51 protein-coding genes (1 of these 51 running past the window's edge) are annotated in these 56915 nt (G+C 62.7%); 39 read left to right on the plus strand and 12 right to left on the minus strand.

The window, feature by feature from the left end; translation table 11 throughout:
• Positions 1-247: 247 nt before the first annotated feature.
• Positions 248-691, minus strand: a complete 444-nt coding sequence (locus ACYQ00_RS04590; RefSeq protein ID WP_460030987.1) for a hypothetical protein — start codon at positions 689-691, stop codon at positions 248-250.
• Between the two features lie 128 nt (positions 692-819).
• Here ACYQ00_RS04590 and ACYQ00_RS04595 point away from each other — a divergent pair, with 128 nt between their 5' ends.
• Complete coding sequence (locus tag ACYQ00_RS04595) at positions 820-1746, plus strand: LysR family transcriptional regulator (RefSeq protein ID WP_460030988.1); 927 nt, start codon at positions 820-822, stop codon at positions 1744-1746.
• Between the two features lie 92 nt (positions 1747-1838).
• Complete coding sequence (locus ACYQ00_RS04600) at positions 1839-3149, plus strand: hypothetical protein (RefSeq protein WP_460030989.1); 1311 nt, start codon at positions 1839-1841, stop codon at positions 3147-3149.
• Between the two features lie 9 nt (positions 3150-3158).
• On the opposite strand, the gene ACYQ00_RS04605 is transcribed toward ACYQ00_RS04600, so the two are convergent.
• On the minus strand, positions 3159-3497 hold the full coding sequence (locus ACYQ00_RS04605) for a tRNA-binding protein (protein WP_460030990.1): 339 nt from the start codon (positions 3495-3497) through the stop codon (positions 3159-3161).
• 159 nt (positions 3498-3656) lie between these two features.
• Here ACYQ00_RS04605 and ACYQ00_RS04610 point away from each other — a divergent pair, with 159 nt between their 5' ends.
• The gene (locus tag ACYQ00_RS04610; RefSeq protein ID WP_460030991.1) at positions 3657-4916 is read left to right on the plus strand and encodes a GNAT family N-acetyltransferase; all 1260 of its coding nucleotides are present in this window, start codon (positions 3657-3659) and stop codon (positions 4914-4916) included.
• A gap of 105 nt (positions 4917-5021) precedes the next feature.
• On the opposite strand, the gene ACYQ00_RS04615 is transcribed toward ACYQ00_RS04610, so the two are convergent.
• Positions 5022-6461 carry an outer membrane homotrimeric porin gene (locus ACYQ00_RS04615; RefSeq protein WP_460030992.1) on the minus strand — a complete coding sequence of 480 codons (1440 nt, stop codon included), beginning with the start codon at positions 6459-6461 and terminating at the stop codon, positions 5022-5024.
• A 179-nt stretch (positions 6462-6640) separates the two neighbouring features.
• Positions 6641-7261, minus strand: a complete 621-nt coding sequence (locus ACYQ00_RS04620) for a flavodoxin family protein (RefSeq protein ID WP_460030993.1) — start codon at positions 7259-7261, stop codon at positions 6641-6643.
• 145 nt (positions 7262-7406) lie between these two features.
• Here ACYQ00_RS04620 and ACYQ00_RS04625 point away from each other — a divergent pair, with 145 nt between their 5' ends.
• The gene (locus tag ACYQ00_RS04625; RefSeq protein ID WP_460030994.1) at positions 7407-7880 is read left to right on the plus strand and encodes a winged helix-turn-helix transcriptional regulator; all 474 of its coding nucleotides are present in this window, start codon (positions 7407-7409) and stop codon (positions 7878-7880) included.
• A 51-nt stretch (positions 7881-7931) separates the two neighbouring features.
• Here the strand turns inward: ACYQ00_RS04625 and ACYQ00_RS04630 are convergent, their stop codons facing one another.
• Positions 7932-8333 carry a surface-adhesin E family protein gene (locus ACYQ00_RS04630; protein WP_460030995.1) on the minus strand — a complete coding sequence of 134 codons (402 nt, stop codon included), beginning with the start codon at positions 8331-8333 and terminating at the stop codon, positions 7932-7934.
• 157 nt (positions 8334-8490) lie between these two features.
• Here ACYQ00_RS04630 and ACYQ00_RS04635 point away from each other — a divergent pair, with 157 nt between their 5' ends.
• Positions 8491-8949, plus strand: a complete 459-nt coding sequence (locus ACYQ00_RS04635; protein ID WP_460030996.1) for an AraC family transcriptional regulator — start codon at positions 8491-8493, stop codon at positions 8947-8949.
• An 82-nt stretch (positions 8950-9031) separates the two neighbouring features.
• On the opposite strand, the gene ACYQ00_RS04640 is transcribed toward ACYQ00_RS04635, so the two are convergent.
• The gene (locus tag ACYQ00_RS04640) at positions 9032-9289 is read right to left on the minus strand and encodes a hypothetical protein (RefSeq protein WP_460030997.1); all 258 of its coding nucleotides are present in this window, start codon (positions 9287-9289) and stop codon (positions 9032-9034) included.
• A gap of 350 nt (positions 9290-9639) precedes the next feature.
• On the opposite strand from ACYQ00_RS04640, the gene ACYQ00_RS04645 reads away from it, so the two are divergent.
• From ACYQ00_RS04645 to ACYQ00_RS04730, 18 genes are all read left to right on the plus strand, one after another.
• Positions 9640-10785 carry an iron-containing alcohol dehydrogenase gene (locus tag ACYQ00_RS04645; RefSeq protein WP_460030998.1) on the plus strand — a complete coding sequence of 382 codons (1146 nt, stop codon included), beginning with the start codon at positions 9640-9642 and terminating at the stop codon, positions 10783-10785.
• 26 nt (positions 10786-10811) lie between these two features.
• Positions 10812-12044, plus strand: coding sequence for a two-component system sensor histidine kinase NtrB (locus tag ACYQ00_RS04650; protein ID WP_460031326.1), 1233 nt, complete (start codon positions 10812-10814; stop codon positions 12042-12044).
• Entirely contained in the window at positions 12037-13398 is a 1362-nt protein-coding gene (locus ACYQ00_RS04655; RefSeq protein WP_460030999.1) for a sigma-54-dependent transcriptional regulator, read from the plus strand. Before ACYQ00_RS04650 ends, ACYQ00_RS04655 begins: the two co-directional genes overlap by 8 nt.
• A gap of 141 nt (positions 13399-13539) precedes the next feature.
• Positions 13540-14952, plus strand: a complete 1413-nt coding sequence (locus tag ACYQ00_RS04660; protein WP_460031000.1) for an SLC13 family permease — start codon at positions 13540-13542, stop codon at positions 14950-14952.
• A 38-nt stretch (positions 14953-14990) separates the two neighbouring features.
• On the plus strand, positions 14991-15656 hold the full coding sequence (locus ACYQ00_RS04665; protein WP_460031001.1) for an ArsR/SmtB family transcription factor: 666 nt from the start codon (positions 14991-14993) through the stop codon (positions 15654-15656).
• Positions 15657-16019: 363 nt separating this feature from the next.
• Positions 16020-17201, plus strand: a complete 1182-nt coding sequence (locus tag ACYQ00_RS04670) for an iron-containing alcohol dehydrogenase (RefSeq protein ID WP_460031002.1) — start codon at positions 16020-16022, stop codon at positions 17199-17201.
• Positions 17202-17530: 329 nt separating this feature from the next.
• Positions 17531-18124, plus strand: a complete 594-nt coding sequence (locus tag ACYQ00_RS04675) for a 4Fe-4S dicluster domain-containing protein (protein WP_460031003.1) — start codon at positions 17531-17533, stop codon at positions 18122-18124.
• On the plus strand, positions 18114-19010 hold the full coding sequence (locus tag ACYQ00_RS04680; RefSeq protein WP_460031004.1) for a CoB--CoM heterodisulfide reductase iron-sulfur subunit B family protein: 897 nt from the start codon (positions 18114-18116) through the stop codon (positions 19008-19010). The genes ACYQ00_RS04675 and ACYQ00_RS04680 overlap by 11 nt, the downstream gene beginning before the upstream one ends.
• A gap of 25 nt (positions 19011-19035) precedes the next feature.
• Positions 19036-21045, plus strand: coding sequence for a 4Fe-4S binding protein (locus ACYQ00_RS04685; protein ID WP_460031005.1), 2010 nt, complete (start codon positions 19036-19038; stop codon positions 21043-21045).
• Positions 21045-21494: a hydrogenase iron-sulfur subunit gene (locus ACYQ00_RS04690; RefSeq protein ID WP_460031006.1), complete on the plus strand. Its 450-nt coding sequence runs from the start codon at positions 21045-21047 to the stop codon at positions 21492-21494. Before ACYQ00_RS04685 ends, ACYQ00_RS04690 begins: the two co-directional genes overlap by 1 nt.
• Positions 21495-21515: 21 nt before the next feature.
• Positions 21516-22481, plus strand: coding sequence for a 4Fe-4S dicluster domain-containing protein (locus ACYQ00_RS04695; RefSeq protein ID WP_460031007.1), 966 nt, complete (start codon positions 21516-21518; stop codon positions 22479-22481).
• 11 nt (positions 22482-22492) lie between these two features.
• On the plus strand, positions 22493-23686 hold the full coding sequence (locus tag ACYQ00_RS04700) for a 4Fe-4S dicluster domain-containing protein (protein WP_460031008.1): 1194 nt from the start codon (positions 22493-22495) through the stop codon (positions 23684-23686).
• Positions 23687-23689: 3 nt separating this feature from the next.
• On the plus strand, positions 23690-24526 hold the full coding sequence (locus ACYQ00_RS04705; RefSeq protein ID WP_460031009.1) for an FAD/NAD(P)-binding protein: 837 nt from the start codon (positions 23690-23692) through the stop codon (positions 24524-24526).
• A gap of 9 nt (positions 24527-24535) precedes the next feature.
• On the plus strand, positions 24536-25006 hold the full coding sequence (locus ACYQ00_RS04710; RefSeq protein ID WP_460031010.1) for a ferritin-like domain-containing protein: 471 nt from the start codon (positions 24536-24538) through the stop codon (positions 25004-25006).
• A 233-nt stretch (positions 25007-25239) separates the two neighbouring features.
• A complete protein-coding gene (locus tag ACYQ00_RS04715) occupies positions 25240-26631 on the plus strand; it encodes an aldehyde ferredoxin oxidoreductase N-terminal domain-containing protein (RefSeq protein WP_460031011.1) in 1392 nt (463 codons plus the stop codon).
• 104 nt (positions 26632-26735) lie between these two features.
• Complete coding sequence (locus ACYQ00_RS04720; RefSeq protein WP_460031012.1) at positions 26736-27665, plus strand: hypothetical protein; 930 nt, start codon at positions 26736-26738, stop codon at positions 27663-27665.
• Positions 27666-27674: 9 nt separating this feature from the next.
• Positions 27675-29285, plus strand: coding sequence for an L-aspartate oxidase (nadB, locus tag ACYQ00_RS04725; RefSeq protein ID WP_460031013.1), 1611 nt, complete (start codon positions 27675-27677; stop codon positions 29283-29285).
• Positions 29286-29419: 134 nt separating this feature from the next.
• Positions 29420-29674 (plus strand): glutaredoxin family protein, encoded by a 255-nt coding sequence (locus tag ACYQ00_RS04730; protein WP_460031014.1) that lies wholly within the window; start codon positions 29420-29422, stop codon positions 29672-29674.
• Between the two features lie 43 nt (positions 29675-29717).
• Here the strand turns inward: ACYQ00_RS04730 and ACYQ00_RS04735 are convergent, their stop codons facing one another.
• Positions 29718-30530 (minus strand): substrate-binding periplasmic protein, encoded by an 813-nt coding sequence (locus tag ACYQ00_RS04735; protein WP_460031015.1) that lies wholly within the window; start codon positions 30528-30530, stop codon positions 29718-29720.
• 164 nt (positions 30531-30694) lie between these two features.
• Positions 30695-31117 (minus strand): periplasmic heavy metal sensor, encoded by a 423-nt coding sequence (locus tag ACYQ00_RS04740; RefSeq protein ID WP_460031016.1) that lies wholly within the window; start codon positions 31115-31117, stop codon positions 30695-30697.
• Positions 31118-31511: 394 nt separating this feature from the next.
• Between ACYQ00_RS04740 and ACYQ00_RS04745 the strand changes: the two genes are divergently transcribed.
• The 3 genes from ACYQ00_RS04745 to ACYQ00_RS04755 all read left to right on the plus strand — a co-directional run bounded on the left by ACYQ00_RS04745 (position 31512) and on the right by ACYQ00_RS04755 (position 35415).
• Positions 31512-33419 (plus strand): ATP-binding protein, encoded by a 1908-nt coding sequence (locus ACYQ00_RS04745; RefSeq protein WP_460031017.1) that lies wholly within the window; start codon positions 31512-31514, stop codon positions 33417-33419.
• Positions 33420-33422: 3 nt separating this feature from the next.
• Positions 33423-34823: a sigma-54-dependent transcriptional regulator gene (locus tag ACYQ00_RS04750; RefSeq protein WP_460031018.1), complete on the plus strand. Its 1401-nt coding sequence runs from the start codon at positions 33423-33425 to the stop codon at positions 34821-34823.
• Positions 34824-34950: 127 nt separating this feature from the next.
• Positions 34951-35415, plus strand: a complete 465-nt coding sequence (locus ACYQ00_RS04755; RefSeq protein ID WP_460031019.1) for a rhodanese-related (seleno)protein — start codon at positions 34951-34953, stop codon at positions 35413-35415.
• Positions 35416-35452: 37 nt separating this feature from the next.
• Here ACYQ00_RS04755 and ACYQ00_RS04760 read toward each other — a convergent pair whose 3' ends face one another.
• Positions 35453-37510, minus strand: a complete 2058-nt coding sequence (locus tag ACYQ00_RS04760; protein ID WP_460031020.1) for a protein kinase domain-containing protein — start codon at positions 37508-37510, stop codon at positions 35453-35455.
• A gap of 392 nt (positions 37511-37902) precedes the next feature.
• On the opposite strand from ACYQ00_RS04760, the gene ACYQ00_RS04765 reads away from it, so the two are divergent.
• On the plus strand, positions 37903-38955 hold the full coding sequence (locus ACYQ00_RS04765; protein ID WP_460030289.1) for an IS5 family transposase: 1053 nt from the start codon (positions 37903-37905) through the stop codon (positions 38953-38955).
• 175 nt (positions 38956-39130) lie between these two features.
• On the plus strand, positions 39131-39637 hold the full coding sequence (locus ACYQ00_RS04770; protein ID WP_460031021.1) for a hypothetical protein: 507 nt from the start codon (positions 39131-39133) through the stop codon (positions 39635-39637).
• Between the two features lie 30 nt (positions 39638-39667).
• Here the strand turns inward: ACYQ00_RS04770 and ACYQ00_RS04775 are convergent, their stop codons facing one another.
• A complete protein-coding gene (locus ACYQ00_RS04775) occupies positions 39668-41872 on the minus strand; it encodes a GAF domain-containing sensor histidine kinase (protein WP_460031022.1) in 2205 nt (734 codons plus the stop codon).
• Positions 41853-43055 carry an alcohol dehydrogenase-like regulatory protein ErcA gene (ercA, locus tag ACYQ00_RS04780; protein WP_460031023.1) on the minus strand — a complete coding sequence of 401 codons (1203 nt, stop codon included), beginning with the start codon at positions 43053-43055 and terminating at the stop codon, positions 41853-41855. The genes ACYQ00_RS04775 and ercA overlap by 20 nt, the downstream gene beginning before the upstream one ends.
• 304 nt (positions 43056-43359) lie before the next feature.
• Between ercA and ACYQ00_RS04785 the strand changes: the two genes are divergently transcribed.
• Positions 43360-45774: a PAS domain S-box protein gene (locus ACYQ00_RS04785; protein WP_460031024.1), complete on the plus strand. Its 2415-nt coding sequence runs from the start codon at positions 43360-43362 to the stop codon at positions 45772-45774.
• A 139-nt stretch (positions 45775-45913) separates the two neighbouring features.
• Here the strand turns inward: ACYQ00_RS04785 and ACYQ00_RS04790 are convergent, their stop codons facing one another.
• A complete protein-coding gene (locus tag ACYQ00_RS04790; RefSeq protein WP_460031025.1) occupies positions 45914-46963 on the minus strand; it encodes a class I fructose-bisphosphate aldolase in 1050 nt (349 codons plus the stop codon).
• A gap of 432 nt (positions 46964-47395) precedes the next feature.
• On the opposite strand from ACYQ00_RS04790, the gene hmcA reads away from it, so the two are divergent.
• From hmcA to ACYQ00_RS04840, 10 genes are all read left to right on the plus strand, one after another.
• Positions 47396-49066: a sulfate respiration complex hexadecaheme cytochrome HmcA gene (hmcA, locus tag ACYQ00_RS04795; RefSeq protein WP_460031026.1), complete on the plus strand. Its 1671-nt coding sequence runs from the start codon at positions 47396-47398 to the stop codon at positions 49064-49066.
• 27 nt (positions 49067-49093) lie between these two features.
• Positions 49094-50191, plus strand: coding sequence for a sulfate respiration complex iron-sulfur protein HmcB (gene hmcB, locus ACYQ00_RS04800; RefSeq protein ID WP_460031027.1), 1098 nt, complete (start codon positions 49094-49096; stop codon positions 50189-50191).
• A 134-nt stretch (positions 50192-50325) separates the two neighbouring features.
• Positions 50326-51474, plus strand: a complete 1149-nt coding sequence (hmcC, locus tag ACYQ00_RS04805; RefSeq protein ID WP_460031327.1) for a sulfate respiration complex protein HmcC — start codon at positions 50326-50328, stop codon at positions 51472-51474.
• Between the two features lie 12 nt (positions 51475-51486).
• On the plus strand, positions 51487-51633 hold the full coding sequence (hmcD, locus tag ACYQ00_RS04810) for a sulfate respiration complex protein HmcD (RefSeq protein ID WP_460031028.1): 147 nt from the start codon (positions 51487-51489) through the stop codon (positions 51631-51633).
• Between the two features lie 12 nt (positions 51634-51645).
• On the plus strand, positions 51646-52323 hold the full coding sequence (hmcE, locus tag ACYQ00_RS04815; RefSeq protein WP_460031029.1) for a sulfate respiration complex protein HmcE: 678 nt from the start codon (positions 51646-51648) through the stop codon (positions 52321-52323).
• A gap of 27 nt (positions 52324-52350) precedes the next feature.
• Positions 52351-53763, plus strand: a complete 1413-nt coding sequence (gene hmcF, locus ACYQ00_RS04820; protein ID WP_460031030.1) for a sulfate respiration complex iron-sulfur protein HmcF — start codon at positions 52351-52353, stop codon at positions 53761-53763.
• 208 nt (positions 53764-53971) lie between these two features.
• A complete protein-coding gene (locus ACYQ00_RS04825) occupies positions 53972-54838 on the plus strand; it encodes a universal stress protein (protein WP_460031031.1) in 867 nt (288 codons plus the stop codon).
• Between the two features lie 568 nt (positions 54839-55406).
• Positions 55407-55916, plus strand: a complete 510-nt coding sequence (locus ACYQ00_RS04830; protein WP_460031032.1) for a hypothetical protein — start codon at positions 55407-55409, stop codon at positions 55914-55916.
• Positions 55917-55945: 29 nt separating this feature from the next.
• A complete protein-coding gene (locus ACYQ00_RS04835; protein WP_460031033.1) occupies positions 55946-56215 on the plus strand; it encodes a hypothetical protein in 270 nt (89 codons plus the stop codon).
• Positions 56216-56377: 162 nt separating this feature from the next.
• Positions 56378-56915, plus strand: the 5' portion of a protein-coding gene (locus ACYQ00_RS04840) for a tetratricopeptide repeat protein (RefSeq protein ID WP_460031034.1). 461 nt of this gene lie beyond the right edge of the window; only the first 538 of its 999 coding nucleotides appear in the window; the start codon lies at positions 56378-56380; its stop codon lies off the right edge, out of view.

Genomic DNA, 56915 nt, shown 5'->3' on the forward strand with positions numbered 1-56915 from the left:
CGCCAACCATCCCGCAGACCTGGACTCGGTGTTCACTGTCGGTTTTCAGAGAGCTGACCACGAGAAGCAAGCTGCTTTCCCTTGGCGCGAACGATCAGTATTAAGAGATCAGTCGCCTTCCGTCAACATCTTTTCTCAAGTTCCTCGTTTTTTCTCGAGGCGGCTGCGGACAGTCGAAGGAACCCTCGCCGCGCGGCCGGCCTTGCCGTCACGCGGACGGTCCTTCTAGGCAACCTGCGTTCCGGAGTCAATGCCTTTTTTCCGCAATGGCCATGTTTTTTTGCAGGCTTCGGCTCCCTTCCGGCGAGCCACATGCATTTATACAGCTATTTCTGCATGTTGAATATTCATGTTCCCCACAGGACGCAAGGCAGTCAAAGCAGGCCCCGCCGGTTCCTGTGCTGCCTTGCCGGGCAGACCACCATTGCAGGCACAGGCCGGTTTCCTGGGAATTCATCGCCCCCGCGTGGTTGCCGCAGGTAAGCAGCACCCGTTCCAATTCCGCCTTGTTGCGTTGCAAGGTATTCACATCGGCCTGCACAGGAGGGAACAGCGCGGCGGCCAGCACCGCAGCGGACAGAGATGCCGAGGTGATCCACTGGATCGGGTTCATGAGCTTTCTCCCTTGGCTGCATCGCATCCGATGCATCGTGTTTGGTCGAGACAGGGATTGATTCTTTGATCGGACCATACCCTGCCAAAGCGGCGGGGATCCAACGCGAATACCTGAAGGGAGGGTTCATGTTTTCCGTATGCCCATTTTGACCAATCATGATACAAGCCGCCTCACACATCATCTGATTGGGCGGGAGCGAGGACATGGAACTGTACCAGCTGAAAAGCTTCGTGGCCGTGGCCAGGGAAGGCGCGCTGACGCGTGCGGCCGAGAAGGTGTATGCCAGCCAGTCCGCCGTGAGCGGACACATCAAATCACTGGAAGAAGAGCTGGGGGTGCATCTGTTCCGGCGCACAGCCAAGGGCATGGAACTGACACCCTCAGGCCGCAAGTTGCTGGACAAGGCGGTGGCCATTCTGGACACCACAGAAGCATTAAGCCGGGAGGCTGCCACCCTGCGTGACGAGGTCCGCGGCGTGCTGCGGGTGAGCGTGAATACGGATTTCAGCTACCTGCGCCTGGCCTCCATCGGCAAGCGCCTGGCCGCGCGTTGGCCTGAGCTGGAGGTGCATTATCTGTTGACCCAGTCCCACCTGACGCCCGGCCTGGTGCAGTCTGGCGAGGTGGATTTGGGGTTCTTGTTCGGGCGCTGGAATCACAAGGCGCCCGACGACATGCGTTTCGTGGAGCTTGACAGCACGCCCCTGCGCATTATCGGTCCGGCAGACTGGGCAGACACGCTGGCCAAGGCGGATCTGCTTGAGGTGCTGCACCTGCCGTGGATCAGCAACCCCACCACCTGCCCGCACTTTGAGGCGTCCCGCCGTATTTTTGAGGAACATGGCCTGTCCCCCAAGGTAGCCGGGGTTTCTGATTCGGAGGATGTGCTGGTGGAGCTGGCCTCGCAGGGGTTGGGCGTCACGGTGGTCAAGGAGTCGGACGCCTTGGTGCATGCCAAGGCGGGCAAGGTCTCCATGTGGCCGCATGTCATCGCCACCTTGCCGATGTCCCTGGCGGTCATGGCCCAGCGCATGGCCGAGCCCGCGCCCAGGGCTTTTCTTGATGCGGCCATTACCGTATGGAAGGAGGAGGCACCGCCGGAGCCTGCTGCGTCGTTTTGTGAACGATGACCCAGGGGCTGCCGAGCGGTGCGCGGTGGCACCCCGGGGCCGGTGCGCCGCCTTCAACAGCAGCGCCCTGGCGGCGCATGGGAAGCAGTACCATGATCACAGGCTATTCAGGGATGTCCCTGGCCAGCATGCAACAGGAAACCGCTCGCCGGCGTCAGGTGGCCGATGCCATTGCCGAGATGCTGGCCGAAGCGCCACCGGTGGTGGTGCGGGCCTGCCTGGAGCTCCTGGCCACCCTCAAGACCTCGCAGGAGGCAGTGCAGGGGTCGCCCAACCTCGATCAGCCGCACAAGGCGGTCCGCACCTGGGAGGAGTTGCTCACCCTGCTGGTCGGGCTGGTCCGGCGCATGTCCGAGGTCAAGGCCGGGGCCATGTCCAAATATCGGGACAAGAATCGCGATGTGGCCACGCTTTCGCGCCGGTTCGAAGCCCTGCGCGCGGCCCACGAAGAAGCCCTGCTCATGCTGGAACTGGCGTATGAGCTGATCAACGCCGGGGATGAATTCCTCGCGCCCGAGGAACTGCTCAAGGAAAGCGCGCTGATCCTGCTGCTGGAGCTGGAGGCGGATTTATACGTCTGCCGGCTCAAGCGCGACGACCCTTCCGGCAATCCGCGTGATGGTGACACCTGGACCAACGTGGCCACGGACTCTCTGACGCTGAACTCCACGCCGCTTTTCGTCCGCGACCTGGAAGAGACCCACCCCAGTCATCCGGTCATGCGCGCCGTGCACGCCGATTCCAGCGTCTGGTTCGTGGTGTCGGACGACTTGCGGGCCTCGGAGATGGGCGGGGAGTCCTTTGACTGCATTCCATACAAGGAAGGCTTCCGTTCCCGGCTGGCCTTCATCCTGCGGGAAGCCAGCGGTGAACCGTTCGGGCTGATCATGCTGTATTCGCGCCGGCTGCACTTTTTCGACAAGTACCAGACCACGTTCCTGGCAGACTGCGCCCGCATCGTCTCCCTGACCGTGGGCCGGCGGCAGCAGGCCTGCCGTAACGCCCTGGCCAAGGCGGCGGGCGGCATGGCCCACGTGGGGAATAATGCCCTGGCCATTCTCAAGGATTCCGTCGGGTTGATGCTGGATGAAGCCAGCATGCTCAAAAAGGCCCGCCGCGAGGCCATCGACGCTGCCGACGCCGCCCTGACCTCGGCCTCACCCTCCACGGTGCCGGCGGAGTTCTACCAGGCGGTGGAGCGCCTGCTGGCCATCACCGAATCCATGAACCTGGACCGCCACGACCAGCGGCTGCAGCAGATCAATGCCGCCGCAGACCGGTTGGCCGGGGCCATCGCCACGCTGGAATCCTCCGTGGACCGGCCACGCTTTGCACCATTCACCCTGGGGCAGGAATTTCTGGACCTTGATCCTGCCTGCCCGCCGCTTTGCTTCCGCAAATAGGGGCTCCACTCAGGCCAGTTTGAGCCCATTGTCCACGGGCCGTTCGGGCACCGCCAGCACCACGCTGCCATCCTGCTGCACGAACCCCGTCAGCAGGAACTCCGAGCGAACCGGGCCGATCTGTTTGGGCGGGAAGTTGACCACGCCGATGATCTGACGGCCGATCAGATCTTCCCTGGCATACAGATGCGTGACTCGGGCGCTGGTTTTGAGCACGCCAATCTCAGGGCCGAAGTCCACAGCAATCTTGTACGCCGGCACCCGCGCTTCGGGAAAGTCCTGCACCTCCAGCACCGTGCCCGTGCGTAACTCCACCAGCTCGAACTCACTCCAGGTGATGGTCTTCACCGTGCCTCCTTGCGGTTGGGGGTTCTGCCGCCCCGGCCATGGCAAGGTTCCCTTAAGAAGGGCTTTGCACATGCCTTCCTACGTGCTACGCTGGCAAAACTTGCGCGCATGGTGTGTCATGCGTTTGTTCCGCAGCACTGCAGGATGGAGACTGCCCATATGGTACGAGTGGAATGTATCGAAGACCTTGCCCGTTTGCCAGCCATGGCCGAAGCGTGGGACCGGCTGGTGGCGGCCTCGTCCCAGCCTTCGCCCATGCTGCTTTCGGACTGGTGGGGCTCCTGGCTTACCACCTGCGGCAGCGGTGCGCGCCCTTTGCTGCTGGCTGCCTGGGAAGGGGAGAGGCTGCTAGGCGGCATTGCCTTGTGCCGGCAGCGCAAGCACGCCGGCCCCCTGCCGGTGTATGAAGAGATCCGCTTTCCCATCGGCCAGGGAGTGGGCGGTCTTTATATGGATCTGCTGGTGGATGAGGCCCACGCGCAAGCCGATCAGGTGGCGGACACCCTGATCAGCACCCTGCGGGGGACCTTGCCCTGGCATCGGCTCCGGCTGGAAAGGATGTTGCCCCAGGCGCGCCTTGCCCGCGCCTTGCGGGAACCAGCCGGCTGGCAGGGAACGGCCCTGGAGCTGACGGAGAGCGTGGCCTGCCCGGTGCTCCCGTTGCCAGAGTCCATGGATATGCTGATGGCCGGCCTGGACCCCATTTTTCGGACCATGTTGCTCCGCAAAAACCTCAAGATGGCTGCCCGCCGCCATGCCGTGCAGTTCGTTCCGCAGGTTGATTCGACGGATCTGGACCGCGACCTTGAACACTTTTTTGCCGTGCATACCCAGCGCTGGAACGCCGAGGGGCGCGGCGGCGAGTTCTCCCGTCCGGCGCAACGAGTCTTTTACCGTGAGCTGGCCCGGCGACTTGACGCCAAGGGGCTGCTCCGCTTTTCCAAACTGCTCCTGGATGGCGAGGCCCATTCCTTCGAATTCGGCGTACAGATTGGCGGGCAGTATTTCGCCCTGCAGGCCGGCATCAGCCTCACCGGGCTGGAGTGCCAGGCAGGCACCGCGCACCTCTATCACTTGTATGAAACGCTCCTGCCCCGGGCCTCGCACTACCATTTCATGGAAGGTGCCGAATCGTATAAATACAAGTGGGGAGCCCGCCACCAGACGGTGCAGGACGGGCAGGCCTGGTGCGGCGTGCGCGGCAAGGCCCTGCATACGCTGCGCCGGCTGCGGCGCGCGCTCCGCAATGGGTTGCCCTGGAAGCTGCGTCAGGCAAATTCCATTGCCGCCACCGGCGCCGGAGTCCTCGGCTGGGTTGGCCAATTATCGGGCCAATTATCGGGCCAGACAGCAGGCCATCTCCCCGGCCTTGTCCGGGCATCAGAGGCCTCGCTGCAACTTCTGGATGCCCTGACCTGAAGCTGCCCGCATGGGCCGCGCCTTCGGCCAAGGCCGGAAACGCAACAGGGCGCCCTGCCGACATGTGCCAGGCGCCCGGATGGCTGTTGCTGCCCACACGCAGAGCTAGAACGTATAGTTCAACCCCCAGGCGATCTTCCACCCCGGGCCCCGGTTCTCCGGCGCATAGAACACGTCTTCATACTGGAGCCGGACCATGCCCAGCTCCAGAATAAGGCCCAGGTTTTCATACAGCTTGTATTCACTGTCGAGGTTGACCTCAAAGAGCCTGTCCGCCGAGGTCAGCTCGATGCCCTTGTCCACCGGGGCCACCATGAACAGGTTGGGCATGGCGTACACCACGCGACGGCTTTTCGGATCGTTGGTGCCGCTGGCGTACAGGAAGCGGACCTGATGGGTCAGATCCTCCACCAGGGAAATATCCTTGAACAACAACGCCACCCCCCACTTCCCGGCCGGGTTGTTGTGGTTCAGGGCGGCGGTGCCGGCCAGGATATCATCGGAGCTGAGCAGTTTGCCGCTGTCCCAGGCAAAGGTGGTGGGGTTCCAGTCGGCAGACACGCTGGGCATCTGCTCGGAGCCGTTGCGCCAGGAGGCATCCTCGCCCGAGGCATACCAGCCCATCACCCCCACGGTCATGCACTCCAGGGCGTAATCCAGCTCTGCCGCCAGATAAAAGCCGCGGCGGTCGGCGGCGTCCTCCTTGGCTTCCACTGCGCCATACACCCCTTCCGCCTTGAAGGTGACGGGCGCGAACATGTCCAGCAGAAACGTGGAGCCAGCCCACCACCCCAGCGTGCGCTGGTTCAGATTGCCGGCGGAAAGGCCCGTTCTTCCGGAATACAACGCCGGCGCCAGCAACTCCGGGGCGCCGCTGGAGGAACCGAGCGTGGAGCTGAGCAGCACATCGCGACCTGCCAGAGCCAGAATCGCATACGGGTGCACCTTCCAGCCGTCGCCTTTGACCGGAACCAGGAGGCCAAAGATATCCAGCTCGTCCCAGGGGTTGGGATTCCCGGAGGTGGCCAGGTTGTACGGCCGCGCCCAGAATGCGCCCACAGTGACCATGCCCGTCACCGGATACTGGGCCAGCACGCCGGCCACATCATCGTCAAAGAATGGCGAGCCTGCAATGACGGCCGGTGCCGCGAGCCCCTGGATCCCCACGGAAAAAAGCAGGTCCGTGTCTGGAATGACGCATTGCAAAAAGGCGCGTTTGGTTTCCACATTCACGCCATCCGCACCCAGCGCCCCGCCGGAGCCGCGCCCGGAGGAGGTGGCCGTTCCCCAGAGGATATCCCCGATTTCCACCATCAGAATACCCTTGAGGGCCTCGCTGGCCACAAAATCCATCTGCAGGCGGATGCGTTGCCGGGCGCCGAAGTGGTCGGTATCGGACCAGTCGGCCCCCATGCTGCCCAGGTCCATATAGGTCCAATCGAACAGGAAATTCCCCTTGACCTTGACCTCCACTGCCTGGGCCCGGGGGGGAGTTAGGACCAACAGGCAGCCGCACAGCAGAACCAGCACGAACGCGCGACGCATTCTCCATCTCCTTGAGGTGAAGGGTGACGCAACATGAACGTCTTGTCATCCTGGCTGTACGCCAGCAGGCAGCCCGGCGCAATCCCATCCCCTCCTCAAAAGAGGTGTTTTCACCACATCCTGCTGGTGGCAGACGCGCCTGGCTGTACGCGCCCGCCGCCAGCAGGCATCCTCGCCGCCTAGCCTTCCGTCGTCATGGGATCGGGCATCGGGAACTCACCGCGCACCGGAACAATCGCCTTGCCCAGCCAGGCGATGGTCCGGCCCAGGTGACGCATGTTGCGCAGCCCTTCGGCATCGCCGGCCACCTCGCCGCGGTTGAGACCATACCCCAGGTTCCAGTAGGTGGAGCCGGGGACAATCATGTCGGACATCAAGAACATATGGTTGATGGTGTCGTACACATGCGTGCCGCCGCCGCGCCGCACGGCCACCACGGCCGCACCAATCTTGCCCCGCAGCAATCCGCCATTGGCAAAGGAAACAAAGCCCGAGCGGTCCAGCACGGCCTTCATTTCCGCAGTCACATCCGTAAAATAGGTCGGGGAGCCGAGAATCAGGGCATCGGCGGCCACAATCCTGTCCATCACCTCATTGAACATGTCCGTCTTCACGGAACAACGGGAATCCTGATTCTCGAAGCACTTGCCGCAGGCAATGCAGCCCCGGATGGGCTGCCCGCCCACGCGGACCAGTTCCGTCTCCCAGCCGGCTTCCTTGAGTGGTTCCAGGACGGTGTTGAGCAACAGTTCCGTATTGCCGCCCTTGCGGGGGCTGCCGTTGATGGCCAAAGCACGCATGGTTTCTCCTCCAGTGCACCAAGCAGGGGGTGGTCTGTGATTGACGGCAAGGCCGCATTCAGACTATGCCCATGACACGCGCTTCACGCAAGTACCAACTTTTTTGTCTGGTACTATCAAAATGTATAGCCTGGAGAGCCGGACCATGGCCGACCTGTGCCTGGAAAAAGAGCTCGATGGCCGCCGCTACCGCTGCTATTTTGAACTGACGTTGCACGTCATCGGCGGCAAGTGGAAGCCCATCATCCTGTATCAACTGGCAGTAGCGGGGGTGATGCGCTTTAGCGACATGCGCCGCAGCATGCCCGGCGTCACGGAGCGCATGCTTTCACGCCAACTCAAGGAGCTGGCCAAGGACGGACTGGTGCATCGCGAGGTGTACAAGGAAGTGCCGCCACGCGTGGAGTATTGGCTGACGGATCAGGGGAAAACGCTCATGCCCATTCTGCTGGCGCTGCGGGAATGGGGCGCGGGATTCGAACAACAGGCCTTGGCCCGCAGCGGGCGCAGCGGCCTGTTCAGCGCGCCAGGCTATGAGCAGGCTGCCGCGCCGCCGCAATCCTGCGGCGAGCGGTGCCTGGAGGCGGAACGCGCACCGGCCGGGGAGCCCGTTTCCTGATCAGGCGCCCCCGGCCGGCCGCGGGGAAATGGTACTGCGTGTTTTGGCGGATTACTTGCAGAAATTCCGCAAGGCCTCGCCAAAGCTGCTGGGAGGGATGGGCATCCAGTCCGCGCCCGTGATGGTGGAGACAGCCGCCCCCCCGGCGTCCTTGAACGTTTCCGAGACGCGGCGGTAGGTGCTCTTCTCGCAGTTGATTTCAATACGTGCTTCAAGGCTGCGGGCTTCTTTTCCGTTGACAGCCGCAGGCGTATTGAAATCCACGCGCATGGTGAAGGCGGCGTTGCCGCCCTGTTTGGTGATGCTGCGGCGGTCCAGGGTGATGGCGTCGCCGTTCTGGCTCATGCCGAAAGGCGCCCACTCCTGCTGCGCCCAGGCGGGGGCAGCCAGCAGGAGGCCTCCGAGCACCAGGCTCAGGCAGCCATGCAGAACGAGTCGCGCAACAGTGGTCATGATACTGCTCCAATAATTGTTGACGTGGCAGGACGGCTCTATACGCTTGATCTCCCCCCGCAGGCAAGCGAAGAAACCGTCGTGCAGCTTTTCTGAAAACTTGCTAATGCGTTCTTGCCGCAACAACTGCGGCAAGTATATCCCAAGGAGCACTTGCATGGAAGTGACGGTGGTGGAACTCCCGGAGCGTCTTGTAGCCAGCGTTCGGCATGTGGGCCCGTATCCGGAAGCGGCATCGGCCTGGATGACGCTGATGGCCTGGGCCATGCCCGCCGGCCTGGCCTTGCCGGAGACGCTGTACCTTGGCGTTTCGTATGACAATCCCGAAACAACGCCCGCGGAACAGCTGCGGTACGACGCCTGCGTCACCGTGCCCGAAGGCACCGCCGTGGCACCGCCGGTGGTGCTGCAGACCCTGGCGGGGGGCCGTTTCGCCACCGGGGTGCACCAGGGCCCCTATGACAAACTGCCCGAAGCCTATGGGGCGCTGATGGCCGGGGCGGTGGCCCAGGGGCTCACCTTCCGCATGGCCCCGTGCATGGAGCAATGCCTGAATGATCCCCGCACCACGCCGCCTGACCAGCTGCGCACGGCGTTGTTCATGCCGGTGGAGTAGCCTGAGGCCGGGCGGTGCGTGAGCCGGCGCGCCAGCCCCGCATCGGGACGCGAGGAGCCGGAGGAGCCGGAGGAGCCGGAGCCTACCCGCGCCAGCGCACGTCCTTGCGCCAGGGATTATGGCGGGCACAGCAGCCCTCCCCGGCGGCCAGGGCTGCCTTGGCAGCGTCCTCGGTGCGGCGGTCCTGCATCAGGCCGCACCAATACCGGCCAGCTTCGGCGTCCCACAGCAACTCCGGACAGCGGCGCAGGTAGCCATGGCGGCGATGGGATTCTTCACAAGGGGTATCCAGACAGCACCAGCCGCATCCCACGCAGGCCGGCGGGTCTGTGACCTTCACCCGTGCCGCAGCAGGGGCGCTGGCGCTGCGGGCACAGGGAGTGTCCCGCAGGCGGCAAGGCCAAGGCCTCCCCGTAAATGCAGACCGGCGCAGGGGCTGTGACGACGCCGGAAAGGAATGATAAAGAGCATGACGGCTCCGCTGGGTTGCGCATGTGAAACCTGCAGCCGCTGCCGCAAGCCAAGGGAAGCATCCCCCCTGCCTGCCCGGCTGTCAAGACCCGGGCGATGTCCGCCCCGCCGGGGCAGGTATTCTCCCCCTCCCCCTTGCGAAAGCCGGCGTCCCCCTTTATTGGAAGAACCGTGAGGCACGGTGCAGCGGCCGTGTCTTGCAAGGAGCGCCATGACCCGATGGTCATCACCAAATTCGCCATTCCTGACATCATCTTCGGCAATGGGTCATTGACCCACCTGGGTTCCTGCGCCCGCCGGCTGGGTGCGCAGCGGGTGCTGTTCGTCAGCGATCAGGGCCTTGCGGCCTCCGGCTGGGTGGATCGCGTGCTGGAAATCCTCGAAGATGTGCATCTGGACTGCATCTTTTATGACAACGTGAACTCCAACCCTCGCGACTATCAGGTCCACGAGGGCGCGGAGATTTACATCCGCGAAAAGGCGGACATCATCATCGCCCTGGGCGGCGGCAGTCCCATGGACACCGCCAAGGGCATTGGCCTCATCGTGGGCAATGGCGGCCGCATCAGCGACTATGAAGGGGCCAATCGCGTGGAAAAGCCGTTGCCCCCCATGATTTTCATCCCTTCCACCGCCGGCAGCGGGTCGGACATCTCCCAGTTCTGCATTGTGACCGACGTGGAACGCCAGGTGAAGATGAGCATCATCAGCCGGACCATGGTGCCCAACATCTCCATCATCGACCCCGAAATTCTGCTGACCAAAAGCCAGGGGCTCATCATCGCCTCGGCCATCGACGCCCTGGCCCATGCCATAGAAAGCTATCTCTCCCCGCTTTCCTCTCCTTTTACGGAAATGCAGGCGTTGCGGGCCATTGAGCTGTTCATGGCCAACATCCGCCCCGCCGCCAGCGACAAGGACGCCCACGCCCTGCACCAGCTTTCCATCGCCAGCACGGCCGCGGGCATGAGCTTTTCCAACGCCGGCCTGGGCATTCTGCACTCCCTGGCCCACTCCCTGGGCGGCATCTATGATGTGCTGCATGGCATGGTCCATCCCATCCTGCTGCCCTCGGTCATGCGCTTCAACCTGCCTTCCTGCGTGGACAAAATGGCCCGCATTGGCGAGTTGCTGCTCCTCGGACAGGCGGAACACACCCCCCACCGCACGGCCATTGCCGGCATTGATGCGCTGGAAAAGCTCTTTGCCGAACTGGACGTCACCACATCCTTGCGAGAACTGCTGCTGGATGAGGCACACCTTGAACCCATCTGCAAAACCGCCACCCAGGATGCCTGCCAGCTGACCAGCCCCCGCCATGCCGGGTGGGAAGATTTGCGCGCCATTTGCGAGGAGGCCTGGTGAACAACGCCGCATCCCGCCCCACCAGCATGGCCGACCTCATCGGCATTGAGCACACCAAGCTGGACTTCTTTCAGGAAGTGCAGCGCAAGGTGGAGGAGCTCAAGTCGGCCAATACGGAATCCGAGAACCAGCGCCGGGAAATTGCCGCCATTCTCGACGGCATCACCGACGTCATGATGGTCCTTTCCGAAGACATGCGCATCATTTCCGTCAACCATGTCTTCACCAGGCTCTTTTCATATCCAAACGCCCAGCATGCCGTGGGCCGCTACTGCTACGAACTGTTTCGCAACGAGGACGAACCCTGCCCGGAATGCCCGGCCTTTCGTTCGCTCTCCACCAACAGCGTGTGCAAGGAGACGGCCAGCTTCAAGATTGACGGCCGGACCCTGCAGTTCGAGATGATCGCCTCACCCCTGAAAAACCCGGACTGGCCACAACACCGCGTGTTGATCTTCAAGCGCGACGTGACCATGGAAAAGGAATACCAGGCCAAGTATTATCAGGCTGAAAAACTGGCCACCATCGGCGTGCTGGCCACGGGCGTGGCGCATGAGGTCAACAACCCGCTCATGGCCATTTCCGGCTATGCGGAGGGCATCCAGCGCCGGCTTTCCCGTGTCGAGCACCTCATGGACCCCGGCATGCGCCAGGACTTCCGCGAATACACGGATACCATCCTCAAGGAATGCCGCCGCTGCCGGGACATTGTCCGCGCCCTGCTCAATTTCGGCCACCCCCTTTCCAACCGCCAGGGCGTGGTCCATCTGAACGCCGTGGTGGTGGAGACCCTGCGTCTGCTCCAGTACCACCTGCGCAAAAAGCGTGGGGTGAATGTGGTGGAACGCCTGGACCCAGACCTGCCGGCCATTGAGGGTGACGAGTCCCAGATCAAACAGGTGCTGCTCAATCTGCTCACTAACGCCACTGACGCCATTGAGGCCACGGGGCGCCAGGGCAGCATCACCGTCAGCACTGCCCGCAAGGGCGAAGACGCCGTGCTCCTGGCCGTGGAAGACACGGGCTGCGGCATTCCCGCAGCCAACCTCGACAAAATGTTCGACCCGTTCTACACAACCAAACCCGTAGGCAAAGGGATCGGTATCGGCCTTTCAACCTGCTATGCCATAGTTCAGGAACACCAGGGAGATATCAGCGTGGTCAGCGAACCCGGCAAGGGGTCCACCTTCCTCGTCGCCCTTCCCTTGCTCCAAAAAGATCTGGAGCACGGGGAAGGCAAGGAGCACAGCCATGCTTAGCCCTTACCATGTGCTGGTGGTGGATGATGAACCGTCCATCCTGAAGTTGCTGGAAAAAGAGCTTGGCAGGGAAGACCGCGTCATCCACACCGCCACCACCGCCCGCCAGGCTCGCGAGCGCATGAAAAAAGCATCGTATGACGTGCTGGTGCTGGATGTGCGCCTCCCAGATGGCGACGGGCTTGACCTGTTCATTGAATCCAAAGGGGCCATGCCCGACGCGGAAACCATCCTCATCACCGGCCATGGCGCCATCGACAGCGCGGTGGAAGCCATGCGCCTGGGCGTGTACGACTACATTGCCAAGCCTTTCAAGCTCGACCGCCTGGATCTGGTACTGGATAAAGCGTGGCAGCGCGTGCAGTTGCAGCGCGAAGTCCGCTCCCTCAAGCATACCCAGGAGGCTATCCAGCCCCCCAGCCGGCTGGTGGGCAAATCCTCCTGCATCAAACACCTGCACTTTCTCATTGAGAAGGTTGCCCCCACGGATGCCCCGGTGCTCATCACCGGCGAGTCCGGCGCTGGCAAGGACGTGGTGGCCCATGCCATCCATGCCCATAGCAAACGCGCCAGCCATCCGCTGATCATCAAGAACTGCGCCATGCTCCAACGCGACCTTGTGCGCAGCGAGCTTTTTGGCCATGTCAAAGGCGCCTTCACCGGAGCCACGGAGACCAAGGACGGCCTGATGGCCTTCGCCCATCGCGGGACCCTTTTTCTGGATGAAATCGGCGAACTGCCCATGGACGTCCAGGCCTCGCTGCTGCGCGTGCTGGAGGACAAGACCTACCGCCGCATGGGGGAAAACGAGGAGCGCCAAGCCAATATCCGCTTCCTGTTCGCCACCAACCGCAACCTGGCGCAGGAAGCCGCTGCCAACCGCTTTCATGAGGCGCTCTTTCACCGTATCAACGTCTTCAACATCCACATTCCGCCTCTTTCCGAACGCAAGGAAGATATCCCGCTGCTGGTGGAACACTTCCTGGGCCGGCTGTGCAGTGCGCCCGGTGCCTGCACCATTGCCGACAAGGCCATGCAATGCCTGATGCAATATGACTGGCCTGGCAACGTGCGAGAGTTGCGCAACGTCATCGAACGCAGCATCATCCTCTCCGAAAACGGCATCGTCACCGAACGCGCCCTGCCCCGCGAGCTGGTGGAAAAAACCCACGTGTGCGAAGAGACGCAGGACCTTCCCGCCGCCGGCGCCCTGGCCCTGGACACCATGGAGCGCGATCACATCGCCCGGGTGCTGTCCTTCTACGACGGCAACCGGGTCAAGGCCGCCCAGGCCCTGGGCATTGGCCGCAAGACCCTGTACCGCAAGCTGGAAAAGTACCGACTGGACGAATAACCCGCGCCAGCCGCCGACCAAGCGCCTCTCTCTCCCTTCCGCACCCTGAGACACCGCCTTCTATTGAGGCGGCGTTTTTGCTTGCACTCCCCCGAAATTCCGACTATTCAAATATTCATTTGAATATTTAAGGAGCTCACCATGACGTCCCAACCCACCGGCTCCCCTCCTCCCCGGATCCGTCCTGCGCTCGCGGCGCTTTTTCCCTTGCTTGTTTCCCTTGCCCTGGCCGGCGGCATGGCCCTGGCCACCCAAAACGCCGGGCCTCAATTGCAATTGGTGGCCGCGGCCGTGACATTTCTGGTCTGCTGCTGGGGCTTCCGCCTGGCCAGCGAAGGCGTGGCGGCCCTGTTTTTCTTTCTGGTCCTGGGTGTCAGTCGGGCCGTGGAGCCTCCGCAGATTTTTGCCGGCTTCACCACCGCGGCCTTCTGGCTGATCTTCTCGGGACTCATCCTGGGCCGGGCTGTGCAGGATTCCGGGCTGGGCGCGCGTCTGGCCCTCCTGCTCCGCCCGAACGGGACCACCACCTACAACGCCATGCTGCTCCGGCTGCTGGTCCTGGGCGCAGTGTTTGCCTTTTGCGTGCCCTCGGCCATGGGGCGGGTGCTCCTCATGCTCCCCCTGCTACGCACCGCTGCCCTGGAGTGTGGCTTTACTGAAGGCCGCAAAGGCTACACCGGCTTCATGCTGGCCGGCGTGCTGGGCACGTATCTGCCGGCCTTTGCCATCCTCCCGGCCAACATGCCCAACGTGGTGTTTTCCGGTGCAGTCGCAGCCTTGTATGGTATCAATATCGGCTACATGAACTACCTGCTGCTCCTGTTCCCGGTGCTGGGATTGCTCAAGCTGGCGGTGACGCTGCCCTTGCTCTGCACGCTGTTCCCGGACACCCTCCCCCCTCAGGCACCGGCCCGGGAACCTGCGCCCTGGTCCCCCCGCGAACGGCTGACAGCCATCGTCCTGTTCGCGGCCCTGGCAGCCTGGATGCTCGATTCCTGGCACGGCATTTCCCCCGGCTGGGTCAGCCTTGCGGCAGCAGTCATTCTGCTGCTACCGGTTCCAGGCTGGTTTGGAAGTTCACTGTTCAAGGGCGTGGGGCTGGATCCTCTGCTGTTCGCCGCGTGTGCCATCAGTGTGGGGAGCATCATCCAAAGTTCTGGATTGGGGGACTTCTTTGCCGCCACCCTGCTGGAACTCCTGCCCCTGGACCAGGGCCCGACCCTCGGCATCAAGGGACTGTTGCTGGGCGTGTTCACGGGCACCGGCCTGTTGACCTCGCTGCCGGGCATCCCATCGGCCCTGGCGCCCATTGCCGATGACATTGCGCGATCCTCGGGGATGTCACTTGTGGAAGTGCTGACCTTGCAAGCGCTTGCATACACCACGGTACTGCTGCCGTATCAGGCACCGCCACTGATCATGGCCACCGCCGGCGGGGGCGTGCCATACCGGGCCATGGCGGCGATGTGTCTGCTCCTGGCTGCGATTTCCCTGCTGCTGCTGATACCCCTGCAGATGCTGTGGGGAGCGCTCCTGGGGCTCAGCCTCGTCTGAACGGAATCACACATCACTATATAAGGACCGGAGGGGGGATGGCCAGGACCGAGGAGAAGCGCCGCCTGTTCGAAGTCTTTGCCCTGGTGGGCAAGGGGCTGGCCCATGCCGTGCGGTTGGAATTGTTGGAATTGTTGAACCAGGGTGAGCGGGACGTGGACTCCCTCGCCCAGTGCAGTGGACAGTCCGTGGCCAACACGTCGCACCATCTGCGGCAGTTGCGGCATTGCGGGCTGGTGTGCAGCCGGCAGGAAGGTCCGCGGGTGCTGTACAGTCTGGCCGGGGATGACGTGGCCCGGCTGCTGGATCTGATGCAACGCGTGGGCATGGCCCAACTGCCCGAGCTGGACCGCCTGCTTGCCGATCGCTTTCCACCCCAGGCCACCGTGCCGGCCATCACCCCACAGGCCCTTGCGGCCATGATGCCCCGCCAGCGCCCGGCCCTGTTCGATCTCCGGCCCCGGCTGGAGTATGATGCCGGGCACATCCCCGGCGCGGTCTGCGCCACTCTGGACGAGTTGCGCGCCCTGCCGGCCGTCACCCCGGGAACGCCGTCTGTGATGTACTGTCGCGGGGCGTTTTGCCTTCTGCCCGTGCAGGCGGCGGCCATACTTGGGGAGAAAGGGTATTCAATACAATTGGTTGCCGGAGGTTTTCCGGCCTGGCGGCTTGCCGGCATGCCGGTGTTTCGCACCAAGCGCTGAACAAAAACTCAGAGTATGTCCTCTTTTTAATAGTCTGCGTGGCTGTATGTTTCGGACCTTGTCCGATTATGACCCACTGGGACTGATTCCTTGTGTCAATTCGATACACTAGCGCAACAAGCTGCAATATAAGTGCAATTCGCGATTGTGATTTTTTGCACGCTGCAAAATGTCTCCAGCCGGATCGCGAATGCCCCTACCCTTCATTGCTACCATACAAGCATGCAATCATAACATGCTGAAATATAACAACACAAAATCTGGCACGCCCCTTGCCTATAAGAGCGCAACCGACGTGAACGATGTTCCGGGGAGATTTTCCCCTCTGGTGATTCCATCAAAACCAAATCAGGAGCGTGTGTCATGGCTGTTCGCGAACAAGTGTACGGTTTCTTCATTCCCAGCGTGACCCTTATCGGCATCGGCGCTTCCAAGGAAATCCCTTCGAAAATCCGCGAACTGGGCGGCACCAAGCCCCTGCTGGTCACGGACAAGGGCATTGTGAAGTCTGGCGTGCTGAAGATGGTCACCGACCTGCTGGACGCCGCCAAGATGGAATACGTGGTGTATGACGAAACCATCCCCAACCCCACGGACGAAAACGTCCACAAGGGCGTGGAAGTGTACAAGAAAAACGGCTGCGACAGCCTGATCACCCTGGGCGGCGGCTCCTCGCACGACTGCGGCAAGGGCGTGGGTCTGGTCGTGTCCAACGGCGGCAAAATTCATGACTACGAAGGCGTGAACAAGTCCACCAAGCCCATGATGCCTTACGTGGCTGTGAACACCACCGCCGGCACCGCTTCTGAAATGACCCGCTTCTGCATCATCACCGACCTCTCCCGCAAAGTGAAGATGGCCATCGTCGACTGGCGCGTCACCCCCGGCATCGCCGTGGACGACCCGATGCTGATGGTCGGCATGCCCCCGGCCCTGACCGCCGCCACCGGTATGGACGCCCTGACCCACGCCGTGGAAGCCTATGTGTCCACCATCGCCAACCCCATGACCGACGCCTGCGCCGAAAAGGCCATCGAACTGATCTTCAAGTACCTGCGTCCCGCCGTGGCCAACGGCCAGGACATCGAAGCCCGCGAAGGCATGTGCTTTGCCCAGTACCTGGCCGGCATGGCCTTCAACAACGCCTCCCTGGGCCACGTGCACGCCATGGCGCACCAGCTGGGCGGTTTCTACGACCTGCCCCACGGCGAATGCAACGCCATCCTGCTGCCCCACGTGGAAAAGTTCAACCTCATTGCCAAGATGGATCGCTTCGTGAAAATGGCCCAGATCATGGGCGAATGCACGGCTGGTCTGTCTCCTCGCGCGGCTGCCGAACTGGCGCTGGAAGCTATCAAGAAGCTCTCCACCGACGTCGGCATTCCCGCTGGGCTCGTTGAGCTCGGCAAGCGCTATGGCAAGGACGTGAAGGCTGCTGACATCCCCACCATGACCGCAAACGCCCAAAAGGACGCCTGCGGCTTCACCAACCCCCGCTGCCCGACCGATAAGGATGTCTCCGCCATTTACGAGTCTGCCCTGTAGTTCTTGCCGTCTCTCCTCCACATGTCCCGGACCGGGGGCCTTCGGGCCCCCCTCCGGGACACATAAAAACATCTTCATGTGAAAAAAGTCACAAGAATGTTACATTTTATATCTCCCCAAGTTCATTTCAAAAAACCCCAAATTAAAACAGGGTTATTTCTCACGACTATTGCCGGACGCAGGCGTGCAATCTGCAGTCGCCCCTTGACACTAGAAGGCTGCCGGGGAAAACAACACCAAGTATGCCCAGGGCCAAGATCGTGCGCAGCATGCTCCATGCTCTACCCGGAAGGCGAGACCCTTTCGGCGCCAAGGTGGTTTCTCGAATCATGAACACAGTCAATCTTACACAATCGTATGACGCAGAGTTCGTCAACGAGGTGCAAGCCGCCACGGGGCAGGTGCTGGCCACCTGCTACCAGTGCGGCAACTGCACGGCCGGCTGTCCGTACACCTTTGTGTACGACCTGCCGGTGAGCCAGATCATGCGCCTGCTGCAGGCCGGGCAGAAGGATACCGTGCTTTCCTGCAACTCCATCTGGCTGTGCGCCTCGTGCCAGAGCTGCACCACCCGTTGCCCCAACAACATCGAGGTGGCCCAGATCATGGACACCTTGCGGCATCTGGCGCGACGAAAAGGCTATGCCAAGCCCCAGCGGCCCGTGCGCACGTTCTGGGACAGCTTCCTGGCCTCGGTCCGCAAGCACGGCCGGGTGTTTGAGATGGGCACCGTGGCCGAATACGTCATGAAGACCGGCCGGTTCTGGTCCGACGTGGACCTGGGCCCCAAGATTCTTCCCAAGGGCAAACTCCACTTCAAGCCGCATGACATCCAGGGCAAGGACGAAGTGGCCCGCATTTTCGAACGCTTCGAGCAGGAGTTCGGCCCGCAATCCCAGCAGGAGGCGAGCCATGCCCGCTAAGGTGTACGCCTATTACCCTGGCTGTTCAGGCCTTGGTTCCTCCAAGGAATATGAACAGAGCACCCGCGCCGTCCTCAAGGTGTTGGGCGTGGAGGTGCAGGAGATTCCGGACTGGAGCTGCTGCGGCTCCACCCCTGCCCATACCGTGGACCACCGTCTCTCCTCCGCCCTGGCCGGCCGCAATCTGGCCCAGGCCGAGCGCATGGGCGACGTGGCCGGCGTGACCACTCCCTGCCCCAGCTGTCTGACCAACCTGAAAAACGCCGCGCATCATCTGCACGAACCCGCCTTCCGCGAGCAGGTGAACAAGCTCCTGGACCGGCCCATCAACAAGGTGTTGCCTGTCAAGAGCGTCCTGCAGGTCATCTATGAGGATGTTGGTCCGGCGGCCGTCAAGGAACGGGTGGTGCGACCCCTGTCCTCTCTCAAGCTCGCCCCGTATTACGGCTGCATCATGAACCGCCCGCCGCACATCATGCAGTTCGACCACCACGAGCATCCCGTGGCCATGGACGAACTGATGGAAGCCATTGGCGCAGACGTGGTCCAGTTCCCCCTCAAGGTGGAATGCTGCGGCGCCTCCTACGGCGTGGCCCGCAACGACATCGTCATGAAGCTTTCCGGCAAGCTTCTGGATTCCGCGGCCGACCGCGGGGCCAACGCCATGGTCACCGCCTGCCCGCTCTGTCAGATGAACCTGGACCTGCGCCAGGACCAGATCAACGCAGCCAACCGCACCCGGCACCGCACGCCCGTCTTCTACTTTACCCAGCTCCTGGGCCTGGCCCTGGGCTTGAGCGAGAAGGAAGTGGGCCTCAACCTCTTGTGCGTGGATCCCGCCCCTGCCCTCACCGCGCCGGCCCAGCCGGCCGAGGCCACGGCCTGATCCGGCCGGACGCGAAGGAGTCGACATGAAAATTGGAGTCTTCGTCTGTCACTGCGGGTCCAACATCGCCGGCACCGTGGACGTGAAATCCGTGGCCGAGCAGGCCCGGTCCATGCCCGAGGTGGCCTTCGCCTCGGACACCATGTACGCCTGCTCCGAGCCGGGGCAGCAAGGGATTATTGAAGCCATCAAGGAACACAAGCTCGACGGCGTGGTGGTGGCTTCCTGCACCCCGCGCATGCACGCGCCCACCTTCATGCGCACCCTGTCCCGCGCCGGCCTGAACCCCTACATGTTCGAAATGGCCAACATCCGGGAGCACGTCTCCTGGATTGGCAAGGACAAGACCGCCAACACCCACAAGGCGGCGGATCTCATCTCCATTGCCGTGGCCAAGCTGGTGCAGAACAAGCCGCTCATCCCCAAGAGCTTCCAGATCAACAAACGCGTGCTGGTCATCGGCGGCGGCGTGGCCGGCATTCAGGCCGCCCTGGACTGCGCCGACGGCGGGCTGGACGTGGTCCTGGTGGAGAAAACCACCTCCATCGGCGGCAAAATGTCCAAGCTGGACAAGACCTTCCCCACCGTGGACTGCTCCAGCTGCATCCTCGGCCCCAAAATGGTGGACGTGGCCCAGCACGACAAGATCACCCTCTACGCCGCCAGCGAAGTGGCTGAAATTGGCGGCTATGTGGGCAACTTCGCCGTCCAGATCAAGAAGAAGCCCACCTATGTGGACTGGGAAGCCTGCACCGGCTGCGGCCTGTGCATGGAAAAATGCCCGGCCAAGAAAACGCCTGACGCCTTCAACGAAAACGTCGGCACCTGCACGGCCATCAACATTCCCTTCCCCCAGGCCATTCCCAAAAAGGCCAGCATCAACCCCGAAACCTGCATCAAACTCACCAAAGGCAAGTGCGGCATCTGCGAAAAGGTCTGCCCCACCAAAGCCATCCGCTATGACATGCAGGAAGAGATTGTTACCGAAAACGTCGGCGCCATCGTCGTGGCCACGGGCTATGACCTGATGGACTGGACCGTCTACAGCGAGTACGGCGGCGGCAAGTACCCCGACGTCATCACCTCGCTGCAGTACGAGCGCCTGCTCTCCGCCTCCGGCCCCACCGGCGGGCACATCAAGCGCCCCTCCGATGGCAAGGAGCCCAAGAACGTCGTCTTCATCCAGTGCGTGGGCTCGCGCGACAAGAGCGTGGACCGGCCCTACTGCTCCGGCTTCTGCTGCATGTACACGGCCAAGCAGGCCATCCTGACCAAGGACCACATCCCGGACTCCCAGAGCTACATCTTCTACATGGACATCCGCGCCCCGGGCAAACTCTATGACGAGTTCACCCGCCGGACCATGGAGGAATACGGCGCGCGCTACATCCGCGGCCGCGTGGCCATGGTCTACCCCAAGGGCGATAAGCTCATCGTCCGCGGGGCAGATACCCTGGCCGCCGCGCAGGTGGAAGTGGAAGCCGACCTGGTGGTCCTGGCTGTGGGCGCGGAAGCCGCCGCCGGCTCCCCGCACCTGGCCGAGAAGCTGCGCATCTCCTACGATGCCTACGGTTTCTTTATGGAAAGCCATCCCAAGCTGCGCCCGGTGGAAACCAACACCGCCGGCGTGTACCTGGCCGGCTGCGCCCAGGGCCCCAAGGACATCCCCTCCTCCGTGGGCCAGGGTTCCGCCGCGGCCTCCAAGGTGCTCGGGCTCTTCTCCAAGGATACCCTGCAGAGCGATCCACAGGTCTCCGTGGTGGACATCAAGCGCTGCGTGGGCTGCGGCAAGTGCATCATGACCTGCCCCTTCGGCGCCATCAAGGAAATCGACTTCCGCGGCCAGCCCAAGGCCGAAGTCATCGAAACCGTGTGCCAGGGCTGCGGCATCTGTACCTCCACCTGCCCGCAGGGGGCCATCCAGCTCTCGCACTTCACCGACAATCAGATCCTTGCGGAAGTCAACACCCTGTGTCCGCCTCCGCTCTCCGCGGATGCACTGGTCATGGAGCAGGTCAAGGAGGAGGTCGAGTAATGTCCCAGGAACTCAGAATCGTCGGCTTTCTCTGCAACTGGTGCTCCTACGGCGGCGCGGACACCGCCGGTGTGGGCCGGTTCACCCAGCCCACGGACCTGCGCATCATCCGCGTGCCCTGCTCGGGCCGTATTGATCCGCTGTTCATCCTCAAGACCCTGGTCAACGGCGCCGACGGCGTGCTCGTCTCCGGCTGCCACCCGCGCGACTGCCACTATGCGGAAGGCAACTTCTACGCCCGGCGTCGCCTGGAAGTGGTGCACCGGTTCATGCCCATCCTGGGTATCGACCCCCGCCGCTTCTCCTACACCTGGGTCTCGGCCTCGGAAGGCCAGCGCTGGCAACACGTGGTGACCACCTTCACCAACGAGATCCACGCCCTGGGCCCCGCGCCCAAGCTCGCCGGCAACCCCCTGGAAACTCTCGGCGCCCTGGCGCAGGCCGGCTAAGGCCCAAAACGGAGGACGACCGTGTCGCATCTTGAACAACTCAAGGCCGCCATCAAAGAACGGCTTCCGGAGCTGGAGATGGTCATTGGCTGGGGGCAGGGTTTCGACGCCCTGCACACCACGCCCATCTTCATGAAAACCCCCGAGGACGTGGACAAACTCCTCTGGGGTCCCCTCAACGTGCACAACACTGCCACCTACCTTACGGCCTACAAGGGCAAAAAGGTCGGCGTGGTGGTCAAAGGCTGCGACAGCCGCTCCATCATCGAGCTGCTGCAGGAAAAACTGCTCAACCGGGACGACGTGGTGGTCTTTGCCGCGCCCTGCACCGGTGTCTGCGACCTGACCAAGATCAAGCACGCCCTGGTGGCCAAGGGCCTGGACGTGAACCGCGTCAAGGCTGTGGCCGTGAACGGCGACAAGCTCACCCTGAGCGTCTCCGGCCAGGACGTGGCCCTGGCCCTCAAGGACGTGGCTGCGGACAAATGTGGTCGCTGCCAATTCCACAACGCGCTGCTCTCGGACGTCTTTGTGGGCGAGCCGATGCAGGAGAGCGCGGACGACGCTTACGCCGACGTGGCCGCCTTTGAGGCCAAGCCCATCGACGACCGTATGGCCTTCTGGAAAAAGGAAATGGAGCGCTGCATCCGCTGCTATGCCTGCCGCAACGCCTGCCCCATGTGCGTCTGCCGCGATCACTGCATCGCCCAGAGCCGCGAGCCCGGCTGGGTCAGCCAGCGTGATGACGTCTCTGAAAAGTTCTTCTTCCAGATGATCCACGCCATGCACCTGGCCGGCCGCTGCACCGAATGCGGCGAATGCCAGCGCGTCTGCCCCGTGGACATCCCGCTGCTCCTGCTCAAGCGCAAGCTGAACAAGGAAATCAAAGAACTCTTCGACTACCAGGCCGGCACCAAAATCGACGCCAAGCCGCCGCTTTTGGCCTTCAAGGTGGAGGAAGAGAATATCAATGAGAGAGGGTGGTAATGGCCAATCCCATGAAATTCCTCCCCGCCGACAAGCTCGTCCCCTGGCTGGAAGAGCAGGCCAAGGCTCGCAAGGTGCTCGCTCCGGTTCAGGAAGGCGATGCCGTGGTCTTCCGCCCCTTTGCCAAGGACCGCCCTGTGGTGTTGGACCGTCAGGCCAACCAGCCGCCCAAGGGCAGCGTGTTCCCGGCCTGCGAAACCCTGGCAGCCTTCAAATACAAAAAACATCCCGAAAACCTGGGCCAGGTGGACGTGGTGGTCAAGGAGACCATCCACCCCGACGCCACCCTGGTCTTCGGCGGCCGGCCCTGCGATGCGCGCGGTTTTCTGATCTTTGACCGCGTCTACAAGGGCAAGACCGTGGACGACCCCTACTACCAGGCCCGGCGCGAGGCCACGGTCTTCGCCACCCTGGTCTGCACCGAGGCCGAGAACGCCTGCTTCTGTCATGAAGTGGGCAGCTCCCCGGCCGACGCCGCCGGCTCCGACCTGCTGCTGACCCCCGTGGACGGTGGCTACGTGCTGGAAGCCGTGTCCGAACGCGGCCAGGCCCTGCTGGGCTCCTCCCTGCTGACCGACGCCGCGGCCAAGGCCGGCGAGGTGGACGCCGTCAAGCAAAAGGCCCTGGCCGACCTGGACGAAGCCCGCAACCTCAGCGGCGCGCCCAAGGCCCTGCTCTCCCTGTTCGAGAACATGGGCTTCTGGGAAGACGTCTCCTCCAAGTGCATCAGCTGCGGCGCCTGCACATATCTCTGCCCCACCTGCTACTGCTTCAACATCACAGATGAACGCAGCGGCATGGTTGGCGAGCGTCTGCGCACCTGGGACAACTGCATGAGCGCCCTATTCACCATGGAAGCCAGCGGCCACAACCCCCGGCCCACCAAGGCGCACCGGCTCAAGAACCGCGTGGGACACAAGTTCAGCTATTATCCCACCATTCATGAGTCCATCATTGCGTGTTGCGGTTGCGGCCGTTGCATCAAGCTCTGCCCCATGAGCGTGAACATCCGCGAGATCGTGCACAAGGCCCTGGATGCGGCACCTGCAGCAGCTGACGCGCCCGCAGAGCCCGCCAAGGCCCCCGCGTCTGCGGCAGCCCCGGCCACCCCCCCGGCGGAAAAGCCTGCGGAGAAAACGGTCACGGCCAAGCAAAAGGCCCACGGCAAGACCAAGGCCGCCAAGGCCAGCAAGAAGGGAGCGTGATTCATGACCCGCATGCCCAACCCGTATCTCCCGGAAATTGCGACGGTTCTCGAAACCGTCCAGGAGACGCCCAACATCAAGACCTTCCGCGTGCGCCTCAACAATGAAGAACGCATGAAGGAGTTCCGCTTCCAGCCCGGCCAGGTGGGCCAGCTCTCCGTCTTTGGCGTGGGCGAGTCCACCTTTGTCATCAACTCGCCGCCCACGCGCATGGATTATCTGCAGTTCAGCGTCATGCGCGCCGGGGAGGTGACCTCCAAACTGCACACCATCAGCGCCGGGGATCAGATCGGCGTGCGCGCCCCCCTGGGCAACTGGTTCCCCTACGAATCCATGAAGGGCAAGAACATCGTCTTCGTGGGCGGCGGTATCGGCATGGCCCCCCTGCGCACCCTGCTGCTCTTCATGCTCGACAATCGCAAGGACTATGGCGACATCAGCCTGCTCTACGGCGCGCGCTCCCCGCAGGACATGGCTTTTCAGTACGAGCTGCCCGACTGGACCACTCGCAAGGACATGAAAACCGTCCTGACCATCGACCGCGAAGCCCCGGGCTGGGAACACACCGTGGGGCTGATCCCCAATGTGCTCACGGAAATGGCCCCCTCGCCCAACAACTGCGTGGCCATCACCTGCGGCCCGCCAATCATGATCAAATTCACCCTGCAGGCCTTGAAAAAACTTGGCTTTGAGGATGATCAGATCATCACCACCCTGGAAAAGCGCATGAAGTGCGGGGTGGGCATCTGCGGCCGGTGCAACATCGGCACCAAGTATGTGTGCGTCGATGGCCCGGTGTTCACCTACGCCCAGCTCAAAGAGCTGCCCAACGAGTTGTAAGGAGTTGTCATGGCTCAGTTCTTTAGTGCATCTGAAATCGCCAAGGCCGCGGTGGAAATCGAAAGGAAGGGCCAGGACTTCTACCGCCGCGTGGCGGCCCGTGCCAAAACCGATTCGCTCAAGGCCCTCTTTGAACACCTGATGAAGGAAGAGACGAAGCACGAGCGCATCTTCTCCGAGCTCCTGGGGCGGCTGGGCAAGGTCGAACTGCCCGCCTGGAGCAATGAGGAAGAGTACGCCATGTACGTGAATGCGCTCATCGAGTCGCACGCGCTCTTCACCGGAGGCCTGGCGGAAAAGTACATGTCCGAGGCCACGGACGACAACACCGCCATCCGCATGGCCATGGCCTTCGAAAAAGACACCCTGCTCTTTTTCATGGAAATGCGGGAACTGGTGCCTGCTTCCGAACAGCAATTCGTCCAGCAGTGCATTGATGAAGAACGGCTGCACCTGCGCCAGCTGAAGGCGATGCTGTAGTAACCCTGACGTGTTGATACGCCGGCAGCCATGGCCGGATCGAATGAAGTACAGGCCGGGCCCACTGCATGTTCTGGACAACAGTCTAAACAACCGCGGTGCACCAGAAATGGTGCACCGCGGTACTCTCCAGAAACTGCTTGCGGTCTGCCCGGTTCGTTTTTTGAGGCACGCGCGCTTGTCGCACACTGCAGAGGGGTGACGCGTGGGTGTGGCGAGTCGCAGGAGACGTCATGGACAGGATTCTTCGCATTGATGTCGGCACGCCTGGCGGTCCAACGATCACCACAGCTCCGCTGGGAGAATACGCCGGCCTCGGCGGCCGGGCCATGGCTTCCCGCATCATCGCCCAGGAAGTGCCCGCCAGCTGTCACCCCCTGGGGTCTGAGAGCAAGCTGGTCCTGGCCCCTGGGCTCCTTTGCGGCGCTGCTGACGATTTTTCCAGCCGGCTCGCCATTGGGTGCAAATCTCCGCTGGGCAACGTCCTGGAAACCGTCAGCATTGACGGTCCAGCGGCACGGCACCTGGCCCATCTGCACTATGCCGCCGTCATCATAGAAGGCCAACGCCAGACGGACGACCTCTTCTCCCTCGTCATCTCCCGGGATGCCGTGTCCCTCGTGCCAGATAACTCGCTGCGCATGTTGCCTATTTGCGCGCTGCACGGCCGCCTCAAACCCTTCCAGGGGGAACAGGCCGCCCTGCTTGCCATCGGCACGGCCGGGGAAATGCTCATGGCCAGCGCCACCCTTGCGGTGGCAGATTCGGCCACACAGCCGGTCTGGCACACGGGGCGGGGTGTGGGCGCTGTAATGGGAGCCAAAGGCATCAAATGCATCCGCATAGATGCCACCGGCGCCTCCCGGCGCATGCCGGTCAATCCCGACCAGTTTGCGGCTGCCGCCACGACGCTGAAGCCTGACGGGGCCCGCCACGCCGCCTTCCCGGGGAATACCCCGCGGGCAATGCCGCAGATTCTCGCGGCCAATTGCGGCATTGATGACCACAGAGACATCGCCAGACTGGTGTTTTTGCACAACAATTTCGGTCTGGACCCCATGGAGCTGTGCGCCAGCATCACCCTGCTCATGCACGCCGGAGTCATCCAGTACGGCGATGCCGAAGGCGCCATCCGTCTGGTGGAAGAAGCTGGCAAAGGCTCCCCGCTCGGGCGTATCGTGGGTGCGGGCGCGGCGACCGTGGCCCGAGGCTACGGCATCGAGCATGCCCCGGCGGAAAGGCTGGAGACTCCTCCGGGAGCCCGGCCCGCTCCAGGCCTGGAGGTATCGGCCACAACGCCAGACGCGGCCCTCAATGCGGCCCTGGACGCAGCCAGTGATGCCCTCGGACTCTGTCCTGAGACCGCCCCAGCAGCAGGCAAGGCCGCATGGAGCGCCGCCATGGCCGAAGCCATCAATGGCATGTTTGGTCAGACCCGCACCAGCGAGGACGTCATCACCATGGGGCAGCGCATTCTGGCCTGGGAGCATGACTTCAACGCCGCCTCTGCCAGATGCGGCATGCCAGACCGGCTGGCCCAGCCCTGCTCCCAGGAGTCCCTTATCCCCCACAGCCGGCGCCCCATCATTCCAGCTGAAGAACTGGATAAGGTCATGGAGTGCTGACCGCCGCCGCAACTGCTCCCGGTTGCGCAGTCTGCTGTTGCCCCTGACGGCTGAGTGATTTACAGTAGTTAAACTCTTCCGCAGCCCACTGCCCCGGAGCCGCCATGTTTTCACTCACCCCGCACGACGACGCGCTGTCTCCCCTCTCTTCCCTGGCTTCCCTGGCCTCCCTGGCCGGCGACGGCGTCCTGGGCCTGGGCGGACTGGGCGGCGCAGACTTCATGACCTCCGCAGCCAGCGCCCCGAACCTCCGCTTTCAGAAGCCGGCGCTTTTTTTGCTTTCCAGCCTGTTCCGGGCAGACTATCTGGGCCGCCGCGCCTGGGTCACGGCCCAGCCCTTGTCCTCCGTGGCCAGATCCAAGGTGCTCTTGTACACCGGGGAAACCCTGGACCAGTTCGACCTGGACGTGCTCCTCTACTGCGCCCAGCAACCCCGCGCCGCCACAGGCTGCATGGTGGCGCCGGCCCAGTTGCTCAAGGAACTGCACCTGCGCCATGATGAGCGCAACCGCACCCGCGTGTTCGAGAGTCTGGCCCGGCTGCACGGCTGCTGCCTGGAGTTTCGCAAGGGCGGCTACCGCTACCTGACCCGCTTTCTCAACCGCCTGCTCCTGGACGACCAGGCCCCCGGATGTCTGGTGGAAGTGAACGACGAGATTCTGCAGACTCTGGGGCGCGGCCCGCAACACGCCTCCCGCCGCCATGACCGCTATGCCCTGGGCCGCGAAGGGTTGGACAAATGGCTCTATGGCGCCATGGGCATTTTTGCCGCCGGCTTCGAGGCCGACCTCTCCAGACTGCAGCAGCTCATGGGCCTGGAGCGCAAGCCGGCCAAGGCGTTTCAGGAAGAGCTGGCCCGTTCCCTGGAACGCCTCGGTGCAGCCGGCTCAATCGCCTCGCATCAGTTCGGGCCGGATCCCAAGGCAGACGCCACCTCCACAGCCGCTTCCCCCGCCCCGGCCCGTGTGGTCGTCTGCGGACAGCGACATGAAACCATCAACGCCTGCGGCTTCCTGCAACAGGCCGCCGGCTAGCGAGTCGCCATGGCCACCACCCGTCTTTCCTGTCAGGCTTTGATCATCGGTTCCGGCATTGCCGGCCTCACCTGCGCCCTGGAACTGGCCGACGCCGGCTTTGACGTCATCATTCTTTCCGCCGGCGACGAACCGGACGACGGCAACACCGCCCTGGCCCAGGGCGGCATCGTCTACACCGGCTCGGACGATTCCCCTTCCCTGCTCGAAAAGGACATCCGCAAGGCCGGCTGGGACCATAATTACATCAAGGCGGTGCGGTTTCTGGCCAAAAAAGGCCCCGTGGCCGTCAAGGACATCCTCATCGACCGCCTGGGCATCCCCTTTGCCCGCAAGACCGGCGGCCCCGTGCCCCAGGACGGCGAAACGGAGTTCGATCTCACCCGTGAGGGCGGCCATTCCGTTTTCCGCGTCCTGCACTGCGCGGACTATTCCGGCCGGGCCATCATCGACGGGCTCATCAAGGCTGCCCGGAACAGCCCGTCCATCCGCATGCTGTCCGGTCGCACCGCCGTGGATCTGATCACCAGCCAGCACCACACCTGCGCTCTGCAGTTCCGGTATCAGCGGGTCAACGAGTGCCTGGGTGCGTATGTGTTCAATAACGCCACCGGCGGGGTGGAAACCATCCTGGCCGATTTCACCGTGCTGGCCTCGGGCGGCATCGGTCGCATCTTCCAGCACACCACCAATGCCGACTGCAGCGTGGGCTCGGGCATCACCATGGCCTCGCGCGCCGGCGCGCTGCTGATGAACGTGGAGTACGTCCAGTTTCACCCCACGGCCCTCTACCACCGCAGCAAGCGACGGTTCCTGATTACCGAAGCCCTGCGCGGCGAGGGGGCCATCCTGGTCAATAGCGCTGGCGAACGTTTCATGCACCGCTACGACAAACGCCTGGAGCTGGCCCCGCGCGATATCGTCTCCCGCGCCATTGTCGAAGAGCTGCACCGCTCCGGCGAGGAATGTGTGTTTCTGGACTGCCGCACCGTGCCCCACGACCTGCCCACGCGCTTCCCCACCATTTACAAGCAGTGCCTGGAACTGGGCATCTCCATCATGAAAGAGCCTATCCCCGTGGTTCCGGCCGCGCACTATCATTGCGGCGGGGTGCTGGTGGATCTGGCCGGCCGCACCAGCCTGGAACGGCTCTACGCGGTTGGGGAATGCAGCTGCACCGGGGTACACGGGGCCAACCGCCTGGCCAGCACCTCATTGCTGGAAGGGCTGCTCTGGGGCCGCACCGCCGGCGAGCACATCGCCCAGCAGCTGCACCGGCGCAAGCATGCGGAAAAATTGCTGCAGGCATCCATTCGGGACTGGCAGCACCCCGGCGGCCGCCACGATGAAGACCCGGCCCTCATTGCCCAGGACTGGGCCACCATCCGCAACACCATGTGGAATTACGCTGGCTTGATGCGTACAGAAATGCGCCTCAAACGCGCTGCGGACGACTTGAACTCCCTGGTGCTGCATCTGGTGGAGTTCTATAAACGCACCCCGCTTTCAAAAACGCTCATTGAACTCTGGCACGGCAGCAGTGCAGCCTCCATCGTGGCCTTGAGCGCCCTGCGCAACAAGGAAAGCAAGGGCTGCCATTACGTGGAAGAGACCGCCTGACAAAAGCGCCTGCTCTCCCCCCTCGCTTGCTGACCCGGCCAGGGAGGGAGGCCCGGCCGTGATGAGGCTGTCCGGGTTCCACTGCGTCCAGGTTCCACTGCGTCCAGGTTCCACTGTATCCTTTGGAGGTCCCCATGCACCCGCCCGTGACCATTTACGCCCTGTCCACCTGCGTGCACTGCACCAAGGCCCGGGAATTGCTGGATACGCTTCTCGGCGGTGACTACGCCTGCCATTACATAGACCGCCTCAGCGGCGAGGACCGCAACGACCGCATGCGCGAACTGCGGCTCATCAACCCTACCCTCTCCTTCCCGACCATCCGCATCGGCGATGCAGTGATTCTGGGGCACAAGGAGGAGGAAATCCGCAAGGCCCTTGGTCTCTGAGCGGAACAGCAATCGCAATATCACCACAAATCGCACTGCGATTTTACTGCGATTCTGCCGGTAGTTGCGATTTCCAGTCTTCCAGATTGTATTTGGCCAGGATTTCCGCCAGCCGGCCCGTAGCCCGCAGACGGCGGATGCCGGCGTCGAACTGTTGCGCCAGGGCCTGCGCCTCCGGCAGTGCCCTGGAAAAGCCCATGAAAATACGCTCGAATTTTTCCGGGGGCGCCATGTTCGCCAGCGCCACCTTGTCTTCGGCCCCCAGGCGGATCAAGGCCCAGCGGACCACCACGGGGTCTTCATAAAAGACGTCGATGCGGTTGCCGATGAGCTTGGCCAGGTTTTTGTCCACCATGTCCTCTCCCGCCAGGGGCTGCACGGCTTCGGTTTCGCGATGGGCGAGGATGTACGCATCCAGCGCCTCGTCATAGGTGCAGGTGTCGCACACGCCCAGACGCACGCGGCTCAGAGATTCCAACCCGCTGAACTGCCAATGGAATCCTGACCGGACGAACCAGGCGTAGCCAGACCAGCCGATTTCCTCTTCGGGAAAAAGAAAATCTTCTTTGCGATCTTCGCCCGCACCAATGATGGCTGTGATGCGCCCTTGCCTGCACTCCTCCAGGGCGCGGTTCCAGGACATCAGCTCATAGTCCACCACGCGGTCGAGCGGCTCAAAAATCTCCCGGACCACCTCGACCATGTACCCCGGCAAGGTGTCTGCAACATAGCCATTGTAGGGCATCCAGAGATCTGCGCGCACAGTGATGGGCTGGGCTGCCTGCGCCTGAGGCCCCCACAGCACCGCAAGCACCCAACAGGCCAGGAACGCTCCTTGCTGTCGCAATGTCTTCAAGATATTCCGCTCCCGTAGCTGTGCGTCGTCCTTGCCGTTGCAGCATAAACATTTCGTCCTGCAAATTACCCAGGTGGGGTGACACATTTTTCGCAAAAAGAAAACGCCCTTGGGCGGGGCGTTTTCACAGCGGTATGGAGAGGAGGAGTCAGAGAAAGTGTGTGCTACATGCAGCCCTGCCCCTGGCCGCCACAGCCGCCGCCCATCATGCCGCCGCAGCCGCCCATGCCCGGGCAGCCAGCGTCATTGCGAATCCCGGCCTTGAGCGCAGCCTCGCGCAGCTTCTGGTGGGTGTCGAAAATCTTTTCACGCAGGAGGCGCGCCTTGGCGGGGTCGGGATTCTGGGCGTTCAGCACCGCCTGAAGCTCGGTCCAGTCCGCCGCGAGGGAGCGACGCAGGGAGACGGTGTCTTCCTGAAACTTCTGCAGCTTGGCCTGGAATTCTGGATCGGTGGCGTTACCGGCCATCATGCCGCAGCCGCCATATCCACCACCGTGGCCTCCGCGATGCGGCATGGCAAAAGCCGGCAGGGCCAGCATCAGGCCAAGCACCAGCACCAGGGCGATCATGGGAAATCTGGTTTTCATGGTCGAGTCTCCTTTACACACGAAACAGGTTCAACTGACTGGCTGGGGCAAAGCAAAGGGCGGGCCAATTGGCTGCCTTCGAGGCAGCACATTGAAATAACTGGCATGTTTTTCGCTAGAGCCATGGCACTCGGCTCACTCGCCCCCGTAGTTGATCAGAAACTTTACAGCACACACCTTGCTGCGATAACTTTGTGTACAGGTGTCATGTTTCTTCACAGGAGCCTGCATGCCCCCGGCCCCCTCTCCGCCCACGCCGGTTTCCCCAACCGGTCCAACCGGCCCAACCGGCCCAACCGGTCCAACCGACCCAACTGGTCCAACCGACCCAACTGGTCCAACTGGTCCAACTGGGCCAACTGGCCGGCCGGCCGGCTCTCCCGCTGTCCCTCCGATGGTATGGGCCATCGCCAGCGCGGCCATCATTCTGGCCGTGGTGGTTGGCGTCATGGCCTGGCTGAACGCCCACCGCGCCAAGCAGGCCATGTCCAACATGCTCCTGGAAAAGGGCGAGGCCATCATCACCGCCGTGGAGGCCGGCGCCCGTACCGGCATGCGTGGTCACGGCCGCGGCATGCGCGGCAGGCATGGCCTGCCGCCGGGCGAGTCCCCTGGCATGCCCCCCATGCTGCCCGGCACTCTCCTGGACAGTGGGGAACGCCTGCAAATTCTCCTGGAGGAACTGGCCGCCCAGCCCAATGTGCTGTTTCTGGCCCTGACCGATTCCCACGGCCGCCTGCAGCTGCACTCCGGTGGCCGCGCCATGCAGGCCCTTGAGCATCCTCTGACGCATCCGCTGGAGCAGCCCCCCGGGCAAGGCACGCAACTCTGGAGTACCTCGGACATCGCCGCCCTGGCACCCGGCTGCACCCCGCAGTGGCGTATTGTGGAAGCCGCTGACGGCCAGCAGGCATTTCTGGTCTATCGGACCTACTCCCCCCTGACCCGGCATTGTTCACCGGAGATGCGCGCCCAGCTCTCCGCGCTCTGCGCCGTGGACAACAGCACCTGCCAAGACCCCTCCTCCGCCCATGTCATGTTTGTGGGTCTGGATATCGCCCCCTTCGACGCCGCACGGCGCGAGGACCTGCGCAATACGGTACTGCTTTCCCTGGCCTTGCTGGTGCTGGGCGGCGGGGCCGTGGGCAGCCTGCTCTGGGCGCGGGACGCTCGCCAGTTTCGCGCGCTCCTGGCCCGCTCCCAGGCGCTGGCCGCCGAGGCCCTCACCCAGATGCCCGCGGGCTGTCTGGTTGTGGACCCCACCGGCCGCATCGACCGCTGCAACGCCACAGCCCGCTCCATGCTTGGCCTGCCCTGCGACAAAAGACACGCTGCCCTGCACTCCTTGCCGGCAATGCTGGCCGACGCCATCCGCCCCGTCTTGCACGGACAACCCGCCATCGACATGGAGCTGCAGCTTCCCAGGCAGCATGCCGACCCCATGCCCGTACAGCTGACGGTATCGCCCCTCGCCATCCCTACCGCGTCCGAGCGTGCGCAGGACGGCATGTCTGGTGGCGTACTGGTGATCCTGCGCGACCTCACGGCCATGCAACGCCTGCAAGAGGCCGTACGCCGGCGGGACAAGCTGGCCGCCGTGGGTTCCCTGGCCGCCGGGGTGGCTCACGAAATCCGCAATCCCCTTGGCGCCATCAAGGCAGCAGCGACATTCTTCAGCGGCCAGTTCCAGGCCCAAAGCGACGGCGAACGCATGGCCGCCCTCATGCTCCGCGAGGTGGATCGGCTCAACCGCGTGGTCGGCGAGCTGTTGGAGCTGGGTCGTCCTTCGGACACCTCCTTGCGAGAGGTTGCGATTGGCGATGTGGTGGAGCGTTGCATCACCCTGTTGCGGTTTGATCTTGAGCAGCAGGATATCGCAACCAATATTGCGATTCCGCCTGGATTGCCTGCGATTCATGGCGATGCGGACAAGCTCCTGCAAGCACTCCTCAACCTGACGCTCAATGCCATGGAGGCCATGCAGCGCGTGGACGACCGTCCACGGGTACTCTCCATCTCCGCCAATGCTACAGACCAGGACGCCCTGACCCTGGAGCTGACGGACACCGGCCCCGGCATTCCCGAGGCGTTGCTGCCCACCCTGTTCACGCCGTACGTGACCACCCGGCCGCAGGGGGCGGGGCTTGGGCTGGCCATGGTGCAGCAGATCATGGAAGCCCATCACGGCGAGGTCAGACTGGCCAATGCCACGCCCGGCCCCGGCGCTGTGGCCACGCTGCGCTTTCCCCTCGCGCATACGGAGCCTGCCCGTGGCCAGCCGAACAGCCACCCCAAGGAGTAAGCTGTGTCCCAATCGCCCGTATTGCCACGCATTCTCGTGGTGGACGATGATCCCGGCCATCTGGAGTCGCTGGCTCTGCTGCTCAAGGGCTGGGGCTATGCCGTGACCCAGGCCAGCCGGGGCGAGCAGGCCGTGGCCCTGGTGGAGGAAGGCCCCTTTGACGCCGTCCTGATGGACGTACGCATGCCCGGCATGTCCGGGGTGGAGGCCCTCACACGCATCAAGCAGCGCAACCCGGCGGTTCCCGTGCTGATCATGACCGCCTATTCGTCCGTGGATGTGGCGGTGGAGGCGCTCAAGGCCGGCGCGTACGATTATCTGACCAAACCCCTGGATTTCGAGCTGGCTCGGCTGGCCCTGGAACGCGCCCTGGACCACACCCGGCTGAAAGAGGAAAACGCCACCCTGCGCGCCCAGTTGCCCGCAGCCTTTGATCCTGGCCGCATTATCGGCACCAGCCCGGCCCTGCAGGAAGCCTTGGCCATGGCCGCCGTGGCAGCACAAAGCGAAGCCGTGACCCTGGTGACCGGCGAGTCCGGCACGGGCAAGGAGCTCATTGCCCGCGCCGTGCACGCCAACTCTGCCCGGGCGCACAAGCCCCTGATCACCCTGAACTGCGCCGCGCTCACGGCCTCGCTCCTCGAATCCGAACTCTTTGGCCATGAAAAGGGGTCCTTTACCGGGGCGGACAAGCGGCGCGAGGGGCGCATTGTCCAGGCCGACCATGGCACGCTGTTTCTGGATGAAATCGGCGAGCTTGACGCGCTCATTCAGGCGAAATTGCTGCGTATGCTCCAACAGGGCGAAGTCCAGCGAGTGGGCAGCGACGATGTGCTCACCGTGGATGTGCGGGTGATCGCCGCCACCAACCGGGACCTGGAAGCCGAAGTGGCTGCCGGGCGTTTCCGCCAGGATCTGTTCTACCGCCTGAACGTCCTGCATATTCACGTTCCGGCCCTGCGTGAACGCCTGGAGGATATCCCCCTGCTGGCCCAGCATTTTCTGGAGCGATTCGCTTCCAAGTACTCCAAGCCCCTCAAGCGGTTCACCCCCCAGGCCATGGACGCCCTGGTGCGCCATCACTGGCCCGGCAATATCCGGGAATTGGAAAACGCCATCGAACGCGCGGTGTTGCTGGCAGCGGGCGAATACGTGGGCGAGCGAGAACTGCCCCTGGCCTTGCGGCAAGCGTCACCAGCAGCGACTGCCCCTGCGGTGTTGCCAGCAGGGCACCCTGACCCTGCCGCCCCCAGCCTGGCCGGCCGCCCCCTGGACGAGGTGGAAAAGACGGCCATTCTGGAAACCCTGACCCAGACCGGCGGTAACAAAAGCGAGGCCGCCCGCCTGCTGGGCATTTCCCGCGTGACCCTGCACAAAAAGCTGCAGGCGTATGGTGTGGAGTGATTGACAATGCCTGTCCGGAATTTCATTGGATGCAGGGGGTTGTCTCACTTATAGCCTGCGTGGCCATCCTGGCGCGTCAGCCCCCTGTTTCCATTCCATACAATCCCAGCATGAGGAGAAATCATTCATGAATGTTCAGCGCTTGCGCGTCGTATCGCTCCTGATTCTTGCCGCGGGGCTTCTGTTGGTCCTGACAGCCCAGGCCTGGGCCGCGAACAAGGCCGTGGAAGCGCCGGCCGCGGAGATGGTCGGCCGCATGACCATTGAGGATCTGGCCGCGCGGCTCGATGATCCTTCCATCGTCATCCTGGATGCCCGCACCGGCTCCTCCTGGGAACACGAGAAGACCAAGATCAAAGGGGCGCTGCGCAAGGAGCCGCGCAAGGCCACGGAATGGGCCAGGGAGCTTGATCCAGCCAAGCAATACGTGCTCTACTGCACCTGCTATGATGAGGCGACGAGCCTGCGGGTGGGGCAGACCCTCCTGCAGCAGGGCGTCCCCCACGTGTTTGCCCTGGTGGGCGGCTGGGACGCCTGGGTGGATGCCGGCCTGCCCGTGGAACCCAAGACGGCGGGAGATGCCGCGCAATAAGCGCGTCACGTATTGTTCTTCAGCGCAAGGCCTGGGCTCAGACGTCCAATAACGGCTGGTACAGTCCGCTCAGGGAGCGCGGCGGTCTTGTGCCGCCGCCGGTATGCCAGGCCTTGCCCGTGATTTTGCGATAGAGCGCTTCGGCTTCCTCAAAGTCCGGATCAAGCTTCAGGGCGCGGCAGATTTCGTCAAAGGCTTCCTTGTGCCGCCCGTTGTGCGCCAGCGCCTTGGCCAGATTGAAATGCACGCGGGGGTCGTAGGGGGATAGTTCCAGGGCAATGGCATAGGCCAGTTCCGAGGCCGCAAGCTCGCCTGCCCGGCGCAACTGCACCCCCACGGTATTCAGGGGCAGGGGTCTGCGGCTATCGAGGAGGAGCGTGTCCGCCATGGTCGTGGCCACCAGATCCATGCGCTCCAGGCATTGCTGGACCTGATGCGCCTCCTGGGCGCATCCGGCAAAGGCCTGCAGGCGGCCGGCCATCCGGTGCGCTTCGGCCATGGCAATGCGCGCCTCGGCCTCCAGCACGGCGGCCTTGCGGCTCATGGCCCAGGAAAGCCCGGCCTCCTGCAGGCGGCCCTGCAGCATGGCCTTGCAGCCCTGGGCAAAAAGCGTCACGGCTGCGCCTTGCAGCCGTCCCGGGGCCGGGGCGTCTTTTTTCCGTCCGGCAGCATCAGATGCCGGCACCGGCAGCAGGGGCCGCCAGGCTTCCAGCACGGTGTGGGCCGCGGGGCAATCCCCGGCCTGCAACGCCGCGCGGGCCGTGCGAACCAGCTGTGTTTCCGCCGCATGACTGCTGCGATACATCGCAAGTTGCTGCAGCGCCTCGACCATGGCCTGCTCCGACACAGGCCGGATCAGCACCGCGCAGGCGCCCAGACTGGCCGCCTCCAGCTCCTGTTCGCGGGTCAGGGCCGCACTGGCGTACACCAGAGGAGTCTGCTGCAGGCCGACCACGTCGCGCATGCGGCGCAGCAGTTCCAACCCGCTCATGTCTTCCAGAAGCGAATCCACCACACAGCCGTGAAGGGACTCGCGAGACAAGATCTGCAGGGCTTCCTCACCGGTCCGGATCTGCCGCAGCTTCACGGGCAGGCACTGGCGCAAGGCCGCGGCGTCTTCTTCACCGTGCTCTTCCATTGCCGAAACCAGCAACAGCGCCACCGGCTCCTGCACTTCCCGGGCTGGTTCGCCGGAATGCTCCAGGCTGCCGGTGCATTCCCTGGCCATCTGGGCCTCAAAAAGCTGGCGCCAGTCCCGCACACTCCGCACTCGCTGCGCCGCATCCAGGGCCAACCCCTGGCGCAACACCTCGCCCAGGGCCGGCGAGGCGGTGGCGGCCTGTTCCAGCAGTGGCGCCAGCGGATCAGCCTGGTTCAGGGCCAGGGCCTGTTGCCGTGAGGTCGCGCTCGGCAGGGTCTCGCCTGTCAGGCAGCGCAGGGCCACGGCGGCCAGGGCATAGCAATCGGTCCACGGCCCTTGCAGGGTATGATCAGCCTGATATTGCTCCGGCGGGGCGTAGCCTTCGGTCACCAGGGAGGTGAGTCTGCCCCCGCCGCCCAACCGGCGGCAGGCCGCGCCGAAATCGAGCAGCACGGGCTCGCCATTCTGGCGGATATAAATATTGCCGGGTTTGATGTCCCGGTGGAGGACATCCTGATTGTGCAACTGCTCAAGCCCGTCGAGCAGGGGGGTGAGCAGGTCGGTCACCTCCTCCCCGCTGAGGGTGCCCCGGCGACGCAGCAAGGCCTTGAGGCTCTGCCCGCGCTCGTAATCCATGACAAAGCACGCGGTGTTCCCTGCTTCGAAAAAGGACAGGATTCTGACGATATGCGGATGTTTGAACCGGGCCAGGGTCCGGGCCTCCTCCAGAAACGCCTCGCGGCCGGCATGAAAATAGGCTGCTTTTTCCGCACTGGCCGGGAGCACTGCGCCTTGCGCATCGCGGGTGGCAATGTCCCTGGGGTAGTATTCCTTGATCGCAACCTGCGTGTTCAGGCTGGAATCCAGGGCGAGATAGGTGATTCCGAACGCGCCTTTGCCCAGCACGTGTTGGATGATGTACCCGCCCAGCAAGGCGCCCGGTGCAAGCGGCACACAGGCAGGCGCGCCCTCAAGTGGTGGTTCAGCAGGCTTCGCCTGAGGCGAAGTGGTGTTCTCCATCGGCGTGTCCAACGTCTGACTCTCCCCTTGGCCTCGATGCGGCCGCTCCCCGTCAGGCAGGCAGGATAGCATGTTGTGCTGCCCGTACAACAGCCGGGGGAACTGCTTGGACTCTATGGATTTCCCCCTGCCCGCCAGCCAGCCTGCCACACCCGTTGCGCAGCCCATTGCGCAGGCCCGCTGCTTGCGGCTAATCTTCATACATGAGATTTTGCAACTGGTCCACGCCGTGGGTATTTTTTGAGACCTCTGCACGGCCACCGCATATTTTCTCTTCAAATCCAGCATGATATCTGCTATTCTTCCTTCACCCCAAGGAGGATAACATGGCAGAGCGCAGCCCCAAGGCCCCGTTGCTTGGCGATTACTTCATGGCCCGGCGCAAGACCAAGCGCACCTTCCTGGACGACATTGACGCCCTCATCGACTGGCGGCCTATCCGTTCGTTTTTGAACAAGAAACTTACCCGCAAGGCCGACGCCGTGGGCAACCCCGCCTACCCGGCCCTGGCCATGTTCAAGATTCTGCTCCTGCAACGGTGGTACAATCTCAGCGACCCGGCCACCGAGCAGGCCCTCTACGACCGCCTCTCCTTCATCCGCTTCGTTGGTCTGTCCTTCGAGGGTGACGTCCCCGACGAAACCACCATCTGCCGATTTCGCAACGGCCTGATCAAGTTGAATATTCTCGATAAGCTTCTGGATCGCCTCAACGAGCAGCTCGAAGCCAAGGGCCTGCTCGTGCGTGAGGGGACCGTGGTCGACGCCTCGGTGGTCGAATCTGCCCGCCGCCCGCGCAAAATCATCGACATCCTGCCCGAGGATCGCGCGGAGGAGGCCGAACAGCAACCTGCATCCCCTGCGAAATCAGACTGTTCGGTCAAGGTCAGCTTTTCAGACGATGCCGACGCGGCCTGGCTCAAGAAGGGGCGTCGCTGTCATTACGGCTACAAAATCCACGCCGCCACCGATGCTCGCGACGGCTTCTTCCTCGGCGGCCACGCCACCTCGGCCAACCGGTCAGACATGCGCGAGTTCGAAACGCTGCTCGATGAAATCCATGTTATTCCAGGGACCTATGTCTATGGCGACAAGGGGTATTCCAGCGGCGCCAACCGCGACGCGCTGCTGGCCCGCGGCCTCAAGGACGCCACCATGGACAAGGCCACCCGCCACGCGCCGCTCACGGCCTATGAACGATTGCGCAACCGGCTCATCAGCAGCGTGCGCTGCGGCGTGGAGCGGGTGTTCGGGACCTGGAAACGCGGCTACGGCCTGGCCCGGGCGCGCTATCTGGGCCTGAAAAAGGTCTGCGCCGAGCTGTATCTGGTGGGAATGGCCTTCAATTTGAAGAAAGCCGTGCGGTTGATGGGCACTTGAGGGGCTGGTGCGTCCAAAATTTGGAAGGAATGATGAAAATGAGGGAAAAATGATGAAAACGATGACAGATTAGACCAAAATCAGAGGCCGAGAGGGCCATTTCCTCGGCGAAGAGTCGTTCGGGTGGTGTTGTGCAGAGGTCTCTTTTTTGTGATATTGCCATATCGAGGAGACCATGCGCCGCCATCATCCGTCATTCCCTCTCGCGTCTGCCGTCTGTCTGGCTATCCTGCTGTACACCTTCCTCGTTGCGGGTGCCCCTGGCACGGTGTGGGCCCAGGCCGTCCCCGGCGAGGCCACACCAGTGACCCAGGCGCAAAAAGACGCTTTTGTCGCCACGCTCAGACAGGCGGTTCGCAATGGCGACCCCACCCTGCTGGAGCCCCTCATGGGCACCGCGGGCATGAGCATTGCCGATGTGGCGTGGAACCGGCAGGCGCTGCCACCGCTCCTGGCCGCCATGGGGTCCTCGCCGGCGGCCTTGCGCTTTTCGTGGGGGCCGCCTCCAGCGGGCGGCGCCATCTTTCCTGGTCAGGGGCCGCGATTTGGCGCCAGCTGCACCCCGGTGCTGACCCTGCGCGTGACCGTGACCAGCCAGCCCGGCAATGAAACCACGCTGCCACTGTGCCTGGAGGACGGGCAGCTCAAGCGCGTGGGGGTCATCCGCGCCCCGACGCCGTAATGCCGCAGGCAGGAATATGCCCCACCGCCCTTACGAAACGCCTGCAGGCGGCAGGGGCAGTTCAAAGAAAAAAGTGCTGCCCCGGCCGGGAGTGGAACTGACCCAGATGCGGCCATCGTAGTGTTCCACAATGCGTTTGCAGATGGCCAGCCCCAGTCCGGTGCCCTTGGGGGCGTGCAGGGTATCTTCCGCAACCTGATGAAACCGCTCGAACACCCGATCCTGTTCCTGCAGCGGGATCCCCACTCCAGTATCCTTCACCCCCACGCGCAGGGCCGTTGCCCGGGCAGGCGGAGCTCCCTGGGGCATGATTTCCACTTCCACCCGGACCTCGCCCTTGGGTGTGAATTTATAGGCATTGCTCAGCAGATTCACCAGCACCTGCTGGATACGGTCCGGGTCCACTCGCACCAGTGGCAATTCCAAGGGGGCCTGCATGGTCAACACCAGATCCGGATTTTCCTGATACGCCCCGCGCATGAAATTGACCGTATCCACAACCAGCCGTCCCAGATCCACCAGCTGATCCGCCCATTCGGACCGCCCCTCCTCAATTTTGGAGAGATCCAGAAAATCGTTGATCAGCCTGGTCAGCCGTTCGCTTTCATTCAATATGATGTTGATATTGTTTTGCACGGCCTCACTGCGGCGCAGAAAACGGGGGCTGGGGCGGCCGGCTTCTGCGGTCAGCCGGAGGATGTCGCGACGAATGAGCTTGGCAAACCCGTAAATGGAGGTCAGCGGCGTGCGCAGGTCGTGCGAGGCCGTGGTCAGAAACGCGCTTTTGAGCTCGTCGAGCTGCTGCAACCGGTCATTGGCCTCCTGCAGCTGGCGGGTGCGCTGCTGCACGCGGGCCTCCAGCTCGTCATGGGCTCCCTGGAGCGCGAGCTGGGCTTCCTTGAGTTCACTGATGTTGGTGAAGGCTTCCAGCAACACCCGTTGCCCCTCCAGCATCAGCGGCAGGACACTTTTGAGCACTGAAATGGGCCGGCCGCTGCGAGTCAGCAAGTCGCACTCCCGTTGGTCAGCCTCTTTGCCCAGGTCGAAAATCGGGCACTGGTCCTCCTGGTAAATGCAGAGCACCTCCTGGCAGCTGCGGCCCAGCAGGTTGGCTTCCTCCTCGAACTCCAGCATGTTGAGCGCATAGCCATTCACGCGCAGCACCTTGCGCTGCGGGCTCATGAGAATGACGCCCACAGGCAGCTTGTCCAGGATATTGGTCAAATTCTGGCGGGATTCGTTCAACTCCCTGATGGATTGCTCCAAATCCTCATGGAGCATGGCGTTATGCAGCGCACCGGTCATGATATTGGCCGTGGAATGCAGAAACACACTGGCCGGGGTAAAGTCTCGCTGCTCCAGCGAGCCCAGGACCAACACCCCCAGGGTCTCGTGCCCCAGCCGGAGGGGCAGCGTGACCAGGGAGCGGATGCCCAGATGTTTGCACTCACCCCTGGTGCACCGGGGATCGTTATGGGCGTCCGAAACAAACAAGGCTTCCCCGTGCAATGCGGTAAACCCGCACAGGCATTCGGAAAGGATGTGGCTGCCAAAGTGCTGCTTGTCCACGGTGACATCCTTGGTCTCGATGCCCAGAAGCCCCAATGCATCACCCTGCCGCCGAAACACCAGCAACAGATCGGGCTCTACGGTCTGCATGATTTCCCTGAACGCACTTTTAATGACGCTTTCCACGGACAGGGAAGACGCCACGGCCATCCCCATGCGGTGCAGGGCCTGCAGTTCGTGCACCTTGGCGGAAAGCGACTTTTCCATCACCGCCCGCTCCGTAACATCCCGCACCACCACCACGGCGCTGCGCTGGTCTCCATCCGGAGTCAGGCGGATGGTCATCTCCACCAGCGCCCCTTCCAGGCTGCCCTGCGGAGGCTTGAGGGCGCAGACCACGGTGGTGTCCGAAGACATGCCGGAAAACTGGTCGGCCAGCGGGCTATGGCAGGGGTCGGGAAACAACTCCAGAAACGACCGGCCCACCACCTCGTATTCGGCCTGGAGCATTTCCCGCCAGGCCCCCACGGCATCGACAATGCGCAGGGAAGGCGTTTCAACCAGGAAGATGGCATCGCTGGCGGTATCCATCAGAGCCCGGAAGCGTTCCAGTTCGCGCACGCGTTCCTTGAGCTCGGGATAATAGCTTTTGGCGATGGATCGTTCACCCAGGCCGATGAGCTTGTCCCGCAGGGAAGGGGGCGGGCTATTCGAGTCGGGCGGCATGAGCGAAAATGCGGCGCAGGTCCTGCGCGGTTGCAGGGGTTGGGTTGGTCAACAGGCAAGGATCCTGCGCGGCCTTGCCAGCCAGAATATCCAAGGCCTCGGCCGTCACCCCCAGATCGGCCAGGGACTGGGTCACCCCCACGGCCTGTTTCAGCTGCCGCACCGTTGCCACCACCTGTTCGCGTGCCTCGGCCTCCGGGGCGTCCGGGGCGATGGCGGCCCCCAGGGCGTTCCCCACAGCGCGGTAGCGTTCCCGGGCGCCGGAAAAATTGTACTCGATCACGTGGTCCAGCAGCAACGCATTGCACAGCCCGTGGGGCAGGTCCAGGTAGCCGCCCAGGCTATGGGCCATGGCGTGCACCGCGCCAAGGATGGCATTGGAAAAGGCCATGCCCGCCTGCAGGCTGGCCAGCAGCATTTCGGAACGCGCCTCAAGATGCGGGGTGGATGTGGCCGCAGAGGCCACGGCCTCGGGCAGCCAGCGGCCAATACGGCGCATGGCCTCCAGGGCCTGCATGTCCGTCAGGGGCGAACTGGCGTTGGACACATAGGCTTCCACGGCGTGGGTCAGGGCGTCCAGGCCAGTGTAGGCCGTGAGCTCCGGCCCCATGGTGCAGGTGAGCTCCGGGTCCAGCAGGGCGACATCCGGAATCACCGTCTTGCTCACAATGGCGATTTTGGCCCGGTTGGTGGTATCGGTGATGATGGCGAACTGGGAGACCTCCGCCCCGGTCCCGGCGGTGGTGGGCAGGCAGATGAGCGGCGGGCCGGGTTTTTCCACATTATCCACCCCTGCAAAGGACAACACCGGGGCCTGATTGGAGGAAATGATGCCCACGGCCTTGGCCAGATCCATGGGGCTGCCGCCCCCCAGGGCCACAATGCCATCACAGCCTTCCTGCTGGTAGTATTCCGCAGCAGCCATGGCCTGGGTATCTTTGGGGTTGGCAGACACGTCCAGCCAGAGCTTCGGTTCCAGTCCGGCTTCCCGCAGAATAGCCAGCAACCGCTCGACCCAGCTGATCTCCGCCAGGGCCGGGTCGCTGACCACCAGCACACGTCCGGCCCGAAGATTGGCCGCAAACCGCCCGGCCATCTCCAACGCGCCCAGGCCAAACACCATTTCCGGCGCCACAAACTTTCGCCATTGCGAAAACCACGGCACTTCCGGCTGTGTGTCCATGCGCCTCCCCGCTGCTTGCATGTTGCCCCCCACTGCTGAGAGTTGCCAGGTTCAGAATCCTCATGTTCTGCGGCGGCGCTGCGTCATCCCCCCTTGGTATGGCAAGACCAGATGGATTTTCGCCAGTCCTGCCTGAGAGTTCAATTTTCTGATTTATATACTATCCTGTCGGCTTATGCAAGCAAGCGACCGTATTGCGCTGCTGCGTCACCGTTGCGCCCATGGCTCGCACATGGCAATACTTGTAGCCAAAGGCATGGGATGCCATATTGCGCTCGCAGACACTTGCCACATGGGGGGGTTCATGGTCGATCACCCTGCAGCTGATGCCGAGCTGGCGGCCTGTCGGCGCCGCATCGCCGAACTGGAGGCCCGGCTGGCCGAACAGCAGGCCGGGCACGAGCGCATGCTTGCCCGCTATGAGGCGCTCTTTGAGTATGCGCCCATGGGCTACCAGTCGTTGGACGAAGCCGGCAACCTGCTCGAAGTGAACGCGACCTGGCTCGCCACCCTGGGATATTCCGCAGAGGAGGTGCTGGGGCGGAATTTTTCCGAGTTCCTCCACCCGGACTGGAAGGCCCATTTTCAGGAGAATTTCCCCCGCTTCAAGGCCTTGGGGGAGGTGCTTGGTGTTGAGTTCGAAATGCGTTGCAAGGACGGGTCGTATTTACCCGTGGCCTTCAACGGCCGCATTCGCCGCGACGCGACCGGCAATTTTGTCCAGACCCATTGCATTTTTGAAAATCTCTCCCACAGCCGGCATGCGGAAGCAGCCCTGCGCGAAAGCGAGGCCCGGTACCGTCAGGTCGTCAACACCATGCGGGAGACCCTCTCCGTCATCACGCCGGAGGGTGACTTCCTGTTCGTCAATGCCCACGCCGCAGCCAACCTTTCCGGGGGGCTGGGGCCCGACGCCGTACTGGGCCGCAATATCCGGGACTTCACGCCTGCAGCACAGGCTGCCCGGCTGCTGGACTTGTACCGGCAGGTGGTGCAGAGCCAGAGTCCCCATACGGAAGAAGTGCGGGTGGAGGTGGCCGCTGGCGAAAAGTGGTTCCACAACACCATGCTCCCCATTCGATATGGCCGGGAGGGCAGACAGTGCATCCTGTCCATGTCCCTGGACATCACCGCGCGAAAGCAGGCCCAGCAGGAACTGCGGCAGGCGCTGGACCGGTTATCCTTTCATGTGGAAAACTCGCCTCTGGGCGTGGTGGAATGGGAACAGGGGCAGCGCATCACCTTCTGGAGCCCACAGGCTGAGGCAATCTTCGGTTGGACGGCTGCGGAAGTGCTGGAGATGAACTGGGCCGACTTTCCCTTCGTACATCCTGACGACCTCGCTGGTGTGACCGAAACCCTGCGCCGGCTCTTCCAGGGTGAGGAGAGCAGCAACACGCACCACAACCGGAACTTTCGCAAAGACGGCCGGGTGATTCACTGCCAATGGTACAATTCCGTGCTGCGCGATGCCTCGGGCAATGTGGTCTCCCTGCTCTCCCAGGTGGCCGACGTCACCGCCCTGCACGACGCCCTGGACAATCTGGCCCAGGCCCGGGAGCTGGCCGAATCCGCCAGTCGGGCCAAGTCCGCCTTTCTGGCCAACATGAGCCACGAGATCCGCACCCCGCTCAACGGACTCCTGGGCATGCTGCAATTGCTGCAGGTCGAGGCCCTCTCTCCCCTGCAGCACGAATACGTCGATCTGGCCATCACCGCCGGCCGGCGGCTGACCCGCCTCCTGTCCGACATCCTGGACATCTCCAAAATCGAGGCTGGCAAGCTGCCCATCCTGGATGAACCCTTCGACCTGCCCGCGGCCATGGAACAGGTGGCCGAGCTGTTCCTGCCCACGGCCCGCCACAACGGCCTGGCCCTGAACCTGAGCGCCGATCCCGCCTTGCCTCAATGGGTGCGGGGCGATGCCTGCAGGCTGCAGCAGGTGCTCATCAATCTGGTGGGCAATGCCCTCAAGTTCACCATCACCGGGCAGGTGAATATCCATGCCGCCCTGCTGCCCGATACGCCAGACGGCAGGCTTCGGGTACTTTTTTCCGTGGAAGACACGGGCTGTGGCATCCCGGAATCCATCCTCACGCAGCTATTCGAACCTTTTTCCCAGGTGGCGCAAGGGGTTCAGCGTGCGCACCAGGGCGCGGGGCTGGGCCTTTCCATCTGCAAACGCTTGGTGGCGCTCATGGATGGCGATATGGGCGTGGAAAGTACGGTCGGGCAGGGGTCCACCTTTTATTTCTCCGTCTGCCTGGGGCGGGCCACGCCACAACAGGCGCATGTCCCTTTCCTCCCCAACGAGGTGATCTCACGCTGCCGGCGCATCCTGCTGGCCGAGGACGAAGCCGTCAGCCGCATTGCCGCGGCAGGGTTGCTGGAGCGCGAGGGATTTGAGGTGATTGCCGTGGAAAACGGGCGCCAGGCCCTGGACACGCTGCAGCGAGATGCGGTGGACTTGATCCTGATGGACGTGCAAATGCCCGAGATGAACGGCGTGGAAGCCACCCAGGCCATTCGGCGCGGCGCGGCCGGGGCAGGCAACGCCAGCATCCCCATCATCGCCATGACCGCCTACGCCATGCCGGGGGACAGGGAAGCCTTTCTCGCCGCCGGCATGGATGGCTACATTGCCAAGCCAATGGAGCAACAGGCGCTCTTCGACGCCATTGAGGCGGGCCTGACCCGCCGCGCCTTGGGCCGCGGATGATCGCCCCGGATACGGCCGGCGCCAGTCCGTTCGCAGGAACACGCGCACCTGAACCCGGTGCATGGTCTATTGAGGCAAGATGTGGGGAGAAGCCCTTGGCAACAGGCTCCTCCCCGGCCAGGAACGGCAGAATCGCTCGTCACGCCACGGTGATGGTCTTGTCCAGGTACACGTTCTGCACCGCCTGGATGAGGGCCACGCCGTCGCCCATGGGGCGCATGAAGGCCTTGCGGCCCATGATCAGCCCCTGCCCGCCGGCCCGCTTGTTGATGACCGCCGTGCGCACGGCCTCTTCCAGATCGCGCTTGCCTGAGCCGCCGCCCGAATTGATGAGCCCGATACGGCCCATATAGGTGTTGGCCACCTGGTAGCGGCACAGGTCGATGGGGTGATCGGTGCAGAGCTCGGAGTACATCCGGGGATCGGACTTGGCGAACTTCAGGGCCGTGAACCCGCCGTTGTTCTCGGGCAGCTTCTGCTTGACGATGTCGGCCTTGATGGTCGCGGCCAGATGATTGGCCTGGCCCGTGAGGTCCGCGGCCACGTGATAGTCATGCTGCGGCGTGGAGAAGGCGTCGTTGCGGGTGTAGGCCCAGAGGATGGTGGTCATGCCGTAGGCATGGGCTTCCTCAAAGGCGCGGGCAATTTCCTGAATCTGCCTGTTTGAGGTGCCGTGTCCAAAATAGATGGTGGCTCCCACCGCCACGCAACCCATCTCAAAGGCCTGCTTGATGGAGGCAAAGAGAATCTGGTCGTGCTTGTTGGGGTAAGTCATCAACTCATTGTGGTTGATCTTGAGAATAAAAGGGATGCGGTGCGCCCACTTGCGGGCACACATGGCCAGCACGCCCAGGGTGGAGGCCACGCCGGAGCAGCCGGCTTCCGCAGCCAGTTTCACGATGTTTTCCGGATCAAAATAGATGGGGTTGGCAGCAAAGGAGGCCCCGGCCGTGTGCTCGATGGCCTGGTCCACCGGCAGAATGGACAGATAGCCCGAGCCACCCAGCCGGCCTGCGCCATACAGGGCCTGGAGGTTTCGCAATACCGGGATGGGACGATCGGAATCGATGAACATGCGATCCACGAAATCCGGCCCGGGCAGCTGCAGCGCGGACTTTGGTATGGTGTTACAGACGTGGTTCAGGAGCGAGTCAGCCTCGTCTCCGAGCAAAGCGGGAATGTTGGTCATGCGGAATCGCCTCCATGCCTGCGGGGTGAATAAGAGTGCAGCCTGTTCGTAGCACAAATTTTCTCAGGCCTCGACAAAAAAAGCATGACAGCGTGGTGGAAATTACGACGAAACCGCAACGAGGCAGGGTCGTGAATTGACGGACTTATCGATTATTAAATAACTATCCTGCCGCATAATCGGCGCATTTGCAGGAGGTGAATTCGCGCAACTAGGCCATAATCATATCCAATCTGTGCGGGCTTTGTGAGATTTTTCCCTTGACTGGCCAACTGGGAATTCCATAAAACGGGTCATAAAATGCGGACAATCACAGATTGATTTGGTATGGATTTATGGGTGGAAGGTCGGCCTTCCCTCAGTGTGGTGGAGGCGGAGTTGGGTCAATCCAGCGGCAGTGGCGACGTGCAACTCAGGAAGGAATGTGAGGCCATGACGCAACGAAAACGAGCGGCTAGGTGGGTGGGAATCCCGTGTGCGATTCTCTTTTTGACGGTTCCCTTTATTTCGGCGACGGCAAGCACGCCGGTTCCAGCGCTTTCGGCGGAGCCCAAGGTGGATGCCATTGTCATTGATACAGCGGCCGCCCTGGGCGAGCTGGAACAGCCGGGGGTGGTGTTCTATCACACAAAGCACACCGCCGCGCTGGAAAAGATGGCCAAGGACTGCACGTCCTGCCATATGGAGAACGAAGGCAAGCTTTCGTTCAAGTTTGCCCGGCTCAAGGACCCCCAGTCCGTGGGCGCCACGGCCGAGCTGTATCACTCCAGCTGCGTGGCCTGTCATGAAAAGGTGGTTGCCAACTACCCCAACGCCCCCAAGGCCGCTGAATGCAAGCGCTGCCACGTGGGCCCGGCCCAGGAAGGCGCCACCGCCACTCCCAAGCCCTCCCTTGACCTGAATCTGCACGGCCGCCACGTGACGGCCGAGGCCAAGCTGCTCCAGATCCCCCAGGAAGAAAGCTGCAAGGCCTGCCACCACAAGTTTGACGACGCGCAGAAAAAGCTGGTCTACGCCAAGGGCGAGGAAGGCAACTGCGTGTACTGCCACAAGCAGGAACCCATTGAGGTCAGCGGCCGCATGGCTCCCTCCACGCGCGACGCCTCCCATGAGTCCTGCGTGAACTGTCACCTGACCACCCGCAAGTCCCAGCCGGAAAGCGGCCCCGTGCTCTGCGCCGACTGCCACACCGCCGAGGCCCAGGCCAAGTGGAAGAAGACGCCGGAAACGCCCCGCCTCATGCGCGGCCAGTCCGACGCCATTCTGCTGGCTGCCGGCACGGCCACGGCCAATGGCACGCTGGACGTCAACTGGGCTTCGGCCGGCCCCGGCCCCGTGGCCTTTGACCACAAGGCCCATGAAGGCTTTGTGGGCAATTGCGTCACCTGCCACCATCCCACGGACACCGGCGGTTCCCTGGCTGCCTGCGGCGTGGCCTGCCACACCACCACCGGCAGCAAGGATGGCAGCTTCGTCACCACCGCCCAGGCTTCGCATCAGCTGGGAGTGACCTCCTCCTGCGTGGGCTGCCACACCACCCAGGCCAACACCCGCAAGGAATGCGCCGGCTGCCATGCCCCCATGAAGCAGACCGAGCTTTCCCAGAAGTCCTGCGTGCAGTGCCACGAAGCGGGCTTCCCCACCTCCGGCACCCAGCAGCTCGACAAGCAGGAACGTGAAGCCACGGCCGCCAAGATTCTGGCTGCCAAGGATCAGGCTCCCAAAACCGTGCCGCTGGAAAATGTGCCCGAGAAGCTCACCCTGAACTACCTCAATGGCCCGGATGACGAATGGCAGGCCGCGGAATTCCCGCATCGCAAAATCTACCAGAAACTGGTGGAAGAAGCCGCCAAGAGCCCCATGGCCGCCCACTTCCATGCGGATGCGCTGACCATGTGCGCCGGATGCCATCACAACGCCCAGCCCTCGCTGAATCCGCCCAAGTGCGCCTCCTGCCACTCCAAGCCGTTCCAGGAACGCACCGCCAACCAGCCTGGTCTCAAGGGCGCGTTCCATAATCAGTGCATCGGCTGCCACCAGGAGATGCAGGTCAAGCCCAAGGCCACGGACTGCCAGGGTTGTCACAAGCCCAAAAACTCCTAAGCGGCGCATCCCAAAAGAGAGGAGCTCATGAAACGACGTTCGTTCCTCGGCCTCGTGGGCGCGGCCGGGCTTGGTGCAAGCCTGGCCCCCGCCGCTGCGCAGGCCGCCGGCAATAAGCACTTTACTGGCTACAAGGACAGCTATGGCGTGGTCTTCGACGCCACCCGCTGCATCGGGTGCCGCAAATGCGAAGAGGCCTGCAACAAGGTCAACCACATGCCCGAGCCCGAAAAACCCTTCAACGACCTCACCGTGCTGCAGGACCACCGCCGCACCGACGCCAAAACCTACACGGTGATCAACCAGTACGCCAACCCGGCCGCACCGGAAGGGCTGACCTTCCACAAGTTCCAGTGCAACCACTGCAACGAGCCGGCTTGCGCCTCCAGCTGCTTCGTCAAGGCCTTCACCAAGAACCCCGACGGCTCCGTCACCTACGACGCCAGCCTTTGCGTGGGGTGCCGGTATTGCATGGTCGCCTGCCCCTTCTACGTGCCCACCTACGAGTACGATTCCGCCCTGGTTCCCAAGGTCCAGAAGTGCACCTTCTGCCATCCCCGGCTGCAGCAAGGCCTGCTCCCCGGCTGCGTGGAAGCCTGCCCCAAGGAAGCCATGCTCTTTGGCAAGCGCGAGGAAGTGCTGCGGCTGGCCTGGGAACGCATCCGCAGCAACCCCGGCAAGTACGTGGAACACGTGTACGGCGAGACCGAAATGGGCGGCACGGCCTGGATGGTCATTTCCCCCATTCCCTTCGAGCAGCTCAACCTCAACGAGCACCTGGGCACCACCTCCGCGCCTGAACTGACCTCCGGCGCCCTGGCTGCAGTGCCCATCGTCGTCGGCCTCTGGCCGGTGCTCCTGGGCGGCCTCTACGGCATCAACACCATGCGTGACCGGGCCGTGAAAAAGGAACAGGCCGAGGCAGTGGCCGCGGCCAAACAGGAAACGCAGGACGCCGCCAACGCCAGGCTGCAGGATGAACTGAAGAAGGCCGAAGCCGCCGCGCAGAAGAAAATGGACGCCGAGATCAAGAAAGCCGTGGACGACGCGGTGAAAGCCAAGGTGGCCGAAATGGAAGCCGCCGCGCAGCAACCGTCCGAAGGCGACCAGAAGGAGGGCGACTAATGTCCGACCACAAGCCTGATGTGTCCACCTTTACCGTGGACCCCAAATACCTGACCAAAGACGGCCTCACCGGTCTTGCCAGGGAACTGACCACCAAGGAGAAAATCCTTGAGGCCGCCCGCCAGCATCCGGTCATGGCCACCCTGCTCATCATGGGCGGCCTGGCCACCCTGCTGCGGTTCACCTTCGGCCTGGGCACGGTGACCAACCTGGACGACAACAACCCCTGGGGCATCTGGATCTCCATCGACCTGCTCTGCGGCGTCGCCCTGGCTGCCGGCGGGTTTGTCACCTCCGCGGCCTGCTACGTCTTCGGGTTCAAGAAGTTCCACTCTGCCGTGCGCCCGGCCATCCTGACGGCCTTCATCGGCTACGCCCTGGTGGTCTTTGCCCTGAACTACGACGTCGGCCGGCCCTACCGCCTGCCCTACCCCCTGTTCTGGTCCCAGGGCACCAGCTCCCTGCTGTTCGAAGTGGGTCTGTGCGTGTTCCTGTACCTGACAGTGCTCTTCATCGAATTCTGCCCCGCCGCCCTGGAATGGCTGGGCCTGAAAAAACTGCGCAACACGGTACACAGCCTGACCATCGTGCTGACCATCTTCGGTGTGGTGCTCTCCACCCTGCACCAGAGCTCCCTGGGTGCGCTCTTCCTCATCGCGCCGTCCAAGGTGCATCCGCTGTGGTATTCCACGTACCTGCCGGTGTACTTCTTCATCTCGGCCATCTGCGCGGGCCTGTCCGTGGTCATCTTCGAAGGCATGCTCTCGCACAAGTACATGCACGCCAAGATGGACAAGATCACCCTTGAGGAACACGACGGCGTCATGTTCGGCTTTGCCAAGGCAGCCGCCTTCGTGCTCATGGGCTACTTCTTCATCAAGTGGATCGGCGTGGCTGCGGACAACAACTGGGAATACCTCGGCACCGGCTACGGCGCCTGGTTCCTGGTGGAAGTGGTCGGCTTCGTCTTCCTGCCGGCCATCTGCTACGCCCTCGGCTACCGCGAGCAGAACGCCACCTTCGTCAAGGTGGCGGCCGTGTGGACCATCCTGGGCATCGTGCTCAACCGCCTGAACGTCTCCCAGATCGCCTTCAACTGGCAGCTTCCGGCCGACCAGCGCTACTTCCCGCACTTCTGGGAAATCGTGGTCACTGCCTTCATCCTCGGGCTGCATGTGCTGGTCTTCCGGCTGATCGCCAACCGGATGCCCATCCTCTACACGCACCCCGACTACGACGAACACGAAGAAGCGGCCGAGCCTGCCCACGGCGGCGGCCATTAAAGGGGAATTATCATGGAATCCAGTACGTTCCATACCCTGCACGACTTCATCGTGCACAGCAAGGGCAACGTCTACATCCTCATGGGCGTGATCGCCATCGGCGCGCTCATCTTCTGGCGCTTCCTGACTGCACGTGAGAAGCCCATCCGTAAATACTAAGGAGCCGCTGCCATGTATGATTTTCTCACCGGCCCCATGCTGTACCTGACCCTGGCCATCTTCATCGGCGGCTGCATCTGGCGTGTGGTGTGGTACATCCGCGGCCTGGATCAGAAGCTCGATCGCGTGGCTTACAAGGCGCACCTGGAGCATGGCCTCAAGCATGCCGCCCGGTCGATCATCGCCTTTCTGATCCCCTTTGGCGCGCACACCTGGCGCGCCAAGCCGGCCATGACCATTGCCACCTTCTTCTTCCATTTTGCCATTGTGGGCATTCCCCTGTTTGCTCCGGCACACGTGACGCTCATGGACCAGTGGCTGTGGATCAGCCCCCTGGCCCTGCCGCAGAGCGTGGTGGACTTCCTGATCTTCATGTTCTTCATCTCCGCCGGATTCCTGATCCTGCGGCGCATCGCCCTCCCCGAAGTGCGCATCCTGACCAACTGGCAGGACGTGATGGTGCTGGCCATCACCATCGCGCCTTTCATCACCGGCGTGCTTGCCAGCACCCATACCGGTGACTACCAGTTCTGGTTGAATGCTCACATCTTCTGCGGCGAAGTCATGCTCATTGCCATCCCGTTCACCAAGCTCTCGCATTTCGTGCTGTTCTTCATGTCCCGCGGTCAGCTGGGCATGGACTTCGGCATCAAGCGCGGCGGTTTGAAGGGCACAAAATTCGCCTGGTAAGCTCGAACTTCGAGGAGGAATCGCAACATGCCTCAAGGAACGTTGTGTCGGGCCTTGCCGGTGCAGAACGAAGAGGAGCTCAAAGAGCTCCTCGCCGACACCGGCGGCAAAAAATACTATGCTGAAATGCAGGAACTGGACGTGGATGCCGACAAACTGGCCGCCACGCTCCAGAAAACCCTCAAATCCCGCCTGCGCACCTGGCTGAACATCTGCGCCAAGTGTGGCATGTGCGCGGAAAGCTGCTTTCTGTATCGCATTCATAACCGCGATCCCAAGCAGGTCCCCGCATACAAGATCCAGTCCACCCTGGGCGAAATCGTGCGCCGCAATGGCAAGGTGGACAACAAGTTCATGCAGCACTGCATGTACACCGCCTGGGCCAAGTGCACCTGCTGCAACCGCTGCGGCACCTACTGCCCCCATGGCATCGACATGGGCGTCATGTTCAGCTACCTGCGCGGCCTGCTCTTCTCCCAGGGCTTTGTGCCGTGGGAACTGAAGATCGGCTCCGGCATGCACCGCGTCTATCGCGCCCAGATGAACGTCACCGAGGAAGACTGGGTCGAAACCTGCGAGTGGATGGCCGAGGAACAGCAGGAAGAGTACCCGCTCATCGAAATCCCGGTGGACAAAGAGGGTGCGGACATCATGTACACCTGCAACGCCCGCGAGCCCAAGCACTACCCGGAAGACATTGCCGAAATGGCCATCCTCTTCCACATCGCCGGCGAGGACTGGACCGTGCCCTCCAAGGGCTGGGAGCAGACCTCCCTCTCCATGTTCGCCGGGGACTGGGAAGCCTGCACCATGCAGGTCAAGGAAGTCTACGACGCCATGGAACGGCTCAAGCCCAAGCGCATGGTCGGCACCGAATGCGGCCACGCCCACCGCGCCACGGTCATCGAAGGCCCCTACTGGGCCGGTCGTGAAGACGGCCTGCCGCCCGTGCCCTGCCAGCATTACGTGGAATGGCTGGCCGAGGCCCTGCGGCTGGGCAAGATCAAAATCGACCCCGCCAAGCGTATCAAGGAGCCCTTCACCATTCAGGACTCCTGCAACTACGTGCGCAACCACGGCATCAAGAAGGCCGTGCGCGAGGTCATGAGCTACCTGGCCGAGCCGGGCTACTACCGGCCCATGGAGCCCGAGCTGGAGCACAACTACTGCTGCGGCGGTGGCGGCGGCTTCAACGGCATCGGCCTGTACCGCAACGAGCGCAACTACGCCCTGCAGACCAAGCGGGATCAGATCCTGGCCACGGGCGCCAAGCTGGTCATCGCCCCCTGCCACAACTGCTGGGACGCCATCCGCGACCTGGAAGAACACTACCAGATCGGCATCCGCTGGTCCTTCCTCAAGCCCCTTGTGGTGCACTCGGCCATCATCCCCGAGCACCTCAAGCCACAAGAGGAAGAGGAGATGGAAGAAGAAGCATAGGCCCCGCCATGCTTCCCTGAACCGATGCAACGGGACGCCAGGCTATGCCGGCGTCCCGTTTTCATTGTGCAAGGCTCGAACATCAAATCGCATTTTTCACTGGCCCAAAATTCATACCTATTGTATTCTGATTGTATGAAAAAGTCCGCATCGGGGCAACCCGCGCCGCCCTGATCCCGTCGTTCCATTCTTTCCCAAGGAGCCCCCCATGACCAGCCTGTTCAAGAAGATTCTATTCGCCACCTCGGCTTCGCCCGCCTGCGACGATGCGGCCCGCGTGGCCTTTACCCTGGCCAAACGCACCCAGGCCGACCTGCTCATCTTCAACGACTTCGCTACCCCCACCAGGGCCTACAGCCAGTACTTCGCCGACTTGAAAACCGGCGAGGACGTGACGCTGACCGACGAATACAAGCGTAAGGTCGATACCGCCGTTCGCGAATACTATGCCAGCGACCTCGAAGGCTGCGCCACCTGCCGCATCGAGACCACCGTGGGGTACCCGCACCGCGAAATCCTGCGTATCGCCCGCGACGAGCAGGTGGACCTGATCGTCATGGGCGGCTCCACCCACGACGAGCTGGAAGCCGCCAAGGTCAAAAAGGACTTCCCCGGCTCCACGGTGTTGCGGGTGGCCAAGGCCGCCAAGCCTCCGGTGCTGATCGTCAACGCGCCCATTCCAGGGGCGTTGGCCGATGTGAAGACCATCCTTTTCGCCACGGATCTCTCGTCCTACAGCGACCGCGCCTTCGCCTTTGCCAAGGCCTTTGCCAAGACTTGCGGGGCGGCCATCCACATCCTGCATGTCGGCCTGGACGATGCCGAAGTGGACGAGGCCCTTCGCAAAAAATATCTTGATAAGGCCGACGGTGTACCCTGCAGCACCTCCATCGTCGAAGGCGAGGCGGCCAGGGCCATCCTGGCCAAGGCCACCCGCCTGGAGGCCGGTCTGATCGTCATGGCCCATCACGGCAGCCGGTTCGACACGGAAGAGGACTGGCACGACGCCGTGCTCCATCAGGTCATGGTGGAGGCAGCCTGCCCGGTGGTCAGCGCGAGCAAGTACGGGAGCTGAACCAGCCAGACGAGATGCCGCAACAAGGCGGGGCAGGGCCCCGCCTTGTTTTATGGCCACAGTGTGACACAGCCAGGCTGCCCTCATATCCTCCATTACAGCTGCCGGGACAGATGCGGCATGTCCCCAAACACCCCCGCCTGACTTTACTCGCGTGTACCGGCAGTCTCCGGATCACTACAAATGCAATGCAGAATGGTTTTCTAGAGTTTTTTTAGACTGCAAGCTGCACTATTTTGATACAATTTTGCTGCAAAAGTACGCGCTCTCACCGCACAGGATATTCGTGCAAATCAGACTTGGAAAACACTACGGCGCTCCTCCTGGATATATTTCTGATGATTCTTTACACAAGAGACAAAATAAAGTGCAGATGCAGTTGACAACAGTCATCGCACCAGATAAAGTGAGCCCAGGATAAGAAAGAGGCGTGCGCTGTCGCATGCTTCAGGGCTGGATAGCGGCGTTGCCAATGGCAGCGCCTGTCTGGCGAATACGGTTCGCCGCGGCCGCCATTGGCCGAGAACACGCGCCGCCCCGCGGGGCGCGCATTGCAGGAGGAAGGAGCATGGCCGGCAATGTGAAGCGACTTTTGGCCTTGTTAGGGCTCGGCTGTCTTTATGTATTGAGCATTGACGCGTGGACCGCCACCGCCCAGCAGCTTGACTTTGGGCGTCAGGCCCGCCGCGAGGCCATCCAGGAAGCACAGCGCGCCAATCTGCAAACGCTCCTGGATACCATGGGCGATGTCATGTTCGAGGAACAGCAGGCGCAGGCTGATCGCGAAAAGGAATGGGCGGACAACCATTACGTGTCACCCTCAGGGCTGAGCGTTGAAGAAGAGGCCGCCCGCAACAAAGCGGCTCGAGACACTATTTCTTCTTTGATAGCATCTTATTGCGCCGCATACTCCGGCAACAGTACTGAAACCCTGAATGCTTGCGCTGGGGGGACCGTAGATTTTTACGATTTGCCCACCAACTACCAGGCCACGTTCTACTCACTGTTCCCCGAGTATGACCCATCAAACAGTGCCTACAATCGTGACGTCGCTACGCTGCTTGGTACGGATAGCTAGCCAGAACGGATCACTCCAGGAGTAATAACATGGCTTCTAAATGGCATGCCCTTTTGAGCGCTGTGATCTTGTCCCTAGGGATAGTGTTCTTTGCCCAGTCTTCCGTGTTGGCCGCTGATACGGCGCAATCCCAGAAGGAAAAGTGGAACGAGTGGATTGCCGGGAGAATCAAACAATCGTGGATTGAAATGTACGCGGCGGAAAAAAATGTTGATCCTGCTTCGGTCAAATGGGAGGACCTCCCGGCCGACCTGCGGGCCCGGTTCGCCCAGGCCTTTGAAAACGCCGCCTCCAAATAATTCCGCCCGGCTTCGGATATTGCTCGCGCACGATGCGCCCCGGCCTCAAACCGGGGCGCATCGTGCGCGTTTCGTTTGGCGCCCCGCCTCTTTCCATCCGCATCGTCTCGGTGTACAAGAGAAGGCATCATTTTTGCCCACTTGCAATCAAGGCGCGCGACCATGCCCTTTTTCCGTTGTCTGGCGCTGATCCTGTTCGGGTGCTGGCTTTGCCCCTGCCCTGCCCTGGCCGGCCCCACCCAGGATGCCGCCGCAGGGTACAAGGCCCTGGAGCAAGGCGAATACGACAAGGGCATTGAATTGCTGACCAAGGCCCTGGACTCCGGCAAGCTCAGCGCCTCCTATCAGCCCATTGCCTATTACAATCGCGGCAATGCCTGGTATCATAAAAAGGAATTTGCCAAGGCCCTTGCTGACTTGGACGAAGCGCTGGCCAAAAACCCTTCCTTTGCCGAAGCCATGGTCAAGCGAGGGCAGGTCAAAAAGGACAAGGGCGACCTGGCCGGCGCCATGGATGACCTGCACAAGGCGGTGGCCCTTTCTCCTGAAAATCCCAAGGCCTATTTCGTCCGCGGATTGCTGTATGCCCTGGACGGCGACGCCACCAAGGCCATGGAGGACTTTGCCGACGCCAGCCGGCTGGACCCGCGTTTTGTCGTCACGCCGTTGCTGGAAGCCGTGCTCGCCGTGGGCAATGAGA

This window comes from Megalodesulfovibrio paquesii, from assembly GCF_054653055.1.

Excerpts from the sequence above, each read along its gene's own strand:
- ACYQ00_RS04590 (WP_460030987.1), bottom strand. The coding sequence starts at position 691 with ATGGTCCGATCAAAGAATCAATCCCTGTCTCGACCAAACACGATGCAT.
- ACYQ00_RS04595 (WP_460030988.1), top strand. The coding sequence starts at position 820 with ATGGAACTGTACCAGCTGAAAAGCTTCGTGGCCGTGGCCAGGGAAGGC.
- ACYQ00_RS04600 (WP_460030989.1), top strand. The coding sequence starts at position 1,839 with ATGATCACAGGCTATTCAGGGATGTCCCTGGCCAGCATGCAACAGGAA.
- ACYQ00_RS04610 (WP_460030991.1), top strand. The coding sequence starts at position 3,657 with ATGGTACGAGTGGAATGTATCGAAGACCTTGCCCGTTTGCCAGCCATG.
- ACYQ00_RS04615 (WP_460030992.1), bottom strand. The coding sequence starts at position 6,461 with ATGCGTCGCGCGTTCGTGCTGGTTCTGCTGTGCGGCTGCCTGTTGGTC.
- ACYQ00_RS04620 (WP_460030993.1), bottom strand. The coding sequence starts at position 7,261 with ATGCGTGCTTTGGCCATCAACGGCAGCCCCCGCAAGGGCGGCAATACG.
- ACYQ00_RS04625 (WP_460030994.1), top strand. The coding sequence starts at position 7,407 with ATGGCCGACCTGTGCCTGGAAAAAGAGCTCGATGGCCGCCGCTACCGC.
- ACYQ00_RS04630 (WP_460030995.1), bottom strand. The coding sequence starts at position 8,333 with ATGACCACTGTTGCGCGACTCGTTCTGCATGGCTGCCTGAGCCTGGTG.
- ACYQ00_RS04635 (WP_460030996.1), top strand. The coding sequence starts at position 8,491 with ATGGAAGTGACGGTGGTGGAACTCCCGGAGCGTCTTGTAGCCAGCGTT.
- ACYQ00_RS04645 (WP_460030998.1), top strand. The coding sequence starts at position 9,640 with ATGGTCATCACCAAATTCGCCATTCCTGACATCATCTTCGGCAATGGG.
- ACYQ00_RS04650 (WP_460031326.1), top strand. The coding sequence starts at position 10,812 with ATGGCCGACCTCATCGGCATTGAGCACACCAAGCTGGACTTCTTTCAG.
- ACYQ00_RS04655 (WP_460030999.1), top strand. The coding sequence starts at position 12,037 with ATGCTTAGCCCTTACCATGTGCTGGTGGTGGATGATGAACCGTCCATC.
- ACYQ00_RS04660 (WP_460031000.1), top strand. The coding sequence starts at position 13,540 with ATGACGTCCCAACCCACCGGCTCCCCTCCTCCCCGGATCCGTCCTGCG.
- ACYQ00_RS04665 (WP_460031001.1), top strand. The coding sequence starts at position 14,991 with ATGGCCAGGACCGAGGAGAAGCGCCGCCTGTTCGAAGTCTTTGCCCTG.
- ACYQ00_RS04670 (WP_460031002.1), top strand. The coding sequence starts at position 16,020 with ATGGCTGTTCGCGAACAAGTGTACGGTTTCTTCATTCCCAGCGTGACC.
- ACYQ00_RS04675 (WP_460031003.1), top strand. The coding sequence starts at position 17,531 with ATGAACACAGTCAATCTTACACAATCGTATGACGCAGAGTTCGTCAAC.
- ACYQ00_RS04680 (WP_460031004.1), top strand. The coding sequence starts at position 18,114 with ATGCCCGCTAAGGTGTACGCCTATTACCCTGGCTGTTCAGGCCTTGGT.
- ACYQ00_RS04685 (WP_460031005.1), top strand. The coding sequence starts at position 19,036 with ATGAAAATTGGAGTCTTCGTCTGTCACTGCGGGTCCAACATCGCCGGC.
- ACYQ00_RS04690 (WP_460031006.1), top strand. The coding sequence starts at position 21,045 with ATGTCCCAGGAACTCAGAATCGTCGGCTTTCTCTGCAACTGGTGCTCC.
- ACYQ00_RS04700 (WP_460031008.1), top strand. The coding sequence starts at position 22,493 with ATGAAATTCCTCCCCGCCGACAAGCTCGTCCCCTGGCTGGAAGAGCAG.
- ACYQ00_RS04705 (WP_460031009.1), top strand. The coding sequence starts at position 23,690 with ATGACCCGCATGCCCAACCCGTATCTCCCGGAAATTGCGACGGTTCTC.
- ACYQ00_RS04710 (WP_460031010.1), top strand. The coding sequence starts at position 24,536 with ATGGCTCAGTTCTTTAGTGCATCTGAAATCGCCAAGGCCGCGGTGGAA.
- ACYQ00_RS04715 (WP_460031011.1), top strand. The coding sequence starts at position 25,240 with ATGGACAGGATTCTTCGCATTGATGTCGGCACGCCTGGCGGTCCAACG.
- ACYQ00_RS04720 (WP_460031012.1), top strand. The coding sequence starts at position 26,736 with ATGTTTTCACTCACCCCGCACGACGACGCGCTGTCTCCCCTCTCTTCC.
- nadB (WP_460031013.1), top strand. The coding sequence starts at position 27,675 with ATGGCCACCACCCGTCTTTCCTGTCAGGCTTTGATCATCGGTTCCGGC.
- ACYQ00_RS04730 (WP_460031014.1), top strand. The coding sequence starts at position 29,420 with ATGCACCCGCCCGTGACCATTTACGCCCTGTCCACCTGCGTGCACTGC.
- ACYQ00_RS04740 (WP_460031016.1), bottom strand. The coding sequence starts at position 31,117 with ATGAAAACCAGATTTCCCATGATCGCCCTGGTGCTGGTGCTTGGCCTG.
- ACYQ00_RS04745 (WP_460031017.1), top strand. The coding sequence starts at position 31,512 with ATGGTATGGGCCATCGCCAGCGCGGCCATCATTCTGGCCGTGGTGGTT.
- ACYQ00_RS04755 (WP_460031019.1), top strand. The coding sequence starts at position 34,951 with ATGAATGTTCAGCGCTTGCGCGTCGTATCGCTCCTGATTCTTGCCGCG.
- ACYQ00_RS04765 (WP_460030289.1), top strand. The coding sequence starts at position 37,903 with ATGGCAGAGCGCAGCCCCAAGGCCCCGTTGCTTGGCGATTACTTCATG.
- ACYQ00_RS04770 (WP_460031021.1), top strand. The coding sequence starts at position 39,131 with ATGCGCCGCCATCATCCGTCATTCCCTCTCGCGTCTGCCGTCTGTCTG.
- ACYQ00_RS04775 (WP_460031022.1), bottom strand. The coding sequence starts at position 41,872 with ATGCCGCCCGACTCGAATAGCCCGCCCCCTTCCCTGCGGGACAAGCTC.
- ercA (WP_460031023.1), bottom strand. The coding sequence starts at position 43,055 with ATGGACACACAGCCGGAAGTGCCGTGGTTTTCGCAATGGCGAAAGTTT.
- ACYQ00_RS04785 (WP_460031024.1), top strand. The coding sequence starts at position 43,360 with ATGGTCGATCACCCTGCAGCTGATGCCGAGCTGGCGGCCTGTCGGCGC.
- ACYQ00_RS04790 (WP_460031025.1), bottom strand. The coding sequence starts at position 46,963 with ATGACCAACATTCCCGCTTTGCTCGGAGACGAGGCTGACTCGCTCCTG.
- hmcA (WP_460031026.1), top strand. The coding sequence starts at position 47,396 with ATGACGCAACGAAAACGAGCGGCTAGGTGGGTGGGAATCCCGTGTGCG.
- hmcB (WP_460031027.1), top strand. The coding sequence starts at position 49,094 with ATGAAACGACGTTCGTTCCTCGGCCTCGTGGGCGCGGCCGGGCTTGGT.
- hmcC (WP_460031327.1), top strand. The coding sequence starts at position 50,326 with ATGGCCACCCTGCTCATCATGGGCGGCCTGGCCACCCTGCTGCGGTTC.
- hmcD (WP_460031028.1), top strand. The coding sequence starts at position 51,487 with ATGGAATCCAGTACGTTCCATACCCTGCACGACTTCATCGTGCACAGC.
- hmcE (WP_460031029.1), top strand. The coding sequence starts at position 51,646 with ATGTATGATTTTCTCACCGGCCCCATGCTGTACCTGACCCTGGCCATC.
- hmcF (WP_460031030.1), top strand. The coding sequence starts at position 52,351 with ATGCCTCAAGGAACGTTGTGTCGGGCCTTGCCGGTGCAGAACGAAGAG.
- ACYQ00_RS04825 (WP_460031031.1), top strand. The coding sequence starts at position 53,972 with ATGACCAGCCTGTTCAAGAAGATTCTATTCGCCACCTCGGCTTCGCCC.
- ACYQ00_RS04830 (WP_460031032.1), top strand. The coding sequence starts at position 55,407 with ATGGCCGGCAATGTGAAGCGACTTTTGGCCTTGTTAGGGCTCGGCTGT.
- ACYQ00_RS04835 (WP_460031033.1), top strand. The coding sequence starts at position 55,946 with ATGGCTTCTAAATGGCATGCCCTTTTGAGCGCTGTGATCTTGTCCCTA.